Origin of the sequence: Thalassospira alkalitolerans (assembly GCF_002115745.1) — a bacterium.
In the GTDB taxonomy this organism is placed as follows: Bacteria; Pseudomonadota; Alphaproteobacteria; order Rhodospirillales; family Thalassospiraceae; genus Thalassospira; species Thalassospira alkalitolerans.
The window spans coordinates 230687-288357 of record NZ_JFKB01000005.1 but is presented as its reverse complement, the minus strand read 5'-3'; the positions used below and the strand labels follow the sequence as shown (position 1 = coordinate 288357).

Genomic DNA, 57671 nt, shown 5'->3' with positions numbered 1-57671 from the left:
TCGACCCGCGCAGGAAGACATAGTCATATTCCTCGCGCAGTTTGTCGATCTGGGCCATGTCCGGGTTGGCAATTTCAACAACGCCAAGTTTTTCGAAATTCATCAGTTTTAACGACGAGTCATATACGAACGCATCACCGATATTGTGATAGTGATCGATATAGCGTTGAATTTGCTGATAATTATACCAACGGACGCTGTCGTGGTCATAGACTTCGCCCGATGGAATCATTACGAGAACGCGCGCCATAGTGTTTCTCCTTGGCTAGGTAACTTCTGATTATCGTTATGCCGTACTGGCGACGGAGTGCTGTGACGCAGGAGTCACAGACATCGGGCGGGTCTCCAGAACCTCCCGGTACTGCGCGAGATGTTGCTCGGCGCAATCGATATAGGTCGGCGGGCGCGGAATTCCTTCACGCATCCGATCCCAGATTTTAGTGTCGGTAAGCACATCAACCAGACGATCCGCAAGGTCCTCGGCACTGCCGACACGAAAATGCAACCCATTGACACCATCGGTGATTTTTTCGGCCATGCCGCCAATGTTCGAACAGATCATTGGCCGACCATGAAAGAACGCTTCCTGGATCACGATTGGCGAATTTTCCCACCAGATCGACGGGATGATCGTCCAATCGGCAAGTTCCATCAGCTTGGGCATTTCGCTGTTTTGATAGGCGCCGTAAAAGCGCACACGCTCGCCCGCCTTTTCGATCAGGTCGTGGACTTTTTCCTGATATTCAATGGGTTGCCGTTCAAGGTTACCGCCAAAGATCATCATTCGCGCATCATCGCCCCAGATTTCATCCGGGACACGGCCGACAGCATCAAGCAGGATATCGGCACCTTTGAACATCGTTAACTGCCCGAAAAATGCGAAACGCGACCGGCGCGATTGCGCCTTGGAAAGCGGTCGGGTATTTGCCGTTTCCTTTACATCCAGACCATTTTCGATCACCGACATCTTGGCGCGGTCCAGCCCCCAATCAACAAAGCGATCAGCCAGGAAATCACTGGGCGACACATAGTGATCGGCCAAGTTCAACATCGCCTTGATGAACCGTTCACGTCGCAGAAAGGACGCCGGCGAGATGTTTTGGAAACAGCCATTGCATTCAATCGGGCTTGCCCGGTTGCAAAGCTTGGTGCCGCCGCTTTTGACCATCTGGCCGTGGTTGTGACAGATCGTCAGAAATTCGTGGAAGGTAAAGAAGATCGCGGCATCGGGCATGGCTTCGCGGATCGCATAGATCGTTTCAAGCCCAAGACCGAGGTAATGGTGGAAATGCACCACATCAGGTTCGTAATCGCGCACAAAGCGCAACAAATCACGATCTATCTCGTCGGTATTTCCATTCGATAGCAGAAAATGATCATAGTTTTCCGCGTGATACAGGATTTCATTATCTTTCTGGCGCAGGCTCATCAATGCTGACGCGCCGTGACGCGGCACCGGATGGCCGACACGGGCCAGATAGAAACTTTCGATCCCGTCTAGCTCGTTCAAACCCTTGTGCAAGTTATAAGAGGCCACCTCGGCCCCGCCCAGCGACATGCTGGGATGTCCATGCGAAATAATGAGGACACGCAAATCAGTCGACGGCATGATTGTGGCTCCGCAAGTTTGAGACGACCAATGACCAGCGGCGATCAAACGCCCAGCGGTCAAGACGATGCGAAAGTTCCTCCCATGCGGGCGCGCTTGTTATGGATTGTTCGCTGCCCAGTACTTCAATTTCAGGAATCCACCATGATGGCGTTCCGCCCAGGCGCAGTTTCAGCGCAAGGTCGAGCCCCTTTTCCGCCGGGCCGATATAACCCCGGGTAAAGCCGTTGATATCTTCAAATGCCTTGCGTGGTAGGATGCAGCATTCCGGGGTCCCGGCGCTGACTTCGGTTGGTTCGGCATCGGCCAGAACCGCACGCGGATAACCGACATAACGATCCGCCAGATATTGCCCATCCACATTGCCTTCGATCCATGTGCCCGCCCAGCGAACAGAATCATCTTCGAACAGGATGGTTGGGCAGACGACGCATTTGCTACCGCGCTTGCGATAAGCAGCCAGAAGTGGCTCGAACCAGCCATTGTCATGCGGCAGGATATGGGCCGAAACCAAGGCCAGAGTTTCGGAATTGGTTGCCGCAATACCAACTTCCAAGGCGTCGCAAAAATCCTCGACCCCTTCGGCAAAGACAATGCGGACATTAAGTTTGTAAAACGCGGCCAACCGCATCATGTCGCTGCCGACCTGATCAAAACTTTCGGCCGGACCGGCAATCACAATGGGTAAATGACGCGTAACATCATCTAGTCCAAGCAACGCAATCGTGACCCCGATATCAGAAATCGTATCATCGACCCCGACGATCATCGCGACCGGGGCATCTTCATCGAAATTGCCAATATCATGGGTATCGATCGCATAGGGGCTTTGTGCCGTCATATTCTGCAACATCGGACCAAACTGACGTTCAATGCTGTTGGATGCAGTGACCGAGCGTGGATCAAGTGATGGCAACACGCGCGACAAGGCTTGGCGCGCCGATGCCCGCGTGGGGTTTAACGGGCAATAAGCCGGAAATGCATCATTGATCGCCAGTTCAAGATAGACCGGCTGATCAGAAGACGGGGTGTCTTCAAGCGGACTAAACACCAGAAACCCGTGGCTGTTTCGCGCCGGGTTCAATCCCGAAAACATCGGATCATTCAAGAACGCATTGGTCACATCCGGGCGCGATTGCCGGGTCCAGCGATCATCGATCCGGATGGCCTCGCCCCCGACACGCAGCATGACACCTTCAACCGCACGATCCGGGTCAAGCATCCAGCCGGAAATCAAAATGCCGCTGCCTTCAATCACCAACGAAAAATCAATGCCGATCCGGACCGGGCGATCCAGTTCGGAAACCGTATCGCGCCCGTCAAACCGATGGGCTGCCATGCGGATCTGTTCAAGAATATTATCCGGTGCCTTGACCCGATCCAGAACAGAACGGATATGCGCCGGAACATCGGGCAACGCGACAAGCACACGTTGCTGGTAAACCTCGATCGAGAACCAGCCGTCGCGCCCCCGAAAATAAACGCGTTGCAACTTGGCCGGATTGATTTTGGTATCGCCAGTCATCAGGCCGGTAACGCCCGTCGCATGTTCGCCAAGGTCATCGCGCAAAAATTCGGCACTGGTCAGTTCGGCCAGAACCGGGCCATCATCAATGGCGATAACGCGGATACGCCCGGTCGGAAAGTTGCTTGACCAGCCCTGAATATAGATATCGCCTTCTTCCAGACCGCCAAGCACCTCGATAAAGCCGTTGCTGCGCGCGGCAATGCGGACAAGGGCAGCAACCGTGCGCAGGCGTTTTTTGTTCGGGTTTCCAGCCAAAAGGGCTTCGATCACGCCATCAATCACGGTGGCAAATGCCGCCCCGGATTGTTCGGCCACCGCAGACAGAATGGATTCAAGCCCCTGTGACCGGCTTTCGATCCGATATTCACCGGGCTGGCCGGGTGCCTTGAACAGGGCGGTTTTCAACCGGCGTTGCGATACATTTTGCATCGGCAAAAGCGCCACAAAACCATATGCGGCCTCGGGTGGGCCGTCGGCCCGGCGCCAGCTTATGATCGATGCCTGAACTTTGGCATCAGATTGACCGTTCAGGAATACATCAATTGTTGCCGGCATCGCAGCACCGACACCAGCCATAAGCGCAAGCCCGTCATCGACCAAAGCGGCCACAACGGTCCTGCCGTCCAACGGCATTCCAGACGGTTCAGTCATGCCCTGTCCTCCTTGTTATTTCTGGTGATTGTGCGTTGAAAACCATTCCTGTCGGGTCAGATGGCACAGACATTTCCAGTGTCGGAACACCGGACAAAGCCGACACGGTTAAAAATTCCGAGCTGTTGGCCATATCATTAAGGTAACGGCCATAATCACTTGCGGCACTGAAACCGGCACTGCGCGTCAGCGCGTCACGGTCAATCCATCCCAACCGCCATGCGGTTTCTTCGGGACTGCCAATTTTAAGGCCCTGACGTTCCTCGATCGAATAAACGAACTGGGCGGCCTGCAACAGACTTGCGGGGGTCCCGGTATCAAGCCATGCACAGCCCCGGCCAAGCATCTCGACCGTCAATTTTCGATCTTCAAGATAGCTTCGATTAAGGTCGGTAATCTCAAGCTCGCCGCGTATGGATGGTTGCAAATCGGCAACCCGATCCGGTGCCGTCGCATCAAAGAAATAAAGCCCGGTCACCGCCAGATTGGAAGGTGGGTTCGACGGTTTTTCGATGATATCAAGCGGCAATCCATCGGGATCGAATGCCATCACCCCGTAACGTTCCGGATCACGAACGGCATGAACAAACACCGTCGCCCCGGTATGGCGCTTTGCCGCCCCCCGAAGTCGATCCCCAAGGTTGTCACCATGAAACAGGTTGTCCCCCAATATCAGGGCACATGGACCACCATTCAGGAATTCCCGCCCGATCAGAAGCGCCTCGGCAATGCCATTTGGCGCATCCTGTTCGACATAGCTCAGATTGATGCCAAACTGTTTGCCATCGCCCAACAACCCGACAAAGGCATCCACCTGCCCCTTGGCCGTGATGATCAGGATATCGCGGATACCTGCCAGCATCAGCGTGCTGAGCGGATAAAACACCATCGGCTTGTCCCAAACCGGCAAAAGCTGTTTGCTGGTGGCGTGGGTAATCGGCCAAAGCCGCGAACCGGTCCCGCCGGCCAAAATGATGCCCTTCATCCGGCCCTCCGTGCCTTAAGGCCGGTTTGATGGCCCGGTTTGATGCATGATGTGAATTTGGATGTCTTCATCATTGGCATCACCACACCATTGCACCGACAGAAATCCCGGCCGCCACACCAATCAGGAAAGACAGGACCAAAAGCGGTGTTTTCAAATCGTTGCGGTGCCGCTCGGTCAGAACCGACAAACGTTCGTCAAATCCGCCAAGCGACTTGTCAAAGCGGACCAGAAAGACTTCGAGTTCCTCGACACGGCGGGTAAGTTCATCTTGCCCCGTCCGAACCAGTTTCACCCCGGCCTCGATCCCGTCATCGGCAGATGCCAGTTCATCCATGCGTTTGGAGGCATCAACCAAACGCTTTGCCGCTTCGCGCTGTCCATTTTGCAGGATGTGCTGGGCGGCCAATAATCGATCCAGCCGATCCAGAATTTTACCAAGCGGTGCGGTTATGGCCGATTGCGCATGTTGTTCACTTTGTGACGGGATGCGTAATTCAATCTGATCACCAGTTTCCGGCGTAATGGCAAAAACGGTGATATTTTCGACGGTGACAAGGGCGGCTTCGGGCAGTTCCGCCTCGAACGCATGTGCGCCATCGCCAATCCCGTTACGCCGCAGATCAACACGTTCGTCTTCGGCCTTGACCCGCAACAGGGTATGACCATTCAGACGCACCAAAACGTCAATGCGCGCATCCGGTCGTTCCGGGCACCAGACCCAGCCAAACAGACGTTGCCGATCAATGGCATCAACCCGTCCTTCAATCGTCGGCAAAACCGGTTCGCCATCGGGTTTGGCCGGGTCTTTGCCAATCGGGTTTACCAACGGCTTTGCAGATATATGTCGCATGTCTTGCTGGGCTATCGCCATGGATGGCTCCTTTGTTCCGGGTCAGGCCGCGACAAAATCTGGACGGATCATCTTGCGAAACAGCACAAGGTGCTTTTGCGCAACATCATCGATATCGGCCGGTGGGCGCACATGCCCCGACAGCTTTTTCCAGAGTTTTGGATTGGTGGCGCAGTCCTTGATGACACGGGCCAGTTCAGCCGGATCATCCGGGCGAACATGGATCCCGTCATGACCATCGCGCACCATTTCAGCCATGCCGCCAATGCCACTGGTGATCACCGGGCGGCCATGCTGAAACGCTTCCTGAATGACCAGCGGGGCATTTTCCCACCAGATCGACGGCACAATCACCCAGTCAACACGCGCCATTAATTCGGGAATATCGGCACGTTCATAGGCGCCCATACGCTGTACTTTTGATCCGGTCTGTTCAAACAGGCCGTCGATCTTTTCGTTAAAGGTAACTGTCTGGAACGGCACACCACCATGAATGCGCAGTTCAAAATCAACATCATCCATCGTCAGTTTCTGGCTGGCATCAAGCAGCACATCCGCCCCTTTCCAAGGATTCAGATTGCCGAAATAACCAAAAACATTGGGCATACCCGTGCCGACATCGCGTTTCGGGACGGCATGCGCACGCGGACGTCCATTATGCATCACGTCAATTTTTGCCGGATCAATGCCCCAGTCGACATAACGGTCCCGCAGAAATTCACTGGGTGCCAAAAAACGATCCACAACACGCAGATGGTTCCGTAAATTGACCGTCCGCATCGAAAAACGATCCGGAGCAATACCATCCAGCCCGCACCGTTTCCCGATACGATCTGCCTGCAAATAACGTTGCCGGGTCCCACGATGGATCATCAGGCCGTCATTGGGGCAAATCGGGTAATAATCGTGCAGGGTCATGACGATCTGGCAATGTGGCAAAACACGCCGGATCAGCATCGGCAATTCGATCCCCCAAAGAACCAGATGATGGATATGCACCACATCCGGGTCCCAGGTTTTCAAAAGCTCGGTAAAATTCGGGGCGACCGCGTAAAGGTCTGTCTGCGACATATTGAACCGGTCGAAATGCCCGGCCCAGAACAGCATTTCATCACCGGCATCATTGATCGCCTGAAAACTTGTGCCCGGACGACGTTCACGGTGGATATCGTTGGTCGCACCGACGAAAACGGCTTCGCACCCTGCCCGCTTATAGGCAGAAAACAAATCATGGGCGAAAATCTCGGTCCCGCCGGGATGCAGGTCGGGGTGATTATGCGCCAGAACCAGAATACGGGGGTTCATGCATTCCTCCGCGGTTTTTCAGCAATCAGGAAATCCTGGTAATGATCGGCCGGATCGCCGTGCCATGTACCAAAGCTCTTGGCAGCAAGGGTGAAACCGGCATTTGCCATCGCACCATCGATGAAGCCGTCATCAAAGCCGACGGCCGCCATCGGGTTTTCACCTTTCAGGTGCCAGCACGGTTGATTTTCAAGTCGTTCAAACCCGGTCAACCGCGGATCACAGCCGGGGTTTGTCAATTCATCGGCATCCCGAATGATAAACGCGGTCAGGAAAAGCTTCCCGCCGGGGCGCAGCACGCGGAAAACCTCGGCGCAATAGGTTTCGATTTCTTCCGGTGGCAGATGGGTCGCCACCGAGATCATTGCGGCAAAATCGAATACACCGTCCTGATAAGGTAACCGCATACCGCGCCCCCCGATGGATCCTTCGGGGTTGTACAGCGCGTTTTTGACGTCCTGAACCTGAAATCCGAAATTTGGATAGGCTGGCGAAATCGTGCGTTTGCACCATTCGATCCCGTTGGCGACCGGGTCTATGCCCTCGTAAATCGCATCAGCCCGGTCAAGATACTGGGTCAACGGCACAGCCATGCGGCCAATACCACAGCCGATATCAAGCACATCATATTCCGGCATCAGCCCGGCACGACGCACGAAATGGGCAAGGAATTCCGCCCCGATCGCGCGGTAATCACCATCACCGACAAACACAGCTTCTTCGGGCGGGACCGGCAGGAAACGATTGGCAATGATCTGCTGACACAGCCAGTCAAGATGCTGTTCGCTTTTGGCATCAAGGACCGGTTCATTCGGATTGGAAAAGGCAAGGATCTGATTCATGCGGCTTCTCCGTGATCGCCGTCACCCGGAATGGCGTGGTTCGGCCGGTTTTGGGGAACATCGTTGGCATGAAAATCTTCGAGCATGTCACGCCACCGCGATGCATGAAGCCAGGCGTTGTATTGCGTCGCGACCCCCTGCATGTAATCGGTATGGGTCGAGATCGACTTGCGTTCGAAATGATAAAGGCTGGCATCGGGGATATACTTGATATCGAAATCAGCCTTGCGGATCTTAAGGCACAGATCGCTGTCCTCGTAATCGCCGATCACGTAATCCTCGGTAAAGCCGCCGACCCCGTCAAAGGCATCACGATGCAACAGCATGCAGGCCCCGGTAACGCCCGGTACCGAACGTTCAATATTTGCATCCGGGAATTGTTCGGGCAGGCCTTTGTGGAAATGATGATTTAGCCATTGTCCGCGCTCGTTTTGTGCGAAATACATCCCGGCATGCTGAAGCGATCCATCCTCAAACAACAGCTTTGGCCCGACAGCGGCAACTTCCTGTGGCCCGCCCATTTTCGATGCCAGCAACTCCATCCAGCCGGTTTGATGCGGGATAACATCGGAATTCAGCATCGCGATCAAATCGGCACGCGCATATTCCGCCCCGGCATTGCACGCCCGGGCATAACCGCCATTGCGCGTCATGATCACAAGCCGCATCGGCATGTCATAAAGCAGATGCAAACCACGCAGCAAATGTTCGCATTCCTCGGCCTGTTCCGGGGAATCAAGCACATAGATCACATCGCAATACTGCGAAATCCACGGGTCGCAGGCAAAGGCCCCGACCTGGGCACGCAAGAAATCAAGCACACGATAAAGCGGAACAACGATTGAAACTGCCGGATCCTTGCGGGCGGTGCCAAATTCGATGGTGCGATCCACCTTGACGGCCGCCAGCAACTTTTGCTGCAAATCGCCAATAACCGGGGCCAAACAGTTTTCAATGATGTCGTCGGTCAAATGCTGGGGCGGGACGGCACGCAGGATACGTGCCCGTGCCTCGGCCGGATCAATCGGCTGTGCGGTTGGCACCATCAGATGACGGCTGCCCGATGTCAGCCGCATCAGGCTGCGTGGCTGCAAGATCGGCACCTGACTTTGGATTTCGCGATAGAACCCGACAAACCCGGTTGCCGGTGCCGTTCCATCATCATCCATCACATTACCGGCATAGCGATAGAAACCATCGCCAAACGGATGTGCCGTACCCTTGCTATCAAGAATATCAATCCCGGCAATCATTTCAGCGGGGTCGCGATACCAGCCACCGATCAATGTGCCGCGCGCGGTTGTCACCGCAAGGTCGACTTCGCCACTTGGCAGGCCACCACCGCCCGTCACACGCTGACTTGAAAGCGGACAGCGTAACTGAAATTCAAGTGCGGCCTTGCGCGCCTTGGTATCGCCGCGTGCCATGGCACCGATGATATATTCACGCAGATCGGCATCGGATTTGCCGCGCGCCAGCCACCATCGCGACAACGAGGGCAAAACTGGCGTCGCCGCCAGATGGCGAATAGCCAGCGCGCGTCCACCGGTCACGACAAGATAGGCACCGTTTTCTGTGCCGTCGCGATCAGCGATCATGTAAGTCTGTTTCTTGCCTTGCGGCCCTTCGCTGCTTTCATGGGGTTGCAGCGGCAACCGGCGAAACCCGAAAGACGAAACGATATGGACGGCCTCGATTTCACCGAATGCCACGGGCAGCCCGGCCGATATCAGGATTTGCTGATCGGACAGTTTTGCAACGGCCTTGGCGCGCTGGGGCGTATCGACAATTTCAGAAACCAGTTTGTTTAGGAAAACCGTATAACTTTTGCTGCGGCGTGCCCGAAACATGCTGGCCCATGCGCCAAGCAAGGCCGACATCAATGACAGCCGCCCGGCAGGCGTTACATCGTCAAGCAACGTGCCCGCATTGGCGAATTCAAAATCGCCTTCGGGGTCGATGGTAATTTCATCCTTGCGGCCCAGCGTCCCCGCCTCGGCCAAAAATGACACCGGTTCATCCATGGGGCGGCGAATGACGCGCAACAACCGGGTGCCGCCACCATTTAGTGGCAAGCGCAAGGTGGCCTGCGGCGAGACGGCCTTGCCTTCGGTGGTTTCAAGTTTGGGCACGGCCCATAGACGGGTCGGCATTTCCCAAATCAAAAGCAGGGTTTCCGGGTTAAGCAGACAAACGTCCGGCGCATCGCCGGTCGTCCGCACAGCGTCGGACGGGGCAAATTCAAGCATGGTAATTTTTCACTTCACAAGAAGATCAGGGTGACGCCCGCAACGATTTTGTTGCGGGCGTCAACACGCGGATTACTGGACGCTAAAGAAGCTGTCCGGATTGTCCTGGACGTCTTCTGCATCGACATTGTTCAGGGTAATGGAATCACCATTCCCAAGGTCGATGACAGTATTGGCGCCAACCTGCGTTGCGTGGGAAGCAACGTCATCGGCAGATTCAATACCGGTGCCATTGATACCTTTGCTGATCGACAGCATGTCTTCGCCAAGAGTGAAGTCGAGTACGACGTCATTGCCGCCGCCACCGGTAAAGACAAAGGTATCGCTACCCGATCCACCGATCATCAGATCATCGCCTGCACCGCCCTGAAGAATATCATCACCAGAACCGCCAAGGATCAGATCGTCACCTGCGCCGCCCTGAAGAATATCATCACCAGAACCGCCAAGGATTTGGTCGTCACCGGCACCGCCAAGCATGATGTCATCACCGGAACCACCAGTCATAAGATCATCGCCTGCACCACCTGTGATGACATCATCACCGGCACCGCCGGACAGAAGATCATCACCGGCACCACCGTTAAGGACGTCACTGTGCGAACCGCCAAGCATGACATCATCACCGCCACCACCGGTCAGCACATCTTCGCCGGAACCACCCATCAACAGGTCGCTGCCAGCACCCCCCATCAGTACATCGTCACCCGATCCACCGAACAGGATGTCTTCACCTTCGCCACCAAGAACGACATCACTGCCTGATCCGCCGAACAGGACATCATCGCCCTCTTCGCCGAACAGAACATCGTCATCGCCTTGGCCAAAGATTGTGTCGTCACCGCCACGTCCAAAAATCACGTCACTAAAACGAGATCCGAGAAGCGCATCGTCAAAGGCGCCGCCTTCGAGAGTTGCCATGGTATCCTCCTTCGTGTCCCAACATTATTGACATCGCGGGGGTATTCCCCTCACGAGAGGCTGGCCGTTCCCTCAAGGCAGCTATCGGGCCACCCTGAGATCGGCCACACAGCAACCCTACATTCTTTTATTTTATCTTAGGAAGATATTCTGGTGTTTTTATTGTGTCAATATTATGGATTAAGGCAACAATTACTTACTACTTACATATTTATTTGTCGTATTTTTCGTTTTTATTTGTTTTATGTTTAATTCTATATTTGAACAATACTTGAAATTAAAAAGCCGCAGACCATTTGGCCTGCGGCTTTCGCATTAATTCATCAGGTAAAATCAATCCTCGCGGAAGGCCTTCCCCATGCTATCCGTGATCGGATCGACCAGATAATCAATGGCGCGCCTGGGCGATTTCAACACCAGAATATCGGCAGGCATCCCTGGGCGCAGATGAATATCATCACGATCATCCAAGGCACCCGGGTCGATTGCTGCGCGTACGATGTAATACGACGCATCACGTTTTTCATCGACCGTCTGATCCGCCGCAACATAGCGAACCTCCCCCGGAAGCGGCGCCAAACGACGTTGATTATACGCGGTTAATTTGATCTGGGCTTTTGAACCAACGTGAATCGAATCGATATCCTGACGGTTGATCATGGCCTCGATCAAAAACGGTTCATTTTCAGGAATGATATCCATAATCGGCTCAGCCGGGCTGATGACACCACCCGGTGTGCGCATCTGGATATTCACCACTGTACCGGCCTGCGGTGACTTGACCTCCAACCGATCAAGAACGTCCTCGCTCGCACGCAAACGCTGACTGACATCATTTAAGGCCAGTTGGGCTTCCTGCACTTCGGTTGCAATATCGCTTTGCCATTCCATTTCAATCGACGCAAGATTGATTTCGGCCTCGGCCTTTTGTTGCTCAGCAGCAGCCTTTTGCGCTTTAAACTCGCCCATATCACCGACCAGATCCGACCAGTTGTTTTCAACTTCGACCAGTTGGGTCCGCGTTGCAAAACCATTTTCGGCCAGATGACGAATGCCTTTAAGCTGCTCAGCAACCAATTTTTCCTGGCGGGTTCGGGCCTTGATCTGGGATTCTATGGCCTGTGCTTCGGCTTCGAACTGATCGATCTGTTTGGCTTGGGCATTTCGTTTTGCGCCATAGACTTCGTTGCGTTTACCAAACAGCCGTTTTTCATCTGCCAGAATATCGGCAACATAATCCTGTTGGGCATCAAGCAATTGCTGCGGGAAATCTATTTGACCCTGCCCGCTTTGTTCGGCACGCAATCGCGCCAGTTTTGCCAAAAGCCCGTAACGTTCCCCGCGCAACTGCCCCAATTCAGACTCGCTGCGTGTTCCATCAAGCAACATTAATATTTGGCCGGCCTCCACATGGTCGCCTTCTTCAACCAGCAACTTTTTCAAAATGCCGCCTTCAAAATGGTTTACGATCTTTTTGCGAGAATCAACGATCACCGACCCCGATGCCACGGCGGCACTATCAAGTTCGGCGGTAAAGGCCCAGGAAAAGAACCCGCCAAATCCCAACACAATGACAATGATCCCGGCCATAACCGGCTTGCGAAGACTTTGGCGCGATGCAGTGCGTTCTTCGGCAAGCACCTGATACCAGGCAGGTTGCAGATCTTCCGAGGACATCACATCCCCCCGATGATCAACATTGATGACACGGTTCATGCCGCACCTCCGTTGTGTTGATTGCGTTTAACTGTCGGCAGGCTTTTGATGTTGTCGTCATCCTGGGTCATGGACCGGATAACATCGGTGCGTTCGCCAAACTGTTTGACGCGACCTTCCTGCAATACCAGCAGCTTATGCGCGTATTGCATGATATTCTGGCGATGCGCGATCAGGACGACCATCGCCCCGGCATCCGCGGCCTGTTTTACCGCCCGCAAAAGCGACGCCTCGCCTTCGGCATCAAGGTTGGCATTGGGTTCATCCAGCACCAAAAGACGCGGCCAGCCATACAGGGCACGCGCCAGTGCAATACGTTGTTGCTGGCCGCCCGACAACGTATGTCGCCCCGCGCCAATTGGCGTATCGTAACCAAGCGGCAATCGACCAATCATTTCATGCACACCCGCCGCACGGGCGGCATCAATCACCTTGCGCGGATTGGCGTGTCGCATACGTCCAATGTTTTCACGAATGGTGCCGTTCAAAAGCGATACCGATTGCGGCAAATAGCCGACCATGTCGCCAAAAGACCCGCGTTCCCACAAATACGTGCTGTGCCCGTCAAGGTACACACCGCCCGCCGTCGGCTTTGCTGCCCCGACCAGAACCCGTGACAGGGTTGATTTACCTGCGGCCGATGGCCCGACAACCCCCAAGATTTCACCGGGGTTAAGGTTAAAATTAATCCCGCGCAGCACCGGTACATTGGCACCGGGCACAGCATAAACCAGATTATCGACGACAAGCGGCCCCTCGGACCGTGGCGTCGGTTCGATTTCGCGCTCTGACTGGCGTTCTTCAAGGATGTTGCGAATTCGCCCCCAAGACGACAATGCCGAAACCCATGCCCGCCAATCGCGCGTTACATTATCGAATGGCAACAGCAAGCGGCCCATAATCACCGTCCCGCCAATCATGGCGCCGGGGGTTGTTTCCCCCTGAATCACCAGATAGGCCCCCATCGCCAGGACACAGATTTGCATCCCGAAACGCGCCGAACGCGATACCGAATACATGCCCTTGCTGCGGGCATTTCCGATATCAAGCAATTCGCTGGCATGTTGTTGCGACAGGCGCCAGCGCATTGCAAGTGCGGGCAACATCCCCATGGCTTCGATGGCCTCGGCGTTGGAAACGGTTGATCCGATATCGCCGATATTGCGCAAATTGGCGTCCGTCGCTTCCTTGGTGATTTGCCGCACCAGCAAATCCCCCAAAAGGCTAAGCCCGATCAGGGTCAGAACAGCAATCAACCCGGCAATCCCGTAATAGGGATGCAAGGCAAACATCACCCCCAAAAAGATCGGCGCCCAGATTGCTTCCAGCGGGGCACCAATCGTATTTCCGTTAATGAAGGTGCGAAGATCGGATAAATCGCGCAGCACTTGCGTGCCCTGCACCGATCCCTTTTCAAGGGCCACGCCCATCGCAGCCGATATCGCCGGAAGATTAAGCCTGCGCAAAAGCGATTTGGCCATTTCCTGAAAAATCAGGGCCCGAATGAAATCAAGAATGCCATACAGAATGATCGCACCAATTGCGATCACCAGAAGCAATTTCAGCGTATCGGTACTTTGACTATTGATCACGCGATCATGCACCTGAAGCATGAAAAGCGGGACGGTCAATTGCAGCACATTGATAAAGCCACTCATCACCCCGGCCCATCCAAGCCCACGGACAAAGGTGTATCTGGCCTCGCGGATCACCGACTTCGCATCAAGTGCGGGTCTGGCACCTTTGCTTTCTGCGGGTTTTGGCAGGTTTTTACGACCAAAATGCATTGAAATTCATCCAATCAGCCAAAAGTCATAGTTTTTCCGCAATCTAATCACATAGTTGCAGAATCATGATGGTCTACAATAAAATCAAATATGTCGATCTCATGTTTATGATCTAACAATGTAAAAACAAAATAATTCGAAGTAATTTGAAAATAAAAATACTTTTAAATTACTTCGAAATTACGAGCAAACTGAGGGAAGAATTGGACGTGTGGAAAAATCGTTCAAGAGCAACGTCCTGTTATCTTCCCCACACGAAAGAACTGCTGCGTTTAACATCGCAGCATCAACTATCGCTTGGGAACAGATAACGGATCGAACAACATGACCGTCACTCATCTTGAACTTGCAAACACCGTCGAACGCATTTATCGGCGGTTTGCAGATCTACTTCGTGTGGATCTAATTCGACTCGGCAAAGATGACATCAGCCCCGCACAAGTCGCGTTGCTGTTCACCATCGGCGACGATGAACTTTCGGTACGTGATCTTCTGGATCGCGGCCACTATATGGGATCGAACGCATCCTATAATCTTAAACAACTGACTGAATCGGGCTATGTCGAACGACATGTCATGGCCCGGGATCGACGGTCGGCAAGATTAAAGCTGACACGCAAGGGCCACGAACTTTGCGAGGCCCTGCATGAGTTCCACGAGGAATACCACAATGCGCTAACCAATGATCTTCAGGATCAGCAGGAAATGGAAACCGCCCTTCGTACATTACGGCGGCTCGAGGAATTCTGGACACAGACACTTCGCTATGGCGGCGTCCCGGTCACGAGTACCGTGATGACACACGAGATGCGCAGTCGCCGATGAGAATTGTCTTTGTCCATCGTCATGGGCCGGGACAGTTCGTTCACCTTGCCTGCCATCTGGCGAATGCCGGATGGCAGGTGTCCTTTCTGTGCGAAGCCATGAACGTACAGCTTCCGGGCATTCGCATCCTGCGCCAGCGGGTAACACCGCCCCCACCCGCCATCCCGTTTCCGCAGTATCACCAACAGATCGGCATGCAAGCCGCAACTACGCTTGACGCGCTGGTCACACAGGAAGGCCCACCTGATATCATTTACGGACATATCGGATGGGGCAGCATGCTATTTGCCCGCGATGTTGTGCGCAACACGCCCTTGGTTGGCTATTGCGAGCATTTCTATCACGCCGAGGGACGCGACGTCGGTTTCGACCCGGGCGAAACCATTACCCTTGCCAAACGCACCCAGCTTCGTCTGCGCAACAGTGCACAAATCTCAACACTGGAAACCATTGATGCTGGCATCAGCCCCACATCATGGCAAAAATCGGCCTTTCCGGAATGTTTTCGCAACAAGATCGGCGTTTGCCATGACGGGATCGATATCCATCGCTGTCGCCCCGATGACAAGGCAAAACTAACATTGCCGGATGGCCGTGTCCTGCGACAGGGCGACCCGGTTATCACCTATGTCGCACGTGATCTGGAACCCTATCGCGGCTTTCCCCAATTCATGCGCGCAGCCGCCAAACTTTCACGCCAAAACCCGCATGTGACCTTTGTGGTCGCGGGCGGGGATGGTGTCAGTTACGGCATACCGCGCAGCGACGGACAAAAATGGCGTGATGCCATGATGACCGAAACCGGCATGAACCCGGCCCGCATCACATTCCTGGGGCAAATTCCGCATGACCAACTGATCCGGCTGTTTCAAATCAGTGCCGCACATGTCTATCTGACATATCCGTTCGTCCTGTCATGGTCGGTTCTTGAAGCAATGGCATGTGGTGCCCCCCTGATTGCATCTGACACCGGCCCGTGCCGGGACGTCATTCGCCATGGTAAAAACGGCCTTTTATGCGGTTTCCGGGATGAGGATCAGCTTGCCAAGCTGATGGCCGAAACCATCGCACAACCAGAAAAATTGCGCGCAATGCGTCAAATAGCGCGCCGAACGATCACACAGAACTTTGCGCTTCAACACTGTCTGGAAAGGCAAACCGGCCTGATCGAACGACTGGCAAAACGCTGATCAGGTTTTAACAATCGTGCATGATTGAAAATGGCGCACACCTGTGTCGGTTAAGGCCGTTGGCATCCGCCGATACATCGCATAATCAATAACACCACGCTCACCTGTTGCCACAATCAGCCACAGAAAACCGGCTTCTTCGGCACGTGACAGATCAGTTTTCGACGGGCTGCAATCCCCATTGGGATGGGAATGAAAACATCCGACAATGGCCTCGCCCGTGGCACGTACCGAACGATGGGTCGCAATCAGGACATGCGGATCAATTTCAAAGGTCTTTTGTCGGTCTGCGGCGACATTATCAGAACCGACAAACCGGCAAATCACATCCGGGCTCCCGGCATCGGCGATCAAAAGGCCGCAACATTCCTCGGGCCATGTCGTTGCGGCCTGATCGGCGATGGCGATCAGTATGTCGGCTGGAAATTTTATGACATGCCCGGCTTGGTTCATCTGACCACCGTTACATCAAACAGGTATTATTGGGGATCCACCATCCGGATCTGGCCAAGAACAGAACCGTCGCGCAAGGACACAATCACCAGACGGCTGCCGTGCCGCCCTTCAAGACGCAATGTGGCCTCTGCCCCGTTACGGGCAAAATCAACCAGCGTTTCACCTGGCGCCAATTTCACATCGATTGTGCCAAACGGGGCAAGCTGGTCCCCCACCGTCATGGCACGCGTCGCCTGTAGTTCAGCCAGCCCGGCAATTGGGGCCGACAACTTTGCGTCATCTGACACAATCACCGCATTATCCTGACGCGAGACACCATACCCCACAAGTGCGACGCCTGCGATGATCAGCACCCCCATGAAAGCAACCAAAATCTTGATAGCGCGCATTACATTTCCAATTGAACTGGGTTGATCAAAAGCCCCGTCTTGCGCCACGCTATCGCGGTTAGCAAGCCCGATAAGGTAGCATTGAAGGCCATAGCGACAAGAGCGTACAATTGCAAGTTCGCAAAGCGTGTTTGCATTTCACTGGCAAGCGATTAAAACCGCCAGACAACACGCATCGCCCGATCCAAAGCGTATAACAGCAGATAACAATAGCAGACATGAATATGCATAGCGGGACCAACCCGGACCATCTTAAATATATCGCAACCCGCGAGGATGGGGGGGCGCGGCTCGACAAGATTCTGGCAAACGCCTGGCCTGAACAGTCGCGATCACGCATCAAAAACCTGATCGAAGACGGGCATTTGATGTTGAATGGCACCCAAATCACCAAAATGTCGCACAAGGTCAAGACAGGTGATCGCTTTACATTGGCAATTCCGCCTGCGGTCCCGGCAGACCCGATCGCCGAAGAAATTGCACTCGATATTCTTTATGAAGACGACGACCTTCTGGTGATCAACAAAGCGGCGGGTATGGTCGTTCATCCGGCTGCAGGCAATCAAAGCGGCACATTGGTCAATGCCTTGCTGGCACATTGCGGTGACAGCCTTTCGGGGATTGGTGGCGTAAAACGCCCCGGGATCGTGCATCGACTGGACAAAGACACCAGCGGCGCAATGGTTGTTGCCAAGAATGATGCGACACATCGTGCACTTTCAACACTGTTTTCCGAAGATAAGGAAAATATCGAACGCGCCTATATCGCGGTTGTTTGGGGCGTCCCACGCCAATGCGAAGGCAATATCGAAGGCAACATTGGCCGCAGCCCGCGCAGCCGCAAGAAGATGGCAGTGCTGCGAAATGGCGGAAAACCGGCACTAACACATTACAAGGTTTTGGCAAGACGCGACGACTCGTTGGCATCGTTGATTGAGTGCCGCCTGGCAACCGGTAGAACACACCAAATTCGGGTACATATGACCCATATTGGGCACTCACTTGTTTGTGATCCGGTCTACGGAGGCAATCGTCTCACATCAAAATTCAACCCGCAGGTGCACGATATTCTGAATGGGTTTGAAAAACAGGCACTACATGCCAGAACACTGGGGTTTTTGCACCCAAAAACAGGCGACTACGTCCTGACCAAAGCCCCAATTCCCCTCGACCTACAGCAGGTCATAACCTGCCTTGACCTACCCATCGGTATAGCTTGACCTAGACGATATGGTCAAAAAATTATTGACGTCATCTAATACTCCCGTATACCCTTCGATAGGTGCACAAGACTAAACCGCACCATTACGAAGCGTAACGGGAGGCTTCAATGAAACAGGGAAATGCAATTCCAACCATCTCCAAGGATGGCTTGACAGTCTATTTGCAGCGTATTCGCCGTTACCCCATGCTTACGCCTGTACAGGAAACGACGTTTGCGTACTCTTACCGCGACAATGACGATGCTTCTGCCGCAGAAAAGATGATCACCAGCCATTTGCGGCTTGTTGCAAAAATCGCCATGAGCTATCGCGGCTATGGATTGCCGATCAACGAATTGATCTCTGAGGGCAATGTCGGCTTGCTTCAATCGGTCAAACGTTTTGATCCGGACAAGGGCTTTCGCCTTGCGACCTATGCAATGTGGTGGATCCGCGCTGCGATCCAGGAATACATCTTGCATTCATGGTCTTTGGTGAAAATGGGTACGACTGCCTCCCAGAAGAAATTGTTCTTTAATCTTCGCAAACTCAAAAGCCAGATGCAGGCGATTGATGAAGGCGACTTGCAGCCAGAACAGGTTGAGATTATTGCAACCAAGCTCAAAGTTTCCGAAGACGACGTGGTCATGATGAATCGCCGCTTGGCGGGACCGGATCATTCGTTAAACGCACCAGTGCGGATTGACGGCGACGGAGAATGGCTCGACTGGATCGAAAGCGAAGACGAAGATCAGGAAGTCACTTATGGCAAGCGCGAGGAATTCCTTATGCGCATGAATATGCTGAAAAGCGCGATGTCGCATCTTAATGCACGTGAACGCGACATTCTGACACAGCGCCGCTTGCTTGATTCACCTGTAACGCTTGAGAACCTCAGCGTGGCTTATGGAATTTCGCGAGAGCGTATTCGCCAGATCGAAGTTCGTGCCTTTGAAAAAGTTCGCAAATCAATTCATACCGATTTGCCAATGTAATTCCCCCCCAACTTACTTCCTTCAATGAACGAACTGCGGCGGACAAATTGTCCGCCGTCTTTTTTTATGCCTGAACCGGGAAGCCCCGCCAAAGGTGATTAGCTTCCGGAACGGTCGATTTCCTTGATCAGGCTATCGCCCCAGGTTTTGATCAAATCACGCTGGGATTTGCGCAATTCTGAAACACGGCGCTGCGCTGAGAGGTTCAGAACATTGGCAACAATCGGCGGCATTGCCAAAAACAAAAGCCATCCCAAACCTGCCGCGCCATACATGATTGAAAGCGCGACCGGTTGAAAAATTTGTTGCGTGGCTGCGCCAACAGTTTGTTCGCCCTGTTGCCAAAGTTCCAGGATATAGGGGGCAACACCCGAAAAATTCAGCCCGAAAATACACCGCGCCATCGTGCGCCCCTGAGTCCGGTCAAACATGAATGCCATCATCGATGGCAACAATCCAACCGTCAGCGTGATGAAAGTCGGCAATGCCACCATGAACAAAAGCACGGCCGATACCACCACCGACAAACCGGAAAATGCGCTTTTCTTTCTGGTTCCACCAGATCGTTTCGACATTTTCCTGCCCCTACCAGATATGCATCAAAAACATTGCTGACACCGTCAGCAATGCAATCATGGTCGAGGCAAAGGCCGCTGCCTGCTGACCGACTTTTTCCGCAAGTTCAAGACGCGCGGGTCCCGATGATTCAAGATCAAAAACTTCGCTTTCAGCTTCGGAATATTCTTCGACCGCAGAAATGAATTCTGTCTGGTCTTTTCGGCGTTCCTGCTCGTCATTGATCAGATTGTAAAGTTCAACCAGATTACCGCGCTTGGCCAGTTTCGGGATTTCAGCCTCGACCCGTTCACGACGGGCCTTACTGTGGAACACCTTGACCGCCGGTTCCATCAATCGCGCAACCCAATGCGACAGATGATGCAAGTTATCGGGACCATGACGCCATTGAACAAGGGCCAGCATGCTGATGATGGCCCGGCTGTATTCGACTTCATCTGACGGGTTTTGCAATGCAACAAGCTGTGCTTCGACATCATCTTCAAGCCGGGACGCAATAAAAGCTGCAATATGGCGGTCGACTGGCCAACTATCATCACTGATATGTTCGGCAACTTTTTCCAAAGCCGGAAGAAGCTGACTGATATCGACAATATAGTCATGTTCAATCATCGGGCTAAGGCAATGCTGATTGCGTACCATCGCATACAGACAACGCTCATAACCGTAACCGGCACTTTGCTGCTTCACATAATAGCGCAAGTTTTTATACACTTGCTGCAGCTTTTGGACATCCGGGGAAAATCCCCCCTGCTGCCCAAACCAAAATGACGGAACATCGCGTACAACCACATCGGCAAAACGTTGCGGCCCGCGACCATGTTGCACATCATAAGACAACATACTGCCAAGGCCATCGACCATGGCGGCAAATCCCTTGAAGCGGATTGCACCGGTCGGGTCGAGAATAATGATCGACTTGGAAATCAAAACGTCTTCGGCCGCACGTTTATCCGCCCCGGCCCACTGCATCTGCCGGATTGCTTCGGACATATACTTTGCACGTTCATTATCGGCAAGACCACGGCGCAGCCAAATCTCGACCGAGCCATCACGCAGCGGCGCAAGTGAATTGACCCAGTTTTTGGAAATCCCCTGTGCCAAGGCCCGCGCGGTATAATAATCCTTACCCGAAATATTTTGCGATCTGGCAGCACGGCGTTCGGTATTGGACTGCACCGGCTTTGCCCGGCGCCCGTCAATCCAGGCATTAAGCTCGGCAAAACCCCATCTTTCGTCGGGATCATCACATAAAAGGCCCCGAACGGGCTCTATCAGGATCAAAGGCAATTTTTCATGCGCAACAACCGCCTGAAATGATCCTTTGGCCAGTTTCAAATCGATAATGTCCTGTTCGCTCAACTTTTCAAGCGGGGTATGACCAACCCCAAGTGCTGCAATCGTCATCCCCAGCGCATACAGATCGTCCAGCACCGATCCCAATCCACGCCCCGCAGGATCGGCCGTCATGCGCGACGCCGTTTCATAAACAATCGGTTGATTAAAGCCAGCCGGAGCACAACAGCAATCACCGAGGACAACCTTTTCCCCCATCGGGTCGGCAAAGAACAGGTTATCGGCACGAATATTGCGATGTGTAAGGCTTTTGTCGGCGACCGCCTGCATGACACTCATCAGCGGCTCGACAACGACCTTGGCAAAATCATGTTCGTCAATTTTGCGCTGCTTTTCGCCCGGCACCACAACGCGCCCGCCCCCCGGCTTTGCATAGAAAAGCACCATTGTCTTGCGGTCGAAAAGCGGCCAATGGGCAATTTCATAATCCAGAAGGTCAATCTGGCCACCAAGATGAATTCCCGTCAAAAAGCGCAACATATCATAACGGGTTGGAATGGCCGGATCAGCAACAAGGGCAAATGCACCACCATCATCGCGGCGCAGATTGTCTGCGGTATAGGCCTTGCAGTTCCCCATATCAAATTCGGGAAGCGGCAGATCAGAAAAGACACGAAAATTGCCAATCTCGACATGACGACCACCACCGGGTGGCGGGCCTTCTTTGCCCTGCCCCTCGTCGGCATCATCTGCTGACGGCGCAGCAGTTGCCGCGTCACGATCATCAGCGCCGTCGGAAACATCCTGTTTCTGCTTTTCCGCTTCTTGTGCCATGGGTCCCGATTTTTCTTAGTTGGAGGATGCGCGTATCGACATTCCTGCCTGGAAATCAAGTTCGTCGCACCCTCGGATATCGGGAAACGATACTGCCGATAGCAAAACGGGGCAAGCCGTTATCCGTGCCATACGCAAGGTCAATACAGGCCAAATCATTAATCTGTAACGAAAAAAGCCACCGGATTTACCGATGGCTTTAAACATTTCAACGAACCGGGCACCTAGGCGCTGAACGGGTCATGAACCAGGATGGTGTCATCACGTTCCGGGCTGGTCGACAGCAACGCAACCGGTGCTTCGATCAGTTCCTCGATACGGCGGACATATTTGATGGCAGCAGCCGGAAGATCAGCCCAGCTTCGCGCCCCCATCGTGGTATCTGACCAGCCTTCGATGGTTTCGTAAATTGGCTTGGCTTTCGCCTGCAAACGCTGATTGGCCGGCAGGTGATCATAGATTTTGCCGTCGATATCATAACCGGTGCAAATCTTGATTTCGTCAAAGCCATCCAGAACGTCAAGTTTGGTCAGGGCAATACCGGTAATGCCATTGACCTTGACCGACTGACGGACAAGGGCAGCATCAAACCAGCCACAACGGCGTTTACGCCCGGTGACCACACCAAATTCATGACCGCGCTCGCCAAGACGTTCGCCATCTGCATCAAACAGTTCAGACGGGAACGGACCTTCGCCGACACGCGTGGTATAGGCCTTGGTAATGCCCAGAACATAGCCCACAGCCGACGGCCCCATGCCCGAACCGGCCGCAGCCTGCCCCGAAACAGTATTGGACGAGGTCACGAACGGATACGTGCCATGGTCAACATCAAGCATCGTGCCCTGTGCGCCTTCGAACAGGATACGCTGACCGGCTTCTTTGAACTGATTCAAAGATTTCCAGACAGTGTCCGAGAACGGCAGGATTTTCGGCGCGATTTCTTTAAGCTGTTCAAGCAGTTCCGCACCATCGACTTCCGGCTGGCCCAGACCACGCAGCAGCGCGTTGTGATGGGTCAAAAGGTTTTCGACTTTGGCTTCAAGAAGTTCGGCATCCGCCAGATCGCCAACCCGGATTCCGCGACGACCAACGCGGTCTTCGTATGCCGGGCCAATACCACGACCCGTCGTACCGATTTTGTTATTCCCGGTCGCAGCCGCTTCTCGGGCCTTGTCCAGATTGCCATGCAGCGGCAAAATCAGGCAGGCATTTTCGGCCAAACGCAAATTGTCCGGGGTAATATCAACGCCCTGTGCTTTCAGGCGCTCGATCTCGGCCAAAAGCGCCCAGGGATCGACAACAACACCATTGCCAATCACAGACAGCTTGTTCTTGCGAACAATACCAGACGGCAACAGGCTAAGCTTATAGACAGTTCCGTCGATCACCAAAGTATGACCGGCGTTATGACCGCCCTGGAAACGCACTACGACGTCTGCCCGTTCGGACAGCCAATCGACGATCTTGCCTTTTCCTTCGTCCCCCCACTGGGAACCGATCACGGCAACATTGGTCATCGCAAAACTCCTTGCGCGATAAGAAATGATTTTGGGTTACGCACCCAGCGGCACAACCTGGCCGCCGAGGTAAATAAAACTGCATCCCATACGACGTGCTTCGTTGCGCGCCGCATCTTCGGTTTTAGCCTCGGCTGCACCTTCAAGGGCAGCCACAGTATAATGACCATCTTTACGCAGCTTACGGGCTTCGCGCTGTGGCGTGCCCAGCGGCAGATAAACCCGTTCAACCGGTGCGATATCTGCAAGACCGCGCAGAATGGTATCCATAAACAGCGACATGCCGGTTGCGGCTTCGCCACTTGAACCGCCCGCGCGGTAACGACCACCGCGGCCAAGTTCACCACGAACATGTTTGGCAAACAGGGTAAAGCTGACACCGGTCTGATATCGGAAACCGGCCATTTCAACCGGATCAATCGTCAAGGCCGCATCAAGGTCGGATGCCAGAATGCGTTCGGCAACCTCGACCAGACGGTGCAATTCTTCAGACGCACCAAGCGGCAGTTCCAGCTTTTTAAGTTTCGGCAATGCCGTATGCGCCGGACCGGCGGCCTCAAGCAAGGCAACAAAGACGTCCGTAACATTGCCACTCACAGCTTTGACAGCCGCAACATCACGATGTTCAAGCGCCCGGATCAGGGTTTCGCGATCGTCGGACGTCACACCAAATGCATCAAACAGGCGCACCGGCAAGGTCGGCAAATTCAAATCGACTGACACATCGGCAAGACCGACATGTTCCAGCGCCTCAAGTGCCAGCAAAACAATCTCGGTATCAGCCGCCGCACTGGAAACGCCGATCAATTCGGCACCGACCTGGGCAAACTGGCGTTCGGGGCGCAACTGGGTACCCTGAATACGCAGGACATCGCCGGAATAGGACAAACGAAGCGGACGCGGCGCATCCCCCAAACGGGTTGCAGCAATACGGCCCACTTGCGGGGTCATATCGGAACGAATGCCCATCATCCGGTGCGATACCGGGTCCATCAGGCGGAAGGTCTGTGTGGCAAGTTCGGGGGCCGCACCTTCCAGAAGGCTTTCTTCAAATTCGACCAGCGGTGTTTTAACCCGGTCATAGCCCGCATGTGCGAAACTGCTCATCAGTTTTTCACGGATGTCAGCTTCCCGTGCAGCGGTTCCAGGCAGAACATCCTGAAGGCCGGCGGGCAAAAGAGCTTTCCTGGCAAGTTCGGTCATTATGTGTGCTTTCCGGACGAGGCGCGCAAAATCGGTTCAGGTCGTGCCTGACTATATATCCGGTAGCGGTTACTACCGCTTTGTTCCGGACAGGGCAACGGGAAAACCCCCGCAGACGCAAATAATACGTACAAAATCCAGATCAATCAGCCTGAATTTCGGCTTTAACCGTCGCATATGCCCAATCAAGCCATGGCAGCAACGCCTTGACATCACTGGGTTCCACCGTCGCGCCGCCCCAAATCCGAAGCCCCGGAGGCGCATCGCGATAGCCATTAATATCCATGGCGATTTCTTCGGCTTCAAGGATCTGCGAAATCCGTTTGGGCAATGCAGCCTGCTTTTCAGCGGGCAAAGACAACGCCCATGGGTCGATGATCTTGATGCACATCGACGTATTTGATGCGGTTTCAGGCGTATCAGCCAGATCCGCCGCCCAATCGCTATCCGCCAACCAGGCGTCAAGATAGGCGCGATTCTGACGCGTGCGTTTCAAAAGCCCCTCAAGCCCGCCAATGCCCTCGGCCCATTTCAGGGCATCAATCGCATCTTCAACCACCAGCATCGACGGGGTATTGATAGTTTCGCCGCGGAAAATACCGTCGATCAACTTACCCCCCTTGGTCATGCGGAAAATTTTCGGCATTGGCCAAGCCGGTGTGTGACTTTCAAGGCGTTCAACCGCACGCGGGCTTAGGATAATGATGCCGTGACCACCCTCGCCACCCAAAACTTTCTGCCAGCTATAGGTCACAACGTCGAGCTTGTCCCAAGGCAGTTCCATGGCAAAGATTGCCGATGTCGCATCGCAAATGGTCAGCCCCTTGCGGTCATCTGCGATCCAGTCACCATTGGGCACACGCACACCGGCCGTCGTGCCGTTCCAGGTGAAAACCACATCGTGATCAAAATCAACCGCCCCAAGATCGGGCAATTTGCCATAATCGGCTTCCATCACCCGCACATCGGGAAGATTAAGCTGCTTAAGCACATCCGTGACCCACAGCGATCCAAAGCTTTCCCATGCCAGCATATCAACACCGCGCGGCCCCAACATCGACCAAAGCGCCATTTCAACCGCACCGGTATCGGATGCCGGAACAACGCCAAGCAGATAATCATCAGGCAGGTTCAAAACAGCACGTGAACGGTCAATGACCTCTTCCATGCGTGCTTTGCCAAATTTGGAACGATGTGACCGCCCCAGAACGCGGGTATCAAGCGCGTCCGCCGACCAGCCCGGACGTTTCTTGCACGGGCCTGATGAAAAATTCGGGCTTTCCGGGCGAAGGTTCGGCTTGGCAAAGGCGTCATTGGAATTAGCAGTTACAGAGGCGTTCACAGTGGCATTCTGGGCCATCGGCATATTCCTGAGATTATCGAATAGCGCTGGCACGCCATCCTGCGTCAAAAACGAAGCCCGATCCTATTGCGGTACGCATAAAAGTCAAACGCCTTCGATGCAACAGAACTGCCCGTATTTGCATGGCAGATCCGTCCGCACGGCAACCGGGGTCAGGGCTTAGAATGGAATGTCATAATACCAGGGAGCAAAGAAGCTGAAAGCCAGCCACAAAATGATAATCAACGGCGTCCCTGCACGCAGGAAATCAACAAATCGATAATGCCCCGGCCCCATGACCAGAAGGTTGGTCTGATAACCGACCGGCGATGCAAACGAACAGTTTGCCGCCATCACCACCGCGATGGCAAAGATATGGGGTTGAACCCCAAGACTTTGCGCCATGCCAATCCCGATCGGTGTAAACAACACCGCACAGGCATTGTTTGACAGAACATTGGTAAACACCGCCACAATCAGGAAGAACAGCGACAGGATCACAGGGGCGGGTGCCCCGCGTGTCGCGGCCAGTAATTGATCCGCAACGAATTCCGCCCCGCCGGTCAATTGCAACGCATTGCCAAGCGCAAGCGCCGCAGCAACCAGCAAAACGATCTTGCGGTCAATCGCACGCGATGCCTGACGCACGTTAAGTGCGCCCGAGGCAATCATCAATGCCGCCCCGATAAAACTTGATATCATGATCGGCACAAGGCCGGTCGCGGCCACCGCAATCACACCAAGGAAAATCGTCGCCGCACGGCGCGCATGAAACGGGCGCGGCAAAGTACGCGTCGACCATTCCAAAAGAACCACATCGCGAATGGTGCGCAATGCTTCGACATCTTCGGAACGCCCCTTTACCAACAGAACATCCCCGGCTTCAAGCCGGATTTCTGTCATCTGGGTTCGGATCATGCGCGAACGACGCTGAATCCCCAACACAAGACACTTGTACTGATATCGGAAACCAATCTGTTCAAGGTTGAACCCGATCAATCGCGACCCAGGCGGCAACATAACTTCGGCCAGAAGCTGGGTTGATTTTCGACGTATCTCATCGCTCCCGTCTTGAACGTTAGCAGCCTCGGCATGCAGCAAACCAACGTCTTTTTGCAGGGCTTCAGTCAGAGCCTTGCGCGTGGCAGCAACGACCAAAACATCGCCAGCCTGAATTTCCATATCCTCGTCAAACGGCGGCAAATCGGCATGTTCGCGCCGGACAATCATCTGGATCGTGATATTGGGCAGGTTTTTAAAGAAACCGGCGACCGGACGGGTCCCGATCATCTGTGATGCCGGGCCAACCGTAATCTGGGCGATAAACTGTTTGCCACTGCTATCTGGATTGGCAAGTTTGCTGCTCATTGACGCCAGCGCAGGTAACAAATGCGGCGCGATAAACAGAACATAGATAAAGCCGACAAGTGCCAGCACACTGCCAATCACGGTAAATTCAAAGAATTCCATGGCTGGCATGCCAAGTTCAATCAGCGAGCTTGATACCAAAAGGTTGGTTGATGACCCGATCAGGGTCGTCATACCGCCCAAAATCGCCACATATGACAGCGGTATCATCAGCGCACTTGGCGAACGCTGAATACGTTCGGCCAGCGCCTGAATGATTGGAATAAAGATAACCACAACCGGGGTGTTGTTCAGGAATGCCGACAACAACATCACAACAAACAGGCCGACAAAGATCGACAGAGACGCGTTTTTACCGCCATGTTCCGTAATCAGACCGGCGATATAGCTCACCCCGCCAGTCAGGACCATGCCCTGCCCGACCACCAGCAATGACAACACCGTCAACAGGGCCGGGTTGGCAAAGCCGGACATCAAGGCCCCGGCGCCAAGCAGATTATTGCCATCCGCATCGGGCAACGGGAAGAAATTGAAGAAAAGCAGCAACACAGCGACAAGCGCCATGCTGGTCAGTTCAAGCGATATACGCTCCAACCCGTACAGAACCAGCGACCCGGCGACCAGCGCCAGGACCACCCACATCTGTAATGGCGTCGCAGAACTGGCGACAACACTTTCGATCACGATCCATCTTCCCCTGCAACAGCGCTTTGACACGAGGTTCCGGCAGGCATGTTGCACCGCCCGTCCAGTCCCCGTAAGTCGTATTTTATACTTACTTAGACGAAAGCCCCCGTCAGAGGTCAATAAAAATCAAACGCGCAAACGTGGTGCCTCTGATTATATGTCGATGACATCACCGGCTTAAAAGACCCGAAACCAACGATCCGGACAAAAAAATGGCGGACAGTGTTGCGCCCTGCCCGCCATCGATCAGTCTAGTTCATCGCAAGGTAACCTGCGACTAATCCGCCAGATAAATTTCGCCCTTCAGGTACAAAACAGCATTGCCTTTCAAATGAACGCGGTCCCCATCAACCGTACAATCAATGATGCCGCCACGTTTTGATGCCTGATAACCGACCACATTGGCTTTCCCGCTATATTCCGCCCAATACGGCGCAACAACGCAGTGCATGTAACCGGTGACCGGGTCCTCATCAATTCCAAAGGCTGGTACAAAATAACGCGATACCATATCGATGCCGGGCTTATCGCCCGGCGCGGTCACAATCACCCCGCGCTCCGCCAACGTGCCAAGTACCGACATGTCAGGAACCATATCCCGCACCACCGAAGCATGATCGTAAACGGCCACAAAATCGGTATCGCGACTGGCAACCCGAAAAGTCGCGCTCGGCTTGGCATCGGTCAGGGCGGCGGTAACTGTTGCCGGGATATCTTCGGCAACAATCGGTTGCTTGGGGAAATTCAAAACAATCGCGTCACCGTCACGGCGCGCTGTCAGGATGCCGCTTTCGCTTTGAAGGCGAACAAGATCACCATCAAAACCAAGGATATTGAAAATCACAAAGGAACTGGCCAATGTCGCGTGCCCGCAAAGCGGCACCTCGACCGTTGGCGTGAACCATCGGATGTGAAATTCGGCCCCGTCTGTTGCCGGGTCACATCGCACAATAAACGCCGTTTCCGACAGGTTGTTTTCCATCGCAATGTTTTGCATCACGATATCGGGCAACCAGCCATCCAGCGGGACAACCGCGGCGGGGTTACCGGCAAACATCCGGTCGGCAAAGGCATCAATCTGATAGATCGGAAATGTTGTCATCGTCAGTCAACCAATCCTGAATGTTTGTTCTCGTAAAATTTTAGGCCACAATTCGCAGACGGCGCATTCAAAGTACGCTGTCGATGGTGTCCTTGATGATTTCCAGATCGTGATCCCGCATGCGCCAATTGCTGAACGCCGCACGGAAGCCGAACCGCCCGCCATAAACAGTTGGCGTCATGAACAGTTTGCCAGTCGCATTCATCCGCGACAACAATGCCCGATTGTCATCATCACTGCCCGGCCCGGCAAACATCGTGACGTTAAGTTTCGGATCCGCCAGCAGTTCAAGCCTGTCATGATCACGGATCCAATCGGCCAGATCAGATGCCTGATCGCAATTGGCCCGGACAATATCGGTAAAACCATCACGACCATAGGCCCTCATGGCCATCCACAATGGCAAGGCGCGGAACCGGCGGGAATTTTCCACCCCGCGATTGATATACATATTGCCAACCGCCTCGGTCTGCAGATACGGCGCAAACGCCCGGCAACTGGTTTCCAACACATTGATATGACGGGTCAGGAAAATGCCGCAGTCATAGGGGACGTTCAGCCATTTATGCCCATCAGATGTAATTGAATCAGCCCGATCAAGGCCGGACAGCAAATGAGCACGCCGGTCATCCAGCGCAGCAAACATACCAAAGGCCGCATCAACATGCAGCCAAGCCCCAAAGGCTGCACACAAATCGGCAATCGCAACCAGATTATCAAAATCAGTGGCGTTAACAGTCCCGGCCGAGGCAATCACCAGTTTGGCCTTGGACGTACTGGCCGCAAGCCGGTTTTTAAGATCGGCAATATCGGTTTCTTCGGTTCCCGGCTTGGTCGCAACCTTGGTAAAATTATTGCGGCCAATTCCGGTAATCGACAAATCCTTGATCATGCTGGCATGCGGACTGGCGGCAAAAATTTCGAAACCCGGCAAGGCCCCGGCACCATCGGCATCGACATCAACGCCAATCTGTTGCCCGCACCATTGCCGCCCGGCAACCAGCCCCAAAAGGTTCGAAACCGTCGCCCCGGTGGTTAAAACACCGTCAAAACGCCCGCGCGGCAAACCGCCCATATCGCAAAGCCAATGAATAACCTGTTCTTCAACGGCGGCGGTGACGCTGCCTTCCGGGCCTGTCGCATTCTGATCAATTGCACCGGTCAACCAATCCCCAACCAGGGCCGCAGGGGTGGTTCCCCCGGTGACAAACCCCAGATAACGAGGACCGATTGATGCGGCGAGCAACGGCAGAATTTCTTCCTTCGCTGCCCGCAACGCATCAAGCGCACCGCGACCCTGCCCTGGCATTGGGCGCAAGGGATCAAAGGCAGAAAAATCGCGGCAGGTCACATCCATGTCATCAGCACCCTGAACGAATTCACGGGTGATATCACTGGCCACAGCCAGAATATCGCCAAGCTGTTCAAGATCATCAAACATCAGATGACGTGCCGATGTCACAGTGGGGCTGCGTTCGGCACGATTTGAAGGGCGGCTCATGGAAGGTCTCCGTTCAGAACGCGGGCATAATCGGCCCGATCAATATTGGCACCAGTCAGAATGACCGCGATCTTCTTGCCGATATTGCGATCCCGATCTGCAATCGCCGCAGCAAGAGAAGCCGCACCGGCCCCTTCGGCAAGCGTGTGACAGGAACTGAAATACAGACACATCGCATCGCGAATCTGTTCGTCACTTACGGCAACAATATCGGATGCGCCCTTAAGGATGATCTGAAACGCGGCAGGATCAGGACAACGGCATGCCACCCCATCCGCAAAGGTTTTGGCAACAGCCGTTTCAATCACATGCCCGGCACGGAACGATTGCAGCACCGCATCCGCACCAGTTGCGACAACACCAATAATTTCGGTATCAAGCCCCAACGCATCGCGCACCGTAATCAATGAACAGATGCCGGATCCCATGCCGACTGGCACATAAATGCGGTCCAGATTTTTGACAGCATCAAACAGTTCCAAACCATAGGACGCAACACCACGCACAAGTTCGGGATGAAACGGCGGAACCATAACAAGATTTTTGGCCACAGCTTGCCTGGCGGCATATTCGGCCGCGTCCTGAAAATCATCACCATGCTCAATAACTTCGGCACCCCAGGCACGCATAGCAGCATTCTTTTCCGCAGAATTACCATGCGGCACGATAATGGTCGCCGAAATCCCGGCCAACCTTGCCGCATGCGCCAAACTTTGCCCATGATTGCCCCGCGTAGCACTTATGATCCCGACAACGGTATCAAACGAACTTTTCAAATACCGGCAAAATGTCAGCCCACCCCGAATTTTAAACGCACCAAGCCGGGTATGATTTTCATGTTTGACATAAAGGGACAATCCGGTCGCACGATCCAGCAACGGCCAATTAATTGTCGGCGTCGGCGGCACATATTCATGAACATAATCCGCAGCTTCACGAAGTTCGGCAATGGAAAACAGCGACATTGTCACCCTTTCGAAAAAATCGGTACAATACAAGAAAATTATCGATACAATTCAAAGACAGAGGTCGAACGGAGGCACGAGGGAGCGTGAACCTCCGTTCGGCGCAACTTTGGTTTAGTTGCGCGGGGGGAACCCTGTCCAGAACGGCTTTGACAATTCCCGATCCAGATCGGATCGCGTCATCCCGACATCCTTCAAAAGGTTGTCGTCAAGCTTTTCCAACATCCTGCGATTACGGGCCTTTTCTTGCCAGACACACAGAGCCTCGGCCAGAAAAATCGCGATGCCGGCAACAGCTGAACGCCAAGTCATCGCCTTTACGGCGCCCTCGGTATTCACCTGTGCGTTTCCTTTGATGTTTAGATCGGAAACCCGGATTGTATCGTTACAATTTACCATCGCGTCCTCCTGTCGATTGATTGTAGCGATTTTGTTTTGTCATTGACATTGTCACCATGTCAATTTAAACATTGTCACCATGACAATATGGCTTCCAACCCTCAAAGGCGGCAGCGGCCCTGTTTATAAACAGATCGCACATGCCATTCGCAATTCGGTCGATGACGGGTCCCTTAAACCCGGCGACCGTCTTCCCACCCATCGCGACCTTGCCTATCATCTGGGTGTTACGGTCGGCACGATTACGCGATCCTATCGCGAAGCCGAAAGACTGGGCCTTGTGGCGGGTGAAGTCGGACGTGGCACCTATGTGTCGGGTGTTTTGCAAAATGATCTGGATATGGCGGTTACCGTGCCCGCCCCCGGCCATTTCAGTAATAATATCGGGAAAATGACCGATAAAACGGCCAATGACGATGACGACAACATTGGCCCGATCAATTTCCGCATGAATTGTCCGGTCCCCCCGCAAGAAGATCACATTCGCAACGTCCTGATCGATGTTGCCAAATGCACGCCCTTAAACGACATGATCACATACAAGTCGGAATATGGCATGGCCAACCATCGGCGGGCATTGGCGTCCATGGCCGGTGCATTGGGGCTTGATGACAATCCCGAACGGGTTTTGCCAACGGCCGGTGTTCAGCACGGCATGACCGTATCGCTGTTGGCAAGCATCCGCCCCGGCGATTTGGTTCTATGCGAAGAACTGACCTATCCCAATCTGCGCAGCCTTGCCAATTTACTGCAATTTCGTCTGCGCGGTGTTGCAATGGACGATGACGGCATCATCCCCGAAATGCTTGAAAACCTGTGCCGCACCCAAAGCCCGCGTGCGATTTATTTGATGCCGACCCTGCACAACCCGCTTTGCAGCACCATGAGCCAGCAACGCCGCATAGAAATTGCGGAAATTTTGCGGAAATATGATCTACTGCTGATCGAAGACGGTATCTATCATTTCCTTGATCCTGATGCCCCGCCCCCGCTTTCTTGCTTTGCCCCGGAGCGCAGCATCTATCTTGACGGCGTTTCAAAAAGCATCGGCGGCGGTCTTCGCATCGGATATATCCATGCGCCAAGTGAAATGATTGCCAAACTTGCCAGCGCAATTCGATCAACCTGCTGGATGGTATCGTCAATCAATCTGGAACTGGTGTCGCGCCTGATCGAAGACGGCAGCCTTAAACGTTACGAAGCCTGGCACCGTGAAGAGGCTGCAAGACGACTTTCGATCATCCTTGGGACGCTCAAGGGATATGACGTCCGTTTCCATCCGACCAATTATCACATCTGGCTGGGCCTGCCGAACCATATCGATCCAAGTGAACTGGTCATGAACGCGGCCAATAACGGCGTTCTTCTGACCGCAGCACAACAGTTTTCGGTTGGCCCGCCACCGCGCGGACTGCGCCTTTGTTTCGGGGCGGAAAAGTCATCGGAACGGTTGCGTCAGGGGGTTCAGATCGTCGAAAGACTTTTGCAATCCAGCGAATTTGGCAATACGGCTGTGATGTAACCCCCATCACGATTTGACTGTAATTGCGACGATCATAGCGGCGGCAAAAGTCGCCGCTATTCCTTCTCACAATGCCCCCATCCCGCGGGCGAAAGATCACCCAAAAGTATTGCGGTTCGGGCGATATGCACGCCCTGACTGAACTTGGAACGGGCCTGTATTGAACGCGATGCAGCAAATTCCCCAACCAGCCCTTGACCACCCTGTCCCATTGCTTCCAAGATATGATTTCGGGGTCAATTTAAAGACCCGCCGCATCCTTTTGGGCAGCAGAAAGACAGCAAATGCCAGTTTCCCGCCTCGACGCTGATGATTGTGGCTTCCCCCACTTCCGGATTCGCAGCCCACAGAAAGACCAAACCCCCGAAATATTCGCGTTTTCATCGCATTATCGCGCGGCCGAAGCTTTGAAATTCGGCCTGTCAATGTCAGAGCCTGGCTTTAACATTTTCGTGCTTGGTCTTGATCGCGCCGGTCGCATGACCGCAACGCTTGATTACCTGAAAAAGGCGATGGAAGAACGCCCCGCCCCGCAGGATTGGGTTTACCTGAACAACTTTTCACGGTCGAATAAACCCCGTCCCTATGCACTGGCAAGCGGCGAAGGCACCAAATTGGCCGACGCGATGGAAACCCTTATTTCCCACCTGCGCGAGGCATTTGCATCGGCCTTTAATGCCCCGACCCATTTGACCGAAACACAATCCCAGACCGAAGAAGCCCGCACACAGTTGCGTGAAAAGTTCGATGCCTTGCGCGAATATGCCCGCAAGCACGGTCTGGATGTGCAGGAAAACGAAAAAGGCGTGATGATTGTCGCGCTGAACGAAGAAGGCGAACCGGTTTCACTTGATGAAATCCCCAAGGAGCGCCGCAGCGAAGCCGAAGACGCCTTTGAAGACGTCGCCGAGGAAGCCCGCAAAACATTACTGTCGACCCGCGACCTTGAAGAACAGATTGCCGATACGCTTGATGCCTTGCGGCGCAGTGCGGCCAAGGTTGTACTGAAACCCCGTATTCGTAAAATCCGTGATAAATTCACCGCCCCGGGCCTGAAAGCATGGTTCGAGGCGCTGGAAAAAGACATCCTTGATAATATCGATGCCTTTGAAGAAGACAGCGATCAGCCCACCATCGATAGCGGCGATGGCAAAATGCCCGAAACCGTTGATGACAGATATGCCGTCAATCTTCTGATTGATCATTCGCGCGACAAACACCCCGATGTCGTTTTGGAACCAAGCCCCAGTTACGATAACCTGTTTGGCCAAATCCAATACCGCCCGCTGGCAGGTGGCATGCATCCGCATTTCAGCCTGATCAAACCGGGCGCATTGCACCGCGCCAATGGCGGGGTTCTGGTATTGCGCGCAGAATCACTGGTTGAACATGAAGACAGCTGGGCTTTCCTCAAAGCAGCCCTTCGTGACCGTGAAATCCGCATCGAGGAAACCCATAAATCAGGCCCACCAACCGCCGGCGCACCGGAACCACGCCCGATCCCGCTAGACGTCAAGGTCGTCATCGTTGGCGCGCCGAAATATTATTATACCTTCTTCTCGCTGGATGTGGATTTCCGCAACCATTTTCGGGTCAAGGCCGATATTGATGCCGATATGCCCGCCGTTGGACGCAATATTTCCGTTTACACCGGACTTTTGCGCAGTTCGGCTTTGGATCGGACCGGCATCACACTTGATAATGGGGCGATCCGGCAATTGCTGGGGCAAGCCGCCCGCTGGGCCGGTGAACGCGACAAACTGACCGCCCAGATCGAACGGGTCGAAGACGTCGCGATTGAAGCCGGTGCACTGGCAAAGTCTGAAAACCGCGAAACCATCCGTGCGGCCGATGTTCGACGCGCCATCGAAGAACGCCGTCACCGTAACAGCCGCCTTGAAGACCGATCCCATGAACGGGTCCAACGCCGTGAAATCCTGATTGATAGCTTTGGCGCGGTTGCCGGCCAAGTTAACGCCTTGACGGTGCTTGATTACGGTGATCATGCCTTTGGCCTGCCCGCACGCGTTTCGGCCCGGTCCTATGTCGGCAATCTGGGCGTTCTGAATATCGAACGCATGGTCGATATGTCTGGCCCATTACAGCAAAAATCGGTCATGACCATCGAAGGTTTCCTGAAATCACGCTTTGCGCAGGATTTCCCGATATCGTTTGCCTGCAATGTCACCTTTGAACAAAACTATGGCGGCATCGAAGGTGATTCTGCGTCCATGGCCGAACTTTGTGCCATCATATCCGCGATCTCGAACATCCCGATGCGACAAAATATTGGCGTCACCGGATCGATGAACCAATTTGGCCAAGCCCAGCCAGTTGGCGGGGTTTCGCACAAAATTGAAGGCTTCTATCGCATTTGTGCCGATCAAGGATTTACCGGCGATCAGGGGGTCATCATCCCGCTGGCGAATGCGGAAAATGTTGTCCTGCGCGAAGAAGTCGTTCAGGCCATCCGCCAAGGAAAATTCAACATCTGGACGGTTGAACATATCAACGACGCCATCGAATTGCTAAGCGGTAAACCATGCGGCGATCACCCGGATGGTCAATACCCGGACGACAGCGTCTATGGCAAGGCGATGGAAAGACTTAGAAAGAATGATCGCATCCTGCGCGATCGTCATGCCTTTCCGGCCTGGTCGGAGCAATAAATGACCCCGGCAGCAATGCAATCCTCCCAAAGCATTTTCCCCAGCAAACGATGCTGGGGATATGTGCTCAGAACATCCGCGGGATGTCTTGCTGCCGGTTTTTTTCTTTTGTCTACCGCCGATACTGGCAATGCCCAGTCCAGCAGCCACACAACGGGCAAATCAATCCCGGCGACAAGGATGATGCCATCGGGTGTGGATGCCATTCCAAACGATCTTCCGGTTCATGCCAGTGGTGCATCACCGATCAATCAACCGCTAAGTCTGCTGCCCGGCACCATCCCGGATCACCCCATATCAATTGAAGACGTCGACCTGCCCAGTCTTGCCGAACAATATCGTTTGGAAAAACAAGGCATCCGGCGCGCGCCACAGGTCAGATCGACAACCAAATCAGCAACACCCAAAACCGTCGTGCAAAAAACATCCGCCCAACCGATTTCAACTGCCACGGCACGTCCAATGATTGGCACAGAAACAAAAGCAGAAACAAACCCCGGATATATCGCGCCAGAAACCGGTAGCAATTACATCATCCAACTGGGTGCGTTTCACGACGCAATCAGCGCGCAATCCTATTGGGCCAGCTTCATGGTCCGCTATCCCGACCTTGCCCAAAGCCATCCCCGCAGCCTTTCAACTGCGGATCTTGGCACCAAAGGCACATATCATCGCCTGCGCCTTGGCGGATTTGCCGATTTCACCAGTGCCCAAGCAAAATGCCGCCAGCTTTTGGCTGACGGCACGGATTGCTTTGCTGCGAAAAACCGCTAGGGCTCAGCGCCTAAATTTCGAAGCTCCAAGCTCCTATTTCGCGGCCGCTCCCAGCAGAACAATTTTATCAACGATCAGCGTTTCCGCCTCGGAACAAGTGGTCATCAAGGCACCATGCCCGGTGACGCGAACCTTGTCCCCCGGACGGAATCGGGATGCCTTGTTGGCCAACGCATAAAGTGTGCCGTCATCCGAACGGAAGGTCACGCATTCACGGCCCTGATCGGTAATCACACCGGTCAGGGTGAAACTCTCTTTCTGAAACGTGGAACATGCCGACAGCAACATGCCGACAGCCAGGATCGCGGCAACCTTGCCAGAAACAGTTCTAAATCCGGATTTCATTGTCATTCTCCTGTGCTCGTGCTCGTGCGGTTTTTGTCATCACAAATCCTTCTTTGTGTCGTTAAGGATGTTGTAACGCCATTGGCTTTAAAAGGATTTGTTAATCGTTCTACGCGTTTCATATAGCAATGTCATTGATAACAAGATCAAAGATGAACAACTCGCATCTAGAACTTCTGAAAAAACTTGCTGAAGAGTTTCAACCGCGAACGGACGCCAACACCCGTGCGACGGTCGAAACCGAAAGCACGGATGCATTTGCGACACTCGTGGATCTTGCGCGCGATATGCAAGACCGCCTTGATCAGCAACAAAACCGCATTCGCCAGCTTGAACAGCTTGTTGAAACCGATGAATTGACCGGGCTTTATAACCGCCGTGGTTTCCTGCGTCGCACCCGCGAAGCTCTTTCCCGTGCGGCACGACAAAAAGACTGTGGATTGCTGGTCATTGCCGATCTGGACGGCTTCAAGGAAATCAATGATTTTCACGGCCATGCTGCCGGTGATGCGGTCTTGCGCCATTTCGGACAAAACCTTCGGACCCATACACGCGCAGATGATTTTGTTGCCCGATTTGGCGGCGATGAATTTGCGATCCTGATGGTTGGCAGCAATCCGGACATTGCCAAACCGCGCATTCAGGACCTTGAAAAGGCAACTGCCCGTTTCCCGTTAATCTGGCAGGGTTCCGGCCTTCCAATACGGGCCAGCTTTGGCTTTACCATCTACACCGCTCAAAGCGATGTGACCGAGCTTTTGAAAAATGCCGATAGCGCGATGTATGCCAACAAGCATGCCAAGCGATCACGCACAGAAAGCAACCATAACGCAGCCTGAAGATCAGGCTTGCAAGACCCTCTTCAATACAGATCTGCAGATCAAAAGCCCCCTTCGAATGGCAAAAAGCACTTTTTTTGTACAATTCATCCTTTTGCCCAGTCGATAAACACCCTCCCCGGACTGAAGTCACATCAAGCACGGTATGACCGCATTTTTTTCCTTATTCTCGTGCTTTTTCTTCGTATTACCCTCTATGATCGTTATCTAGGACGAATTGGGGGAAGATGACTTCGGAATACAATCCGAAGCATTCGGGGGTCAGGCTAAATGGTGGTTCTCATATGATCGAAGGCGCGGCCTATTCAGCGGAAAATAATGACCGTGATCTTCTGGCTGCCATGGCATTCTGCTGGGCGGATATGTTGCTTGAAGTTGATGAGAACGGATACATCCTGTTTGTTGCCGGTGCGACCGAAAGCCTTCTTGGATGCCCGCCCGAACGATTGATTGGCGAGGCACTTGATAAACTGGTCATCAAATCAGAACGCCCGTTGCTGCGTGCCTATCTTCATGCAAGTTCTGGCATCAAACGGCTTGAAGAACTCGATCTTGATTTCCAATTGATCGAAGAAGATGGGACATCTCTTGGCAGTTCGGTTCCCCTGTCACTAAGCGGCTATATGATTTCCGAGCCCGCCGGACGTTATTTTCTGGCAGCCCGGCATCGTGCCATCCGCCCCCGCGCAAGGTCTGGCATTGACCGATTAATCCTGCAAAACTCTCTGTCTTCTGCATCGGCAAAAACCGGTCAAAATGAATTGCAAGCCACAGCAGCAGCGCGCGCCGCATCAAGCCATAGCGAAGCACTTGTTGTGCTTGAAAACCTTGCAGCCCTTCGCAGTCAGGCGGAAACCGACGCAACAAACGAATTGGCGCAACTGATTGGCATCGGTGTTGGTGGACGCAAGAATTATGGTTCCCTCGATCTAAGCGGAGGCGCAGACCGCATGATCGACGAGCCGATGATCGAACTTGAACGCCGGATTGTCGCCTATGCCAGTGCGCTGCGTGCCGATCTTGGTGATCCTGAATACAGTGATGACACCCCCGCCACAGACCCGTTCAAAAATCTGAGCCTGACCACAGGTAACTCTGGCACGTCCAGCACGACAATGTTGACCACCAATGACCTGTTTGGCCACGATTACGATCTGGCAAGTGGCGTTCATCGACTAACCCAAAAAGGGCAACAACCGGCAACAACCGGCGAAAAGGAAACCAACCTGACCCGTGCCGTTGCCTATGCCCTGAACCGTTTGCAGCATCGCAGTGACGCCGATGTTTCTGCCGAACGGCTTTCGGCCAGCCTGCCACACCTGATTCAGGAAACCTTGAAATCTGTCCGGGCGTTTCGTGAAATCGTACAAAACGGATCCTTTGCCGTTGCATTGCAGCCAATTGTCCACCTCGACACACAGGAAATGCATCATTACGAAGCATTGGCACGCTTTAATGATGGCAGCAGCACACTTGCTGTTGATCAAATCATTCACTTTGCCGAAGGCACCGGATTAATCACTGAATTCGATCTGGCGATGTGCCAAAAGGTACTCGACCATGTCACACAGGATTCCGGGCATATAACCCATTCAGTTGCGGTCAATCTGTCGGGTCATTCGCTCGAACAACACGATTTCCTGCCAGCCCTTGAACAGCTTTTGGACCGGTATGACATGACCCCGGCAAAAATCATGTTCGAGGTTACTGAAACATCGCGCATTCGTGGCCTTCGTGACGTCAACGAAAGTCTGCAACGGCTGCGCGGGCGCGGCCATCTGGTTTGTCTTGACGATTTCGGCGCCGGTGCCGCCAACTTTGAATATCTGAGCGCCCTTGATGTCGATATTATCAAATTCGACGGCGGCGCCATGCAGACCGCCCTTGCCAAACCCAAAGGCCGGGCGTTTATCAAGGCAACCGCAAATCTGTGCCGTGATCTTGGTATCCATACAATCGCTGAAATGATTTATGATCAGACAAGTTTCGAATTGGTGCGCGATCTGGGCATCGATTATGGTCAGGGTTATCATCTTGGCGTGCCCGTGACATTGGCCGGAATCAGTAACGATGCCACCAATCAGGCACAGGCGAATAACATCGGCCGAGGCGGAAAATGAATCGAGACGACAAAGACGCAGATAACGATATGCCCGAACAAATTGAAAACGCATCCAGTCAGGGCTTTACCCTTGACCCCAAAGTCATGGCCGACGCCGAGGCCCCGGTTCTTGTCATGGATGCACAGGGCACACCGCTTTTTGCCAATAAGAACGCCATGAGCTTTGCCAATGGCATCCGCGAAGGTCTGTTTCCCGAAATCAACAAGCTTGTCATGCGTGCCATCACAACACCGGGTGGCGTTGTTGAACTTTTGACATTCGAAGTACAGCGCGGAACCGCGGCCCTTGAATTAACCGCCCTTCCTATGGCCGATAACCGGGTTCTGTTATTGCCACGTGATGTCAGCATGGATCGCAACCTGCGTGATGCACTGATTGATTCGCGCCAACGCTATCGCGACATCGTCGAAGTTTCATCCGCCTTCGCATGGGAAACTGACGAAACCGGCAATTTCGTCTTTGTCTCCCCCCGCGGGGCATTGGGTTTCAAGGCCGAGAACCTTGTCGGGCGTTCGCCGTTGGAATTCCTTCTCGACACGGCCGATCAGGACAGCGAAATCGTGTTCCGCAGCCAAAAGGCCGTCCGCGATGTACCGATTTGGTTACGCCGTGCAAACGGCAGTGCGGCATGTCTGGCGGTATCATCGACCCCGGTATACACCCGCGATGGTCGATGGACCGGAACCCGCGGCTTGGCCCACGACATTACCGAACAACGCCGCCGCGAAAGCGAAATCGCCACGGCCCGAAACCGTGACCGGTTGATGACCTATATCGTACGAACCATGCGCGATGAAATCGACCCGACACTGGTCCTGAAAGGCGCTGCCGATGCCAGTGCCCGGGCGCTTGCCTGTGCGGGATGTGCAATTTTCCGGCGCAGCGACACCAGCGACGAAATTGAAATCGTCGCCTGCCATGGCCCCGACGACCTTGATCCGATTGCCAAACAGGCCCTGAAGAAACTGGGCAAAACCGACGATACATTCGAAGCCGAAATTGACGAATATCGGGTTTTGGCCCAACGATGCCATTATCATCAACGCGCAAACGGTGCCGTCGTATTTATATTCAACGCCGACCACCCCGCCCCCAACGAGGGCGAACGCGCGATCATGACCGAAGTATCCGACCAGATCGGCATTGCCATCGAACAGGCCGCACAGCACGACCGAATTGTAACATTGTCGCGTACGGATGGCCTGACCGGTCTGTTAAATCGTCGTGCCTTTTTCGATGAATTAACCCGTCGCCATGCCCGGCTTTTGCATGAAGACATGCCTGCCTCGTTGATGTATGTGGATATGGATAATTTCAAACTGGTCAACGATGTGCACGGCCATCAGACCGGCGACGAAGCCATTCTGGCTCTGACCCAAATTCTTTTGGAAAACACGCGCCCGATTGATCTGGTTGCGCGACTGGGCGGCGATGAATTTGTTATATGGCTTGATGGTGCGGATATGGCAACGGCGTCACAGCGCGCCCGTATCCTGCTAGACAAAAGTGCCGCATTATCATCATTTTCTGGTGCCAAAGATCAACCACTTGGTATCTCGGTTGGTATTGCCATACGGGAACCTGATTCAAAAGAACCGCTGGAACAACTTGTTCTTCGCGCAGATCAGACCATGTATCAGGTCAAGAAACATGGCAAAGGCAGTTTCGGTATTGCAGCCCCCCCCGGATCAGATGATCCGGCAAAAATAGAAGATTAGGAGACGTCCCTGATGAAGGGTTTTTTGCAACGGGTATTCACAAAGCGTCGGGAAACCCCGATCACTTATGAAGAAGCCAAGGAAATGGCTGGCAGCCCGGATGCGAACATTCGTAGCAAAGTTGCGCAACGTCACGATGCCAAACCGGAAATCCTGTATTATCTTGCCAATGATGCAGATTCTTCCGTGCGCCGTCATATTGCCGAAAACCATGCGACCCCGGTACAGGCCGATGTCCTGCTTACCGATGACAAGGACGACAGCGTCCGTGGATCGCTGGCCGAGAAAATAGCCCATCTGTCCGAAGGGCTAAGCCCCAACGAGACAGACAAACTGCGCCGAATGACCTATGAGGCGCTTGATAAACTGGCACGCGATCAGGCTGTTCATGTGCGTCAGGTTATTTCGGAAACCCTCAAAGATATTGCGAACGCGCCGCAGCCGATTATTCAACAGCTGGCGCGCGATACCGAAAGTGTGGTTTGCGGCCCGGTCCTGCAATATTCCCCGGTTCTAAGCGAAACCGACCTGCTTGAAATCATAGAAGCCAGTTCCGGACGCGGCTCTCTAAGCTTCATCTCGCGCCGTCGCAATGTTGGTGAAAAACTTGCCGATGCGATTGCGGCCAGCAGCGACAAGGACGCCATTTCGCACCTTCTGGGCAATAAATCAGCCCAGATTCGCGAAGAAACCCTTGATCAACTGATTGATCGCGCGCCGGACTATCCGGAATGGCACGAACCCTTGGTTGAACGCCCCAAATTGCCGCCAACTGCAGCCGGGAAACTTGCCCGGTTTGTTGCAGAAAACCTGATCAGTGTTTTGGAACGTCGCAAGGATATCAAGAAAGATCAGCTTGAAGCCGTGCGTGAAGTCGTTCAGCGCCGTATCGCATCGGGTGAATTCGATAAACGCGAAGAAGCCCCGGCCGACATGCGCAAGGCCAAGAAAAAAGACGTCGATAAAAAAACCGCCAAAGGCAAAAGCGGCATCGAAGCTGCTGCGACCGACGGCGACGTCGAGGAAGAATCTACTTATGAAAAGGCCCTCGCCCTGCATGCCAAAGGCAAGCTGACCGACAAGGACGTCGCCAAGGCACTTGCGGCGAATGACATCAAACTGGCCCGTGCGGCCCTTGCGGTTTTGGCAAGCATCTCGCCCGATGCCGTTACCAAGGTGCTTAATACACATTCGGCCAAAGGCGTCGTATCGCTGGCGTGGAAAGCAGGCCTCCCTGCCGACCTGGCCGTCAAGATCCAGGTTAAGCTGGGCCATGTCCCACCGGGGCAGACCCTTAACCCGCGGGGTGGAAATGAATATCCACTTAGCGAGGAAGATATGAACTGGCAGCTGGAATTCTTTACCGGGATGGCAACTGTGGGCCTGCGATAATCAGGCCCGTCTTCCCGCGCCCATCATCCACCGCGGTTCGCAATCGGCACAGCAATCCATTGCGGCCCTGTCAAGTTCAGCGAAAACAGCCCTCAGGCCGCCCGCAACATCGAAATATGGGCAATGCCGTCTTCGTAAAAAGCTTCGCCGAACGGCGCAAAGCCAAGTGATGCGTAAAAGCTTTTAAGATAAAGCTGGGCATTCAGGAAAATCCCTTTTCCGGCAAAACTGTCATCACAGGATGCGATGGCCTGCAACATCAGCTTGCGGCCAACCCCCTGCCCGCGCAATTCAGGGCTGGCAACCACGCGGCCAATTGCCGGATATTCCCCCTGTTCGCAATGATCCGGGTCCAGCCCCGGCGCCACAATTCGCGCCGCAGCCACCACACGGTCATCCAGCAACCCAAAAACATGATTGCAAACCGGGTCAAGCCCGTCGATATCGGGAAAAATGCATTCCTGTTCGATGATGAAAATCTGCTGACGCAGGCGAAGCAGGTCATGCACCTGACGCGGCGTCATGTCGTCAAAGGCGCAATGCACCCATTTCAGGGGTGATGGCGAGGACAAGGCAGACATGGCGGCGACTTTCATTTCCGGACAATGGTGCTGATTGCGATTCTTTTGGTTATTTCGCAGCCAGATGTTCGATGTGATAGATAAACACATCATTTTTCTGTGTCGATGACAACAACCGGTTTCCGGTCATCTCACAAAAGGATTTCATATCGGCAACCGATCCCGGATCAGTCGCCAAAACCCTTAGGATTCCGCCATTTGGCACGTCGCGAAGAGCCTTTTTTGCCTTTAACACAGGCATCGGACACATCAGCCCGCAGGCGTCAAGAATATGGTCAACAGGGCGATCTGAGGTCATTGACACGAAAAACCTTATAAAAAATCAGGATAAACCACCCAATCGGTGAATTGGCGATTGTTGCATTTGCACAATATGTTAGACTTAACATCCATAATCAATCAAACGCTGATGCCCGCCCGCGATGCAAATCTATTTGCCTATTGCCGAGATGTCGGTAAACATTTTTTTGATATTAGGGCTTGGCGGCGGCGTCGGATTTTTGTCCGGATTGTTCGGTGTTGGCGGCGGCTTTCTGATTACACCGCTTTTGATTTTTTACGGCATCCCCCCCGCAGTTTCAGTTGCTACCGCCGCAAACCAGATTGTCGCATCGTCGGTTTCCGGCGTTTTTGCCCATTGGCGCCGTGGCAATGTTGACCTTCGGATGGGGCTTGTCCTTCTTGCCGGTGGTATTGTCGGTTCGACCATTGGGGTCTGGGTGTTTGCCTGGTTGCGGTCGCTGGGTCAGATCGATCTGGTCATTTCCCTGTGTTATGTGATCTTTTTGGGGATCATTGGCGGCATGATGCTGATCGAGGCATCCCGCGCCATTTTCCGTACACGTCGCCGTGGCGGTCAAATCCGCCGCACAAAAAAACACCAGCACAGCTATGTCCATGGCCTGCCCTTCAAGATGCGGTTCTATCGTTCCGGCCTTTATATCAGCGCTCTTTTACCGCTTATGATCGGCTTTTTCGTCGGCCTTTTGACCGCTTTGATGGGGGTTGGCGGCGGTTTTGTCATGGTACCGGCGATGATCTATCTCCTTGGCATGCCGACCAGTGTCGTAATTGGCACCTCACTGTTTCAAATCATTTTCGTCACCGCCAACGTCACATTCCTGCAAGCCGTACAAACCCAAACCGTTGATGTTGCCCTTGCCATCCTGCTTTTGATCGGCGGCGTAATTGGCGCACAATTCGGGGCACGATTTGGCTCTAATCTTAAAGCTGAACATTTGCGTGCCCTGCTTGGTTTGCTGGTTATGTCGGTCTGTCTTAAGCTTCTGTTTGATCTGGTGATCACACCGACCGAACTTTATTCCATTGCACCGGGGAATTTGTGATGCAAAGACCGGTCGCGATCATGAACAGGATGTTCACGGCGCTGGCGATCCTTGCTGTTCTTGGCGTCACCACGACGAAACGTGCACATGCCGATGCGCTGATTGTCGATCTTTCCAACCATCTTGTGGCGATCACCACCGGCTTTACCGGCACCGACGTTCTATTATTTGGTGCCGTACAAAGCGAAGGGGACGTGATTGTTACCGTCAAGGGCCCGGATCAGGACATGGTCGTGCGCCGCAAGGAACGCAAGGTCGGTATCTGGGTCAACAGCGAAAGTGCAACATTCCGCAACGTTCCGGCCTATTACACCAGCGCATCAAACCGGCCGATGGAAATCATCGCCAATATGCAGCTTTACAGCGACTATCGCATTGGCCTTGAACATCAACGCTTTGTCACGGAAATCGACGACAAGGACCGCAACAGCAGCCATTATCGCGATGCCTTACTGCGCAACATGCGGGCTGCCGGTCTTTTCAACAAGCGCCCGGCCAAAATCAGCTTTCTATCCAATCAGTTGTTCCGGACCGATATCCATTTCCCGGCCAACACACCAACCGGCACCTATACAATCAACGTCTATCTGATCCGGGATGGCAAGATTGCAAGCGTAAAGACCACACCGCTTGTGGTTTCGAAAACAGGTGTAAGTGCCGCAGTCTATGACTTTGCTCACCGATATTCCGCACTTTACGGGATCATCGCCGTCATCATTGCAATCATTGCCGGCTGGATCGCAAGCGTCGCCTTCCGCAAACGGTGACCCCGCCCGCAATCACCGATTGAACGATTGCGAAAGACCTTTTTCGGATAAAATATTCGCACATGCACAATGCTATTGTGCGGTTGCGTAAAGATATTTTCTTTGTCGAATAACGTGAAAAATTGCTTGGAAACCAGCGTTAAGTTACGGCAAACTGCACCGATCCGGCATGATGGCGCCTCGCCCCGCAGTTTGGCGCCAACACATCAGGACCTCATTTCAAGTCAAAGCAGGACGACATGAATTCATTGGATGCCGACCGCGAACTGCGCGCCACCACGAACCGCACGTTCCTAGTTGTGGTCGACGAAAGTGACGAAATGACCAAGGCACTTCGCTATGCCTGCCGTCGTGCGCAACATACCGGCGGGCGGGTGGCCTTGCTTAGCGTGATCCAACCCGCCGAATTTCAGCATTGGATGGCCGTTGGCGACCTGATGCAGGAAGAAGCCCGTGAGAATGCTGAAAACCGCGTCAACGAACTGGCAGCCTATGTCCATGAACATACCGGTTCGATGCCGCTGCTGTTCATTCGCGAAGGCCGCATCAAAGACGAACTGCTTAAGGTTCTGGAAGAAGAAGAACAGATTTCCATCCTTGTCCTCGCCGCAGGCGCCCATAGCGAGGGCCCGGGTCCATTGATCACGGCCCTAACCAGCAGCGATATTGTCGGTCAGTTGCGTTTACCCCTGACCATCGTCCCCGCGGCACTATCAGATGCCGATATCGACGCGCTCAGTTAATCGCAACCGCATATGAATGACAAAAGCCGGGCAATGAATTGTCCGGCTTTTCCATTTGCAAGCATTCCGACGGCCCACCGCCGCATATCCTTTTATTCTGTACGTTCTTCCAGGAAGTTCATATAGGCATCAAAGGACGAGCGTTGCCCGAATAAAACATGGGCACGATTGCGGATTGCTTGTGAAACAACCGAACGGCGGCGCTTATCAATCGCAAGCGTCAAGGCCGTTTCAACATAATCTGCTGAATGATAGGCCACACAGTCAAAGACCGAAATCTGGCGATAACAGGTATGGCTGCGCCGTGATCGCGCACCTTTCCCCGGCAAGGTTACCAAGGGCACACCAAGCCCAAGACAATCAAATGCCAGCATCGCATCATTCCACGCCGGGCTTTCCAAAACCACATCCACAGCGCAAAGCAGCGAATGCAAATCGGCCCGGCTGTGAACCGAAACAAACCGCATCCGGCCCGCAACATCGGCATAATTAACCGCAAAACGCCGCCCCCATGCGGCGTCCCAACTGTCACGTTCGGGCGCAATCAGCAACAATTCAGCCGTTTCATCAAGACGCAGGATTTCCGCAATCAGCGGATCAAAGTCTGCGGTCAACACATCAAGCGGCTGCGGACAAAGATATGTATTGCGCTCCGGATCAATCCGCCAGCGACGCTGCAAGTCACCGGGTGCCAATATGATTTCTTCCGGGCGGGTCGCATTCACAAACAGCCCCGGCAAACGGATCAATTCTTCGCTAAAGCGGGTTTCGCCGCCTGCGGTTTCCCAATCTTCAGCAATCAAATGGCAATCGATATTCGATAGCCCGGTGGTCGCTGCGATCCCGCCACCGGCAATTTGAAGCGGCGCCAAACGCCAACTTGCCAGCAACATTGTATAGGCATCGGACTGCGGATCGACATAATGCAACACGTCCAGATCAAGCCCGGCAATCACGCGTGCAGAATGCAGCGGATCAAGCGGCAGCGGCACAACCAGATCAGTTTCGGCATCAATGCGCCCGGTAATGTCATCTTCGCCAAGCGGCGGGCGAATAACCGTAATATCAAACCGGTCGCGATCAATCGCGCGCACAAGCCCGGCAATCCAGCGACCGATACCGTTATCACGCATATTGGCCGAAACAATTCCCAACCGGACCTTATCCCCCGCACGGCGTGTCCGCGCCGCCACATGGGGCACATCATAACCAGATACCAATCGTTCCCAATAATGCCCGACCGCACGCAATTGCGCATCCCCTTCGGGGCGCAATGCCGCACGCCAGACAGGCGGGAACCGTGTCAAGGTAATCGGATCAATCAGGTCACTTTGGCCAAGGTCAACTTCAAGATCGCCATCATCCATGGTGTCATCAAGAAGATCCCGCACGACTTCGTCATTCTGTGCTGCCAGATCGGCCGGGACAGGTGCAAAAAGCAACCGGCGCGCTGTTCGGAACAGGGCCGTGTTGTCACCATTGGCAATCTTGCGATCAATCGCATTCTGCAAAACCGATTGTGCGGATGCGGCGTCACCTTCCTCGGCAAGTTCAACAGCAAGCCGGAACACCGCAGCATCACCGCCGCCCGACCCGATCGCCGCCCCGAAACGTTCAACGGCTTCGCTATGACGCCCGGCAAGGCTAAGCGCCTCCCCCATCATCAAAAGAAGCTCTGGATCATTGGGTGTCGCATGCAACAGGGATTCAAGCGCACCGATGGCCTCGCTTCCCTGCCCGGTTCGCAAGAACAAAAGCGCAAGCGTCCGCCGTGCTTCCCCGTCCTGCGGATCAAGGGCAAGCACCTGACGCAAACAATGCAGGGCACCGGCAAACTGACCAAGCCGGAAAAGCGCATTGCCATATGCGGTGAGAGCGCGTTGATGACCAGGCTGCAATGTCAGGGCACGCAAAAGCGGTTCAGATGCTGAAACAATCCGCCCCTGATCAAGGCGAATTTGCCCCATCAACACCAGTGCATTGACGATATCATCGCGTAGCTTCAATGCTGTTGTGCAAGATATTTCAGCACTGGCAATGTCACCCATCGCATATTGGCAGGCGCCAATGTTGGCGTGTATTTCCGCAACATCGGGTGCCAGTTTCAACGCATAAAGATAATTTTCATGGGCCAGTTCAAGTTCATCAAGCTGGCGATATGTATTGGCAATATTGCAATAAAGTGCCGGGGCATCCGGGCAAAGGCGAATCGCGCGCTTGAATGCACCGATTGCATCCCGCAATTTACCGGCCGCTTTCAGGGCCTGGGCATGGTCATGTTGAATTTCGGCATTGTTGGCATCTGCGATTGCCGCACGCCCCATACGTTCAGCGGCCAAGTCGTTTTGTCCTTGTTTCATCGCAACCAAACCGGCCAAATGCATGGCTTCTGCCGCCTGCGGAAACGCACGCGTCATCTTGCGACAGGCATTTTCTGCCTCCGCGATCTGACCTGTTTCATACAGATCAGTTGCAGACCGGAACATCTCGCCAAGCTCAGACAAGGGTCATTACATCCGACGTTGATTGAAACTTTTGCCCACCGTAATGGCAAAGCGTTAACAATCGTGCAATTCCATTGTGCCGTTAAAGTACCCGGACAAGAAATTTCCCGATGGAAAAGGATGATTTTTCTATCGGTGTGGAAGGACACACGCCGTTCCGCATCCCGTCTTTAATGTGACGGGATCCCCGAACCGTGCAATTGTTCGGTGTTGATGACCGACCAATACGCAACCCGGGCATTGAAAATACCGCTTTGAATCAGGCATTTTCGAATAAATCCATTGGCCCGTAAGGCTTCAATTCCGGTATTAAGACGATCAAGAATATCTTCGGCATTTGGCAAACGCCGCGATATCATGAAATGCTGACTTCCGGGCAGGGCCACCTTGATACCGGGAACCGGCACAAGTCGAATGCCGTCAATTTCCCGCCCCTTATCCGCAGCCGCCGAAAATTCAAGCAATGTGAAATCAGCACGACGCTGATCAATCAGATTAAATATCTGGCGCGACGTGGCCGCGTTCAACAATTGCCCCGGCGCCAATTCTTCCAGAACCTGCCAATCCAGCCGCCAGTTACGGTTCATCACGGCCCGCAGGCCTTTCAAATCATCGACATGTCGTACTGCGGCAAGCGAAACATTATCCGCACGACCGAAAATACCTTTTTCAATTTCGCCATTCTCGATGAAGGCAACCGATTTCAACACGGCTTTGTTACCGTCAATGTTGAATGTCCAGTCCGACTTGATGCTGGCCTTGCCACTTGCAATCATCATGCGGCTTCGTTCAGAATTCGGTGACGCCACTGGCACCAAAGGCGCGGTTACCCCGCCAATGGTAAGCGCGTGTCGCAATATGGTGTAATTGGCAAGCGAGACATTATTGATATTCGGGGCTTCACAACGATCACAAAATGCGTTTTGACCACGATAACACGATACCACACCCGACATATCCGCATCGCGCACAGGAAACGTAAGTCCGCCTGCGGACATTGTTTCTGCCTGTGACGGATTGGAACCGACAAGGCCGATAAAAGACACCATAACGATGGTTACAGTCACATACAGAAAGCGCATTACGGGTTTATCCTAAAAGCCAGCTTTAGGAATATGTGATTGCCAACCTGCAAAAACAATAAAACAAAAATAGCAGGGCAATATAACCACATGCCCTGCCATCCAAAATCTCATCAGCACCGACACCTTGGTCGGGTCTTTTTCGACCAGATCAACGTCCTAACTGGCGTAATAACGCCCAAACCGGTTGGTCAGGAAATCATCAAGCGCAACCTGTTCCTGACGAAGGTATCCCTTGCCTGCCAGTTTGCCGGTCAGAACCATATCCATGACGGCACAAAGACCCGCCGACGTTGTGATCTGGATCGCAGACCAGTTTTTGCCACCGATTGCCGTACCATGGACCTTGCGGATGAAGTTTTCTTCGCATAGCTCGCCATCGCGCAAACCGATTGCATCGGCAAAGATCACAATCACGTCCTGACTTGTGATCGGCAGCGACTTCTCAAAAATTTCCTTCATCAGGTCCGGACGTTTACCAAGGCCAAGATCCTCGATCAGAATTTTCAGGATTTCCTGATGCCCGGGATAGCGCACGGTCTTGTAATCAAGGTTGTCGACCTTGCCTTCAAGCATGTCACATAGCGCCCCGACACCACCCGACGTGTTAAACGCTTCGTATTCGGTACCATCAAGGGTGAAACGCTCATATCCCTCCAACGGCAACACTTCGATCCGCTTGCCCTTATGGATCGCTTCACAAGGGTTGAGATATTCGTTGATCAAACCATCCGTCGACCAGGTCAGGTTATATTTCAAACGGTTGGTCGGGTTTTGTGGCAAAGCACCGACCCGAAGGCGCAAGTTCTGAACGGTATCAAACCGTTTGAAAAGATCATGCGCTGCAATGGAAATAAAACCGGGCGCCAATCCACATTGCGGCACAAATGCACCGGCGGCGTCCTGGGCAATTTCGCGGATTGCACGGGTGGTTTCAACATCTTCGGTAACATCGAAATAGGATGCCCCAACCGTGCGCGCCACGCGGGCAATCGCAACATTCAAATAAAACGGACAGGTCGACAGGATGGCATCATGGCCGTTTGCAATTTCCGTAAGGGCAGCCTCGTTGGTAACATCGACATTTACCAATGTTGCAGCATTATCCTTGGCGCATATTTCAAGCATATGGCCGTTGGAATCGGCCAGCGTCACGTCATATTCACCGCTTTCACGCAACATGACGGCTGCCATACGTCCGATTTTACCGGCACCCAGAATCAAAACCTTTTTCATTTTAAAACTTCTCCCATTTTTTTATCGGTGACCGCATGCAATGCGTTGCCATACCCTGGATAACGTTATTGTTATGCTTCTTTGATGGTCTTCCGCTGGACTGCCGGTTACAACCCGGTGATACTGTGAAAATCAATGATTTAACCATCAAAATAACGGGTAAAACCGATGAAACGCAGACTTGATGATATTGATCGGCGCCTGATTGCCCGCCTGCAACAAAATGCCCGCATGCCAATTGCAGCACTGGCACGTGATGTCGATCTGTCACGAAGCGCGGTTCAGGAACGTCTGGAACGACTGGAACAGGCAAAATTCATTGTTGGATACACGGTACAGCTTGGCAAAGAGGCCAGATCACTTTTGCTGGCCGAAGTCATGATCCAGGTCGAACAAAAACAATCTGCCGGGGTGGTCAGGGCCTTGCAAAAGATCACCCATTGCATTCGTTGCCTTGCGATTTCGGGGGAATACGATCTGATCGCTGAAATTGCAGCCGACACATCCGAGGAACTTGATGCCGTCCTTGACCTGATTGGGGCTCTGCCCGGAATAAAACGCACGGCAAGCTCAATCATCCTTTCCACGAAATTCGATCGCCGCTAAACTGCCCCCCGGGTTGGGGAGCCTCTGTTCGGGAAATTTGAATAAATTGGCTGAAAAACGCAGATATTCTGTTCTGACGGTTCTGCTCGCCGGCTTTTCTGTCACCAGCGTTCTTGGTGTTGGCATTGCCCTTTACCTTGGTCTTGGCGCCGCCTATCAAAACACCCGAAATCTTTGGGTCATGATGAGCGACCTGGACCTGACATCGGTCCAGCGCAGCATGCATGAACGCATGGAAAATGTCAGCTTGCGCGCAACCTGGGTTGCCGATCAGGTTGCCAGCGGCACCCTTGATCCCGCTTTTCAACATGGCTGGCAAAATGCAATGCGCGCACTCGCCGCATCACACATGGATGTCATGGCCTATGGCCTGATTACCGGCGACCGTCAGTTTATCGGCTATAACCCCGAAGGAATGCGCGATATCCGTCGCACGCTCCCCGCCGATGACATGCTGTTTTCCGAACTGGCCCATTTACGCGGACCTTCAACCAACCACACCAGTTTCCCGCGATGGGACCCCTATTTCAAACAAACCGTGATCGCGAACTGGATTCCACTATTCCTTAATGGGCGATATCTGGGAACATTTATCCAGTATCTATCACTTTCCAATCTGTCCAACAGCCTGATCCGGGGTCGAGAAGGCCTGCCCGGTGTTCCTTTTGTCCTGATTGCCGGAAACCGGGTTATGGCGCACCCCAGACTAAGTGAATGGGGGAACAGCACCGCATCCAGTCTTGTGAATGGTGCAGATATTGCCCGCAGCCCGATCCCGCTTCCGACCATCAATGATATTGGTGATCCGGTTCTGGCCAATATCGGCAAGTCTGAAAACATTCGCTTTCGTAAAACGACACTTGAAAAAAGTGATTCCAGCACCCTTAAACTATCGGGTCTTGAACTTAACGGCCATTATTCGATTATCGTTACCAAACAGATCCTGAACACCCCCTTCTCGCCGATGATCATCGGTATGCATTTCGAAGAAGCACTGTTTAACGATGAATGGAACCGGTTGGTTTTGGCATCGGCAATGGGCGGGGTTGTCCTGATCTTGTCAATCATCATCGCAATCCTGATCGCACGTCAATTCACCAAACCGATCCGCCTGTTCGCCTCTGCCGCACGCGCCTTCGAAAAAGACGGCATCGACAATCACGATTTCCCTGATCTTAGCGGCAGCCGCATTCGCGAATATGACGATGCGGCACGGTCTTTTAACCATATGATCAAGGCGGTCCATGATCGCGAACGGATCACCAGCCTGTTTGGTAAATTCCTGCCCGCCTCAATTGCGCGCAAACTGCTGGCATCCGGAACAGATTCAGGCGTCCTTCCCCCGCAACAATGCGAGGCAACCGTCCTGTTTGTCGATATCGAAGCCTTTACCAGCCTGTGTGAAACGCTTGACCCGCAACAGATCGTATCAATGCTAAACGCCTATTTCGACTGCACGACCAACATCATCGAAGAACATGGCGGCATCATCACCCAATTCCAGGGCGATGCCATCCTTGCCGTGTTTAATGCCTTTGACGAGTTGAATGACCATGCCGATGCGGCCCTTGATTCCGCTATCGCCATCCAGCATGCGGTCAATACCCGCCAATTCGATGGCTTATCACTCCGCTGTCGTTGCGGTGTCAATACAGGGCGCATGATCGCGGGGAATGTCGGGGCAAGTGCCCGCCTGTCCTTTACCGTTCACGGGGATGCGGTTAATACGGCATCAAGGCTGGAACGGGAAAACAAGGTTCTTGGCACACGCATCCTGCTGTCAGACAGCACACACGACCAACTTTCCGATCCGGAACGTGTTGTAAAGGCCGGAACCATTCAGTTGCGCGGTCGCCATTCAGAAACCGTACTTTACACCTGTCGCCCTCAAAACTCGCGATAGTCTTTCAATCACGCTCAACCCTCAGTAAGCTATCCCGATCATCCGGAAATCCAATCCGGAACATCGGGGCAGTGGAAACAATGATAATTGAACGCCGGGGGCGTTTTTCAATACTGGGTGTTTTGCTGGGGGCCTTTTTTGTCACCAGCGTATTGGGCGTTGGACTGGCGCTCTATCTCGGGCTTGATACAGCCTATGACAATACCCGCAATCTCTGGATTGCGATGACCCAAGCCGATCTGGAAGAAGCACAAAGTGCCATGCGGGGACGGGTCGACAGAATGCGGCGACGCAATGTGTGGGTCGCCCGCGAAGTCGCACATGGTGACCTGAACCCCGATAACGACATAATCTGGCAAAACACCTTGGCCGCGCTTGTCACCAACGAACATGACGTGACAATGATCGGACTTATAAAACCGGATGGTCGCTTTACCGGTTACAATCCAACATCTGATACATCCATCACAGGCAAAGCCGCCCCCGCGGAAGATATAATTGCCCGCGCGCTGATTGCCAACGGCCCCGGCCAAAGCTCCACCCTGTTCCCGCGCTGGAACAATTTGGTCAAACAGGTCGTCATCAGCGAAATGATCGGACTATTTCAAGACGGGCAGTATATGGGGACCCTTGTGCAATATGTCTCGCTTGGCGATTTTTCCCGTGATTTAAAAATCGATCCGACCGAAGCCGGGCGCACTCCCTTTATCCTTGTCAATAATCACGTCATTGCCCATCCTTCGCTGCCCGATTGGCAGCAATCCCATCCCCCCGAAAACATCGATGCCAAAGATATTTTTGCCATCCTGCCCGGCATTGACGAACTTGCCGACCCGGTTCTTGAAAATATGGACCAATGGCAGGAATTCGACTTTGATCCCCCCGCCCCCCATCACGAAAAAAACGGATCGCAGGCTTCATCGCTTGAACTTGCCGATGGGTATTATGTTGTCATCACCCGCCAATTCGAAGAATCAGCGGGCCTGCCCATTTTAATGGGGATGCATTTTGATCCATCAGTATTTACCCAGGAATGGCAACGCTTGAAATTGGCGACCCTGATTGGGGTTTCAATCATGGTGCTTGCAATCATGCTTGCGGTCCTGATTTCCCATTATTTTACCCGGCCGCTAAAACGGTTTTCCGAAGCAACCCGCCAGTTGGAAAAAGGCATTCTTGACGACTTGCCGGTCCTGCCCGGAAGCCATATCGCCGAATTCAACGATGCATCGCTATCTTTCAACCATTTGGCCATCACCCTGCGGGATCGGGAACGGATCGGGCGGATATTTGGCAAGTTCCTGCCAACCGCCATTGCACAGCAACTGCTCGACTCTGATGATGACACAGGAAACATCCAGCCCCATCAATGCGAGGCCTCCATCCTGTTTGTTGACCTAGTCGGCTTTACAACGCTTAGCGAAAGCATCGCCCCACAGCGGATCGTAACCATTCTGAATGCCTATTTCGCAAAGGCAACCGCGATCATCGAAGGCAATGGTGGCATTATCACACAATTTCAAGGCGATGCGATTCTTGCGGTATTCAATGCCTTTGGCGACGTGCCCAAACATGCCGACGCCGCGGTTAAAACAGCCGTTGCCCTGCAACATCTTGTTCACGGCGAACAATTTGACAGCAAAGATTTACGGTGCCGTTGCGGGATCAATACCGGCATGCTGGTTGCGGGCAATGTTGGCGCGCCAGACAGACTGACGTTTACGGTCCATGGGGACGCGGTCAACAGCGCAGCACGACTGGAAGCCAAGAACAAGGAACTGGGAACACGCATCCTGATCGCAAGCACCACGTTCGATCAGCTTTCAGACCAGACACAAGCACGCCTTGCCGATAACATCCTGCTACGCGGGCGCAGTGAAACCACCGCAGTTTATACCATTCAAATCAGCGGCATCGATCAAGGCATATAGTTTCCGAAGGCAAAAACACAAAACGCCGCATTGGATAAACCAATGCGGCGTTTTGTAAAACCTATGAGAACAAGGTGCCGGGAATTAACCCTGACGCGCCTTGAAACGCGGGTTCTTTTTATTGATTACGTATACGCGTCCACGGCGGCGCACGATACGGCAGCCTTTTTCCCGCAGCTTGGCGGATTTCAATGAGTTCCGGATCTTCATAATTGTAAACCTTAGAAACTTGGCCCCTTCGAGGAAGCCGGAAAATAGAAGTACACCCCGCCCCTGTCAACACCTAAAACAGGTTGCAGCGACAGAAATCGGGACAAAACCCATTCATTCGTCGCCAGCAGCAAGCATGATATCGGTCGATCATCTGATCGTTGCATAGAACCGATAGAAGGCCAGCGCACCAGATTCAAGCATTTTTACGCGATTCATCCACATTTCCATCTCTGGAACCAAATATTCCATCATATCCAGGTCCAAACCACTGTTCTGGATGTCGGCCAGCATGTCCTTCCAGGCCGATTTGATCTGTTTGACATGAATATCAGTTTCGTCCTTGGCAATACGAATATCGAATTTCAGTTTCCCCAACGCGCTTTTGTAATGATCGGCCGTCCAGGGACAAGGCTTGAAATCCTCGTATTTGGCCCATTCTTCAACGGCATCGCCGCTGGCATCTGTGGTCAGAACGTAATCGGTTAGCAAAATCTGCCCATGATCGCGCAGGGTTTCCGCCAATGCCACCAACAGAACATCCTTGTTCTCAATACGGAACATATCGCCAAAGGAATAAACAACGTTGAAATAGGCCTTGCGCAGATCCGGGCTGGACGGATCAAAAGTTTGCACCGGTACTTTTTTCTGCACGCCAATCTGCACAGAACGCTCCATCCCCAAAAGGGCAAGCTCGTCATCCTGTTCATAGACCGTCACCCAGACGCTAAGCTTGTCCGCCAGCAAACGTGCCACACCGCCCAGCTTGCCACCGATTTCAAGACAGCTCAGAGTTTCATCAAGCGCAAGCGGCTTGGCCAGTTCCATGGCATAGTCATGACCACCAGGGATCATGATGCCACGATCAAACAGCTTGGCATAAAGCTTGATACGTTCCGGTGGCCAGCGACCCGCTTCGTGATCAAGATCAAGCTCGCCCAATTCCGGCTCAACCGGTCGGGCAAGGAAGATCTTCATCTTGCGCAACCAGGTGCGATAATCGTCTATTTCCTTTTGCAGCAGGTAATATTCGACCGGATTATCGTAGCCCTGCCATTTGGCGCGAATCTTTGTGCCCAGTTTC

Annotated in this window: 48 protein-coding genes (2 of these 48 running past the window's edge); 17 read left to right on the top strand and 31 right to left on the bottom strand. The window is 53.4% G+C overall.

The features are described from left to right. The 11 genes from TALK_RS09565 to TALK_RS09515 all read right to left on the bottom strand — a co-directional run. Positions 1–250, bottom strand: the 5' end (the start) of a protein-coding gene (locus TALK_RS09565) for a polysaccharide pyruvyl transferase family protein (protein ID WP_085618204.1). The gene continues 941 nt to the left of window position 1, outside the view; 250 of the gene's 1191 nt are visible here — the first part of the coding sequence; the start codon lies at positions 248–250; its stop codon lies beyond the left edge, outside the window. 36 nt (positions 251–286) lie between these two features. Further along, positions 287–1609 (bottom strand): glycosyltransferase family 4 protein, encoded by a 1323-nt coding sequence (locus tag TALK_RS09560; protein WP_085618202.1) that lies wholly within the window; start codon positions 1607–1609, stop codon positions 287–289. After that, positions 1596–3788, bottom strand: a complete 2193-nt coding sequence (locus TALK_RS09555) for a glycosyltransferase family 2 protein (protein WP_085618200.1) — start codon at positions 3786–3788, stop codon at positions 1596–1598. The genes TALK_RS09560 and TALK_RS09555 overlap by 14 nt, the downstream gene beginning before the upstream one ends. Next, the gene (gene rfbA / locus TALK_RS09550) at positions 3781–4773 is read right to left on the bottom strand and encodes a glucose-1-phosphate thymidylyltransferase RfbA (protein ID WP_085618198.1); all 993 of its coding nucleotides are present in this window, start codon (positions 4771–4773) and stop codon (positions 3781–3783) included. The genes TALK_RS09555 and rfbA overlap by 8 nt, the downstream gene beginning before the upstream one ends. A 79-nt stretch (positions 4774–4852) precedes the next feature. Continuing rightward, positions 4853–5647, bottom strand: coding sequence for a hypothetical protein (locus tag TALK_RS09545; protein WP_085618196.1), 795 nt, complete (start codon positions 5645–5647; stop codon positions 4853–4855). Positions 5648–5668: 21 nt separating this feature from the next. Then, on the bottom strand, positions 5669–6931 hold the full coding sequence (locus TALK_RS09540; RefSeq protein ID WP_085618194.1) for a glycosyltransferase family 4 protein: 1263 nt from the start codon (positions 6929–6931) through the stop codon (positions 5669–5671). Beyond that, positions 6928–7773 (bottom strand): class I SAM-dependent methyltransferase, encoded by an 846-nt coding sequence (locus TALK_RS09535; protein WP_085618192.1) that lies wholly within the window; start codon positions 7771–7773, stop codon positions 6928–6930. Before TALK_RS09535 ends, TALK_RS09540 begins: the two co-directional genes overlap by 4 nt. Continuing rightward, positions 7770–10022 (bottom strand): glycosyltransferase, encoded by a 2253-nt coding sequence (locus tag TALK_RS09530; protein WP_085618190.1) that lies wholly within the window; start codon positions 10020–10022, stop codon positions 7770–7772. Before TALK_RS09530 ends, TALK_RS09535 begins: the two co-directional genes overlap by 4 nt. Positions 10023–10094: 72 nt before the next feature. Next, positions 10095–10943: a calcium-binding protein gene (locus TALK_RS09525; RefSeq protein WP_085618188.1), complete on the bottom strand. Its 849-nt coding sequence runs from the start codon at positions 10941–10943 to the stop codon at positions 10095–10097. Between the two features lie 333 nt (positions 10944–11276). Beyond that, complete coding sequence (locus TALK_RS09520) at positions 11277–12659, bottom strand: HlyD family type I secretion periplasmic adaptor subunit (protein ID WP_085618186.1); 1383 nt, start codon at positions 12657–12659, stop codon at positions 11277–11279. Then, positions 12656–14446 carry a type I secretion system permease/ATPase gene (locus TALK_RS09515; RefSeq protein ID WP_085618184.1) on the bottom strand — a complete coding sequence of 597 codons (1791 nt, stop codon included), beginning with the start codon at positions 14444–14446 and terminating at the stop codon, positions 12656–12658. The genes TALK_RS09520 and TALK_RS09515 overlap by 4 nt, the downstream gene beginning before the upstream one ends. Before the next feature lie 324 nt (positions 14447–14770). Here TALK_RS09515 and TALK_RS09510 point away from each other — a divergent pair, with 324 nt between their 5' ends. Together TALK_RS09510 and TALK_RS09505 are read left to right on the top strand one after the other, a co-directional pair. Next, positions 14771–15271, top strand: a complete 501-nt coding sequence (locus tag TALK_RS09510) for a MarR family winged helix-turn-helix transcriptional regulator (protein WP_085618182.1) — start codon at positions 14771–14773, stop codon at positions 15269–15271. Beyond that, positions 15268–16461, top strand: a complete 1194-nt coding sequence (locus TALK_RS09505; RefSeq protein ID WP_085618180.1) for a glycosyltransferase — start codon at positions 15268–15270, stop codon at positions 16459–16461. The genes TALK_RS09510 and TALK_RS09505 overlap by 4 nt, the downstream gene beginning before the upstream one ends. Here the strand turns inward: TALK_RS09505 and TALK_RS09500 are convergent, their stop codons facing one another. Both TALK_RS09500 and TALK_RS09495 read right to left on the bottom strand, forming a co-directional pair. Beyond that, the gene (locus TALK_RS09500) at positions 16462–16914 is read right to left on the bottom strand and encodes a M67 family metallopeptidase (RefSeq protein WP_085618178.1); all 453 of its coding nucleotides are present in this window, start codon (positions 16912–16914) and stop codon (positions 16462–16464) included. Between the two features lie 26 nt (positions 16915–16940). Next, positions 16941–17306 (bottom strand): hypothetical protein, encoded by a 366-nt coding sequence (locus TALK_RS09495; RefSeq protein ID WP_085618176.1) that lies wholly within the window; start codon positions 17304–17306, stop codon positions 16941–16943. Positions 17307–17530: 224 nt separating this feature from the next. On the opposite strand from TALK_RS09495, the gene TALK_RS09490 reads away from it, so the two are divergent. Together TALK_RS09490 and rpoH are read left to right on the top strand one after the other, a co-directional pair. After that, the gene (locus TALK_RS09490) at positions 17531–18526 is read left to right on the top strand and encodes an RluA family pseudouridine synthase (RefSeq protein ID WP_342746136.1); all 996 of its coding nucleotides are present in this window, start codon (positions 17531–17533) and stop codon (positions 18524–18526) included. Between the two features lie 110 nt (positions 18527–18636). After that, positions 18637–19503: an RNA polymerase sigma factor RpoH gene (gene rpoH, locus TALK_RS09485; RefSeq protein ID WP_085618172.1), complete on the top strand. Its 867-nt coding sequence runs from the start codon at positions 18637–18639 to the stop codon at positions 19501–19503. Between the two features lie 98 nt (positions 19504–19601). On the opposite strand, the gene TALK_RS09480 is transcribed toward rpoH, so the two are convergent. The 10 genes from TALK_RS09480 to TALK_RS09435 all read right to left on the bottom strand — a co-directional run bounded on the left by TALK_RS09480 (position 19602) and on the right by TALK_RS09435 (position 32296). Further along, positions 19602–20078 (bottom strand): hypothetical protein, encoded by a 477-nt coding sequence (locus tag TALK_RS09480; protein WP_085618171.1) that lies wholly within the window; start codon positions 20076–20078, stop codon positions 19602–19604. Positions 20079–20088: 10 nt separating this feature from the next. Continuing rightward, positions 20089–22209: a hypothetical protein gene (locus tag TALK_RS09475; RefSeq protein WP_085618169.1), complete on the bottom strand. Its 2121-nt coding sequence runs from the start codon at positions 22207–22209 to the stop codon at positions 20089–20091. Positions 22210–22433: 224 nt separating this feature from the next. After that, on the bottom strand, positions 22434–23729 hold the full coding sequence (locus TALK_RS09470; RefSeq protein WP_085618167.1) for an adenylosuccinate synthase: 1296 nt from the start codon (positions 23727–23729) through the stop codon (positions 22434–22436). Between the two features lie 36 nt (positions 23730–23765). Then, positions 23766–24932 carry an ATP phosphoribosyltransferase regulatory subunit gene (locus TALK_RS09465; protein ID WP_085618165.1) on the bottom strand — a complete coding sequence of 389 codons (1167 nt, stop codon included), beginning with the start codon at positions 24930–24932 and terminating at the stop codon, positions 23766–23768. Between the two features lie 142 nt (positions 24933–25074). After that, the gene (locus TALK_RS09460) at positions 25075–26292 is read right to left on the bottom strand and encodes a phosphoserine transaminase (protein WP_085618163.1); all 1218 of its coding nucleotides are present in this window, start codon (positions 26290–26292) and stop codon (positions 25075–25077) included. 162 nt (positions 26293–26454) lie between these two features. Continuing rightward, complete coding sequence (locus TALK_RS09455) at positions 26455–28326, bottom strand: SLC13 family permease (RefSeq protein WP_085618161.1); 1872 nt, start codon at positions 28324–28326, stop codon at positions 26455–26457. A gap of 280 nt (positions 28327–28606) precedes the next feature. Next, positions 28607–29431 (bottom strand): PhzF family phenazine biosynthesis protein, encoded by an 825-nt coding sequence (locus tag TALK_RS09450; protein WP_085618159.1) that lies wholly within the window; start codon positions 29429–29431, stop codon positions 28607–28609. A 67-nt stretch (positions 29432–29498) separates the two neighbouring features. Then, the gene (locus TALK_RS09445) at positions 29499–30932 is read right to left on the bottom strand and encodes a pyridoxal phosphate-dependent decarboxylase family protein (protein WP_085618157.1); all 1434 of its coding nucleotides are present in this window, start codon (positions 30930–30932) and stop codon (positions 29499–29501) included. Beyond that, positions 30929–31897, bottom strand: coding sequence for a threonine dehydratase (locus TALK_RS09440; protein WP_211274794.1), 969 nt, complete (start codon positions 31895–31897; stop codon positions 30929–30931). The genes TALK_RS09445 and TALK_RS09440 overlap by 4 nt, the downstream gene beginning before the upstream one ends. A 114-nt stretch (positions 31898–32011) precedes the next feature. After that, positions 32012–32296, bottom strand: a complete 285-nt coding sequence (locus TALK_RS09435; protein WP_085618155.1) for a DUF1127 domain-containing protein — start codon at positions 32294–32296, stop codon at positions 32012–32014. A gap of 79 nt (positions 32297–32375) precedes the next feature. On the opposite strand from TALK_RS09435, the gene TALK_RS09430 reads away from it, so the two are divergent. The 3 genes from TALK_RS09430 (at position 32376) to TALK_RS09420 (ending at position 37261) form a co-directional block, all read left to right on the top strand. Continuing rightward, a complete protein-coding gene (locus TALK_RS09430) occupies positions 32376–33818 on the top strand; it encodes an aminotransferase-like domain-containing protein (protein ID WP_085618153.1) in 1443 nt (480 codons plus the stop codon). A gap of 284 nt (positions 33819–34102) precedes the next feature. Further along, positions 34103–36487, top strand: a complete 2385-nt coding sequence (locus TALK_RS09425) for a Lon protease family protein (protein ID WP_085618151.1) — start codon at positions 34103–34105, stop codon at positions 36485–36487. Beyond that, entirely contained in the window at positions 36488–37261 is a 774-nt protein-coding gene (locus TALK_RS09420; RefSeq protein ID WP_085618149.1) for an SPOR domain-containing protein, read from the top strand. It abuts the gene before it with no gap. 33 nt (positions 37262–37294) lie between these two features. On the opposite strand, the gene TALK_RS09415 is transcribed toward TALK_RS09420, so the two are convergent. Continuing rightward, entirely contained in the window at positions 37295–37606 is a 312-nt protein-coding gene (locus tag TALK_RS09415) for a DUF5818 domain-containing protein (protein ID WP_085618147.1), read from the bottom strand. 152 nt (positions 37607–37758) lie between these two features. Between TALK_RS09415 and TALK_RS09410 the strand changes: the two genes are divergently transcribed. The 4 genes from TALK_RS09410 to TALK_RS09395 all read left to right on the top strand — a co-directional run bounded on the left by TALK_RS09410 (position 37759) and on the right by TALK_RS09395 (position 43678). After that, positions 37759–38445, top strand: coding sequence for a GGDEF domain-containing protein (locus TALK_RS09410; RefSeq protein ID WP_085618145.1), 687 nt, complete (start codon positions 37759–37761; stop codon positions 38443–38445). Positions 38446–38672: 227 nt separating this feature from the next. After that, positions 38673–40565, top strand: coding sequence for a sensor domain-containing phosphodiesterase (locus TALK_RS09405; RefSeq protein WP_245829809.1), 1893 nt, complete (start codon positions 38673–38675; stop codon positions 40563–40565). Further along, positions 40562–42286 carry a sensor domain-containing diguanylate cyclase gene (locus tag TALK_RS09400; protein WP_085618143.1) on the top strand — a complete coding sequence of 575 codons (1725 nt, stop codon included), beginning with the start codon at positions 40562–40564 and terminating at the stop codon, positions 42284–42286. Before TALK_RS09405 ends, TALK_RS09400 begins: the two co-directional genes overlap by 4 nt. A 12-nt stretch (positions 42287–42298) precedes the next feature. Then, positions 42299–43678 (top strand): DUF2336 domain-containing protein, encoded by a 1380-nt coding sequence (locus TALK_RS09395; RefSeq protein WP_085618141.1) that lies wholly within the window; start codon positions 42299–42301, stop codon positions 43676–43678. 92 nt (positions 43679–43770) lie between these two features. Here the strand turns inward: TALK_RS09395 and TALK_RS09390 are convergent, their stop codons facing one another. Both TALK_RS09390 and TALK_RS09385 read right to left on the bottom strand, forming a co-directional pair. Then, a complete protein-coding gene (locus TALK_RS09390; protein WP_245829807.1) occupies positions 43771–44259 on the bottom strand; it encodes a GNAT family N-acetyltransferase in 489 nt (162 codons plus the stop codon). A 49-nt stretch (positions 44260–44308) separates the two neighbouring features. Continuing rightward, positions 44309–44557: a sulfurtransferase TusA family protein gene (locus tag TALK_RS09385; RefSeq protein WP_085618138.1), complete on the bottom strand. Its 249-nt coding sequence runs from the start codon at positions 44555–44557 to the stop codon at positions 44309–44311. 124 nt (positions 44558–44681) lie between these two features. On the opposite strand from TALK_RS09385, the gene TALK_RS09380 reads away from it, so the two are divergent. From TALK_RS09380 to TALK_RS09370, 3 genes are all read left to right on the top strand, one after another. Then, positions 44682–45605 carry a sulfite exporter TauE/SafE family protein gene (locus TALK_RS09380; protein ID WP_085618136.1) on the top strand — a complete coding sequence of 308 codons (924 nt, stop codon included), beginning with the start codon at positions 44682–44684 and terminating at the stop codon, positions 45603–45605. A 20-nt stretch (positions 45606–45625) separates the two neighbouring features. Then, positions 45626–46372: a TIGR02186 family protein gene (locus tag TALK_RS09375; RefSeq protein WP_245829805.1), complete on the top strand. Its 747-nt coding sequence runs from the start codon at positions 45626–45628 to the stop codon at positions 46370–46372. A 239-nt stretch (positions 46373–46611) separates the two neighbouring features. After that, entirely contained in the window at positions 46612–47115 is a 504-nt protein-coding gene (locus tag TALK_RS09370; protein ID WP_085618132.1) for a universal stress protein, read from the top strand. A 92-nt stretch (positions 47116–47207) separates the two neighbouring features. On the opposite strand, the gene TALK_RS09365 is transcribed toward TALK_RS09370, so the two are convergent. From TALK_RS09365 to TALK_RS09355, 3 genes are all read right to left on the bottom strand, one after another. Further along, the gene (locus tag TALK_RS09365) at positions 47208–49619 is read right to left on the bottom strand and encodes a tetratricopeptide repeat protein (RefSeq protein WP_085618130.1); all 2412 of its coding nucleotides are present in this window, start codon (positions 49617–49619) and stop codon (positions 47208–47210) included. 170 nt (positions 49620–49789) lie between these two features. Continuing rightward, complete coding sequence (locus TALK_RS09360; protein WP_085618128.1) at positions 49790–50701, bottom strand: hypothetical protein; 912 nt, start codon at positions 50699–50701, stop codon at positions 49790–49792. Between the two features lie 159 nt (positions 50702–50860). Then, positions 50861–51937 carry a saccharopine dehydrogenase family protein gene (locus TALK_RS09355; protein WP_085618126.1) on the bottom strand — a complete coding sequence of 359 codons (1077 nt, stop codon included), beginning with the start codon at positions 51935–51937 and terminating at the stop codon, positions 50861–50863. A 168-nt stretch (positions 51938–52105) separates the two neighbouring features. Here TALK_RS09355 and TALK_RS09350 point away from each other — a divergent pair, with 168 nt between their 5' ends. The 3 genes from TALK_RS09350 to TALK_RS09340 all read left to right on the top strand — a co-directional run bounded on the left by TALK_RS09350 (position 52106) and on the right by TALK_RS09340 (position 56377). Then, positions 52106–52543, top strand: coding sequence for an Lrp/AsnC family transcriptional regulator (locus TALK_RS09350; RefSeq protein WP_085618124.1), 438 nt, complete (start codon positions 52106–52108; stop codon positions 52541–52543). Positions 52544–52589: 46 nt separating this feature from the next. Then, a complete protein-coding gene (locus tag TALK_RS09345) occupies positions 52590–54446 on the top strand; it encodes an adenylate/guanylate cyclase domain-containing protein (protein WP_085618291.1) in 1857 nt (618 codons plus the stop codon). Positions 54447–54526: 80 nt separating this feature from the next. Further along, positions 54527–56377, top strand: coding sequence for an adenylate/guanylate cyclase domain-containing protein (locus TALK_RS09340; RefSeq protein WP_245829818.1), 1851 nt, complete (start codon positions 54527–54529; stop codon positions 56375–56377). An 84-nt stretch (positions 56378–56461) separates the two neighbouring features. Here TALK_RS09340 and ykgO read toward each other — a convergent pair whose 3' ends face one another. Then, the gene (gene ykgO, locus TALK_RS09335; RefSeq protein WP_007090004.1) at positions 56462–56587 is read right to left on the bottom strand and encodes a type B 50S ribosomal protein L36; all 126 of its coding nucleotides are present in this window, start codon (positions 56585–56587) and stop codon (positions 56462–56464) included. Positions 56588–56737: 150 nt separating this feature from the next. Next, positions 56738–57671: the 3' portion of a class I SAM-dependent methyltransferase gene (locus TALK_RS09330; RefSeq protein ID WP_085618120.1), read on the bottom strand. 113 nt of this gene lie beyond the right edge of the window; the window shows 934 of its 1047 coding nt (coding positions 114–1047); the start codon falls outside the window, past its right edge; it ends in the stop codon at positions 56738–56740.

What these genes read in the sequence shown, in the direction of transcription:
- TALK_RS09560 (WP_085618202.1), bottom strand. Translation starts at nt 1,609, where the DNA reads ATGCCGTCGACTGATTTGCGTGTCCTCATTATTTCGCATGGACATCCC.
- TALK_RS09555 (WP_085618200.1), bottom strand. Translation starts at nt 3,788, where the DNA reads ATGACTGAACCGTCTGGAATGCCGTTGGACGGCAGGACCGTTGTGGCC.
- rfbA (WP_085618198.1), bottom strand. Translation starts at nt 4,773, where the DNA reads ATGAAGGGCATCATTTTGGCCGGCGGGACCGGTTCGCGGCTTTGGCCG.
- TALK_RS09545 (WP_085618196.1), bottom strand. Translation starts at nt 5,647, where the DNA reads ATGGCGATAGCCCAGCAAGACATGCGACATATATCTGCAAAGCCGTTG.
- TALK_RS09540 (WP_085618194.1), bottom strand. Translation starts at nt 6,931, where the DNA reads ATGAACCCCCGTATTCTGGTTCTGGCGCATAATCACCCCGACCTGCAT.
- TALK_RS09535 (WP_085618192.1), bottom strand. Translation starts at nt 7,773, where the DNA reads ATGAATCAGATCCTTGCCTTTTCCAATCCGAATGAACCGGTCCTTGAT.
- TALK_RS09530 (WP_085618190.1), bottom strand. Translation starts at nt 10,022, where the DNA reads ATGCTTGAATTTGCCCCGTCCGACGCTGTGCGGACGACCGGCGATGCG.
- TALK_RS09525 (WP_085618188.1), bottom strand. Translation starts at nt 10,943, where the DNA reads ATGGCAACTCTCGAAGGCGGCGCCTTTGACGATGCGCTTCTCGGATCT.
- TALK_RS09520 (WP_085618186.1), bottom strand. Translation starts at nt 12,659, where the DNA reads ATGAACCGTGTCATCAATGTTGATCATCGGGGGGATGTGATGTCCTCG.
- TALK_RS09515 (WP_085618184.1), bottom strand. Translation starts at nt 14,446, where the DNA reads ATGCATTTTGGTCGTAAAAACCTGCCAAAACCCGCAGAAAGCAAAGGT.
- TALK_RS09510 (WP_085618182.1), top strand. Translation starts at nt 14,771, where the DNA reads ATGACCGTCACTCATCTTGAACTTGCAAACACCGTCGAACGCATTTAT.
- TALK_RS09505 (WP_085618180.1), top strand. Translation starts at nt 15,268, where the DNA reads ATGAGAATTGTCTTTGTCCATCGTCATGGGCCGGGACAGTTCGTTCAC.
- TALK_RS09500 (WP_085618178.1), bottom strand. Translation starts at nt 16,914, where the DNA reads ATGAACCAAGCCGGGCATGTCATAAAATTTCCAGCCGACATACTGATC.
- TALK_RS09495 (WP_085618176.1), bottom strand. Translation starts at nt 17,306, where the DNA reads ATGCGCGCTATCAAGATTTTGGTTGCTTTCATGGGGGTGCTGATCATC.
- TALK_RS09490 (WP_342746136.1), top strand. Translation starts at nt 17,531, where the DNA reads ATGCATAGCGGGACCAACCCGGACCATCTTAAATATATCGCAACCCGC.
- rpoH (WP_085618172.1), top strand. Translation starts at nt 18,637, where the DNA reads ATGAAACAGGGAAATGCAATTCCAACCATCTCCAAGGATGGCTTGACA.
- TALK_RS09480 (WP_085618171.1), bottom strand. Translation starts at nt 20,078, where the DNA reads ATGTCGAAACGATCTGGTGGAACCAGAAAGAAAAGCGCATTTTCCGGT.
- TALK_RS09475 (WP_085618169.1), bottom strand. Translation starts at nt 22,209, where the DNA reads ATGGCACAAGAAGCGGAAAAGCAGAAACAGGATGTTTCCGACGGCGCT.
- TALK_RS09470 (WP_085618167.1), bottom strand. Translation starts at nt 23,729, where the DNA reads ATGACCAATGTTGCCGTGATCGGTTCCCAGTGGGGGGACGAAGGAAAA.
- TALK_RS09465 (WP_085618165.1), bottom strand. Translation starts at nt 24,932, where the DNA reads ATGACCGAACTTGCCAGGAAAGCTCTTTTGCCCGCCGGCCTTCAGGAT.
- TALK_RS09460 (WP_085618163.1), bottom strand. Translation starts at nt 26,292, where the DNA reads ATGGCCCAGAATGCCACTGTGAACGCCTCTGTAACTGCTAATTCCAAT.
- TALK_RS09450 (WP_085618159.1), bottom strand. Translation starts at nt 29,431, where the DNA reads ATGACAACATTTCCGATCTATCAGATTGATGCCTTTGCCGACCGGATG.
- TALK_RS09445 (WP_085618157.1), bottom strand. Translation starts at nt 30,932, where the DNA reads ATGAGCCGCCCTTCAAATCGTGCCGAACGCAGCCCCACTGTGACATCG.
- TALK_RS09440 (WP_211274794.1), bottom strand. Translation starts at nt 31,897, where the DNA reads ATGTCGCTGTTTTCCATTGCCGAACTTCGTGAAGCTGCGGATTATGTT.
- TALK_RS09435 (WP_085618155.1), bottom strand. Translation starts at nt 32,296, where the DNA reads ATGGTAAATTGTAACGATACAATCCGGGTTTCCGATCTAAACATCAAA.
- TALK_RS09430 (WP_085618153.1), top strand. Translation starts at nt 32,376, where the DNA reads ATGACAATATGGCTTCCAACCCTCAAAGGCGGCAGCGGCCCTGTTTAT.
- TALK_RS09425 (WP_085618151.1), top strand. Translation starts at nt 34,103, where the DNA reads ATGCCAGTTTCCCGCCTCGACGCTGATGATTGTGGCTTCCCCCACTTC.
- TALK_RS09420 (WP_085618149.1), top strand. Translation starts at nt 36,488, where the DNA reads ATGACCCCGGCAGCAATGCAATCCTCCCAAAGCATTTTCCCCAGCAAA.
- TALK_RS09415 (WP_085618147.1), bottom strand. Translation starts at nt 37,606, where the DNA reads ATGAAATCCGGATTTAGAACTGTTTCTGGCAAGGTTGCCGCGATCCTG.
- TALK_RS09410 (WP_085618145.1), top strand. Translation starts at nt 37,759, where the DNA reads ATGAACAACTCGCATCTAGAACTTCTGAAAAAACTTGCTGAAGAGTTT.
- TALK_RS09405 (WP_245829809.1), top strand. Translation starts at nt 38,673, where the DNA reads ATGACTTCGGAATACAATCCGAAGCATTCGGGGGTCAGGCTAAATGGT.
- TALK_RS09400 (WP_085618143.1), top strand. Translation starts at nt 40,562, where the DNA reads ATGAATCGAGACGACAAAGACGCAGATAACGATATGCCCGAACAAATT.
- TALK_RS09395 (WP_085618141.1), top strand. Translation starts at nt 42,299, where the DNA reads ATGAAGGGTTTTTTGCAACGGGTATTCACAAAGCGTCGGGAAACCCCG.
- TALK_RS09390 (WP_245829807.1), bottom strand. Translation starts at nt 44,259, where the DNA reads ATGTCTGCCTTGTCCTCGCCATCACCCCTGAAATGGGTGCATTGCGCC.
- TALK_RS09385 (WP_085618138.1), bottom strand. Translation starts at nt 44,557, where the DNA reads ATGACCTCAGATCGCCCTGTTGACCATATTCTTGACGCCTGCGGGCTG.
- TALK_RS09380 (WP_085618136.1), top strand. Translation starts at nt 44,682, where the DNA reads ATGCAAATCTATTTGCCTATTGCCGAGATGTCGGTAAACATTTTTTTG.
- TALK_RS09375 (WP_245829805.1), top strand. Translation starts at nt 45,626, where the DNA reads ATGAACAGGATGTTCACGGCGCTGGCGATCCTTGCTGTTCTTGGCGTC.
- TALK_RS09370 (WP_085618132.1), top strand. Translation starts at nt 46,612, where the DNA reads ATGAATTCATTGGATGCCGACCGCGAACTGCGCGCCACCACGAACCGC.
- TALK_RS09360 (WP_085618128.1), bottom strand. Translation starts at nt 50,701, where the DNA reads ATGCGCTTTCTGTATGTGACTGTAACCATCGTTATGGTGTCTTTTATC.
- TALK_RS09355 (WP_085618126.1), bottom strand. Translation starts at nt 51,937, where the DNA reads ATGAAAAAGGTTTTGATTCTGGGTGCCGGTAAAATCGGACGTATGGCA.
- TALK_RS09350 (WP_085618124.1), top strand. Translation starts at nt 52,106, where the DNA reads ATGAAACGCAGACTTGATGATATTGATCGGCGCCTGATTGCCCGCCTG.
- TALK_RS09340 (WP_245829818.1), top strand. Translation starts at nt 54,527, where the DNA reads ATGATAATTGAACGCCGGGGGCGTTTTTCAATACTGGGTGTTTTGCTG.
- ykgO (WP_007090004.1), bottom strand. Translation starts at nt 56,587, where the DNA reads ATGAAGATCCGGAACTCATTGAAATCCGCCAAGCTGCGGGAAAAAGGC.